This is a genomic window from Streptomyces sp. MH60 (assembly GCF_002939385.1).
In the GTDB taxonomy this organism is placed as follows: domain Bacteria; phylum Actinomycetota; class Actinomycetes; order Streptomycetales; family Streptomycetaceae; genus Streptomyces.
Genome location: NZ_MULI01000055.1, coordinates 1 through 49,230, shown reverse-complemented (window position 1 = coordinate 49,230; position 49,230 = coordinate 1). Strand labels below are relative to the sequence as shown.

33 protein-coding genes and 3 tRNA genes are annotated in these 49,230 nt (G+C 73.7%); 17 read left to right on the top strand and 19 right to left on the bottom strand.

All coding sequences use genetic code 11. The annotated features are described in order from the left end of the window. Positions 1-2,668 (top strand): cation-translocating P-type ATPase (locus tag BZZ08_RS27355; protein ID WP_133169226.1); only part of this gene is annotated, 2,668 nt, incomplete at its 5' end. A gap of 108 nt (positions 2,669-2,776) precedes the next feature. On the opposite strand, the gene BZZ08_RS27350 is transcribed toward BZZ08_RS27355, so the two are convergent. After that, positions 2,777-4,222: an MFS transporter gene (locus BZZ08_RS27350; protein ID WP_104634890.1), complete on the bottom strand. Its 1,446-nt coding sequence runs from the start codon at positions 4,220-4,222 to the stop codon at positions 2,777-2,779. Positions 4,223-4,304: 82 nt separating this feature from the next. Between BZZ08_RS27350 and dusB the strand changes: the two genes are divergently transcribed. Then, positions 4,305-5,471: a tRNA dihydrouridine synthase DusB gene (dusB, locus tag BZZ08_RS27345; protein WP_104634889.1), complete on the top strand. Its 1,167-nt coding sequence runs from the start codon at positions 4,305-4,307 to the stop codon at positions 5,469-5,471. 31 nt (positions 5,472-5,502) lie between these two features. On the opposite strand, the gene BZZ08_RS27340 is transcribed toward dusB, so the two are convergent. Then, complete coding sequence (locus BZZ08_RS27340) at positions 5,503-7,284, bottom strand: CDP-alcohol phosphatidyltransferase (RefSeq protein ID WP_104634888.1); 1,782 nt, start codon at positions 7,282-7,284, stop codon at positions 5,503-5,505. Between the two features lie 482 nt (positions 7,285-7,766). Between BZZ08_RS27340 and ppdK the strand changes: the two genes are divergently transcribed. Together ppdK and BZZ08_RS27330 are read left to right on the top strand one after the other, a co-directional pair. Beyond that, positions 7,767-10,496: a pyruvate, phosphate dikinase gene (gene ppdK / locus BZZ08_RS27335; RefSeq protein WP_104634887.1), complete on the top strand. Its 2,730-nt coding sequence runs from the start codon at positions 7,767-7,769 to the stop codon at positions 10,494-10,496. Between the two features lie 225 nt (positions 10,497-10,721). Continuing rightward, positions 10,722-11,930: an acyltransferase family protein gene (locus BZZ08_RS27330; protein ID WP_104634886.1), complete on the top strand. Its 1,209-nt coding sequence runs from the start codon at positions 10,722-10,724 to the stop codon at positions 11,928-11,930. Positions 11,931-11,961: 31 nt separating this feature from the next. Here the strand turns inward: BZZ08_RS27330 and BZZ08_RS27325 are convergent, their stop codons facing one another. After that, positions 11,962-12,420: an excalibur calcium-binding domain-containing protein gene (locus tag BZZ08_RS27325; RefSeq protein ID WP_104634885.1), complete on the bottom strand. Its 459-nt coding sequence runs from the start codon at positions 12,418-12,420 to the stop codon at positions 11,962-11,964. Between the two features lie 183 nt (positions 12,421-12,603). On the opposite strand from BZZ08_RS27325, the gene BZZ08_RS27320 reads away from it, so the two are divergent. Then, a complete protein-coding gene (locus BZZ08_RS27320) occupies positions 12,604-13,536 on the top strand; it encodes an oxidoreductase (protein WP_104634884.1) in 933 nt (310 codons plus the stop codon). A gap of 51 nt (positions 13,537-13,587) precedes the next feature. On the opposite strand, the gene nirD is transcribed toward BZZ08_RS27320, so the two are convergent. From nirD to BZZ08_RS27305, 3 genes are read right to left on the bottom strand one after another with little or no spacing between them, the layout of a single operon-like run. Next, complete coding sequence (nirD, locus tag BZZ08_RS27315; RefSeq protein WP_198601720.1) at positions 13,588-13,953, bottom strand: nitrite reductase small subunit NirD; 366 nt, start codon at positions 13,951-13,953, stop codon at positions 13,588-13,590. Then, positions 13,950-16,571 carry a nitrite reductase large subunit NirB gene (nirB, locus tag BZZ08_RS27310; RefSeq protein ID WP_104634883.1) on the bottom strand — a complete coding sequence of 874 codons (2,622 nt, stop codon included), beginning with the start codon at positions 16,569-16,571 and terminating at the stop codon, positions 13,950-13,952. The genes nirD and nirB overlap by 4 nt, the downstream gene beginning before the upstream one ends. Further along, positions 16,571-17,827, bottom strand: coding sequence for an NAD(P)/FAD-dependent oxidoreductase (locus BZZ08_RS27305; RefSeq protein WP_104634882.1), 1,257 nt, complete (start codon positions 17,825-17,827; stop codon positions 16,571-16,573). Before BZZ08_RS27305 ends, nirB begins: the two co-directional genes overlap by 1 nt. 206 nt (positions 17,828-18,033) lie before the next feature. On the opposite strand from BZZ08_RS27305, the gene BZZ08_RS27300 reads away from it, so the two are divergent. Further along, positions 18,034-18,816 carry a sulfite exporter TauE/SafE family protein gene (locus BZZ08_RS27300; RefSeq protein WP_104634893.1) on the top strand — a complete coding sequence of 261 codons (783 nt, stop codon included), beginning with the start codon at positions 18,034-18,036 and terminating at the stop codon, positions 18,814-18,816. Positions 18,817-18,844: 28 nt separating this feature from the next. On the opposite strand, the gene BZZ08_RS27295 is transcribed toward BZZ08_RS27300, so the two are convergent. Beyond that, positions 18,845-19,477 (bottom strand): class F sortase, encoded by a 633-nt coding sequence (locus BZZ08_RS27295; RefSeq protein ID WP_104634881.1) that lies wholly within the window; start codon positions 19,475-19,477, stop codon positions 18,845-18,847. 118 nt (positions 19,478-19,595) lie between these two features. Next, on the bottom strand, positions 19,596-20,129 hold the full coding sequence (locus BZZ08_RS27290; RefSeq protein WP_104634880.1) for a hypothetical protein: 534 nt from the start codon (positions 20,127-20,129) through the stop codon (positions 19,596-19,598). A gap of 165 nt (positions 20,130-20,294) precedes the next feature. Here BZZ08_RS27290 and BZZ08_RS27285 point away from each other — a divergent pair, with 165 nt between their 5' ends. From BZZ08_RS27285 to BZZ08_RS27275, 3 genes are all read left to right on the top strand, one after another. Then, positions 20,295-20,882, top strand: coding sequence for an NADPH-dependent FMN reductase (locus BZZ08_RS27285; protein ID WP_104634879.1), 588 nt, complete (start codon positions 20,295-20,297; stop codon positions 20,880-20,882). Positions 20,883-21,042: 160 nt separating this feature from the next. Then, on the top strand, positions 21,043-21,810 hold the full coding sequence (locus tag BZZ08_RS27280) for an SDR family oxidoreductase (RefSeq protein ID WP_104634878.1): 768 nt from the start codon (positions 21,043-21,045) through the stop codon (positions 21,808-21,810). Between the two features lie 65 nt (positions 21,811-21,875). Further along, positions 21,876-22,619, top strand: coding sequence for an SDR family oxidoreductase (locus tag BZZ08_RS27275; protein WP_104634877.1), 744 nt, complete (start codon positions 21,876-21,878; stop codon positions 22,617-22,619). Here the strand turns inward: BZZ08_RS27275 and BZZ08_RS27270 are convergent. The 4 genes from BZZ08_RS27270 to BZZ08_RS27255 all read right to left on the bottom strand — a co-directional run bounded on the left by BZZ08_RS27270 (position 22,568) and on the right by BZZ08_RS27255 (position 28,373). Then, the gene (locus BZZ08_RS27270; protein ID WP_104634876.1) at positions 22,568-23,497 is read right to left on the bottom strand and encodes a LysR family transcriptional regulator; all 930 of its coding nucleotides are present in this window, start codon (positions 23,495-23,497) and stop codon (positions 22,568-22,570) included. The genes BZZ08_RS27275 and BZZ08_RS27270 overlap by 52 nt on opposite strands. A gap of 88 nt (positions 23,498-23,585) precedes the next feature. Then, positions 23,586-25,229, bottom strand: coding sequence for a M4 family metallopeptidase (locus tag BZZ08_RS27265; protein WP_104634875.1), 1,644 nt, complete (start codon positions 25,227-25,229; stop codon positions 23,586-23,588). A 128-nt stretch (positions 25,230-25,357) separates the two neighbouring features. Then, positions 25,358-27,583 (bottom strand): molybdopterin oxidoreductase family protein, encoded by a 2,226-nt coding sequence (locus tag BZZ08_RS27260; RefSeq protein ID WP_104634874.1) that lies wholly within the window; start codon positions 27,581-27,583, stop codon positions 25,358-25,360. Between the two features lie 103 nt (positions 27,584-27,686). Further along, a complete protein-coding gene (locus BZZ08_RS27255) occupies positions 27,687-28,373 on the bottom strand; it encodes a SanA/YdcF family protein (RefSeq protein WP_104634873.1) in 687 nt (228 codons plus the stop codon). 167 nt (positions 28,374-28,540) lie between these two features. Here BZZ08_RS27255 and BZZ08_RS27250 point away from each other — a divergent pair, with 167 nt between their 5' ends. The 5 genes from BZZ08_RS27250 to BZZ08_RS27230 all read left to right on the top strand — a co-directional run bounded on the left by BZZ08_RS27250 (position 28,541) and on the right by BZZ08_RS27230 (position 35,404). After that, positions 28,541-29,377: a sirohydrochlorin chelatase gene (locus BZZ08_RS27250; protein WP_198601719.1), complete on the top strand. Its 837-nt coding sequence runs from the start codon at positions 28,541-28,543 to the stop codon at positions 29,375-29,377. A 37-nt stretch (positions 29,378-29,414) separates the two neighbouring features. Beyond that, a complete protein-coding gene (locus tag BZZ08_RS27245) occupies positions 29,415-30,689 on the top strand; it encodes a deoxyguanosinetriphosphate triphosphohydrolase (RefSeq protein WP_104634871.1) in 1,275 nt (424 codons plus the stop codon). A 180-nt stretch (positions 30,690-30,869) separates the two neighbouring features. Then, positions 30,870-32,135 (top strand): NAD(P)/FAD-dependent oxidoreductase, encoded by a 1,266-nt coding sequence (locus BZZ08_RS27240; RefSeq protein ID WP_104634870.1) that lies wholly within the window; start codon positions 30,870-30,872, stop codon positions 32,133-32,135. A 29-nt stretch (positions 32,136-32,164) separates the two neighbouring features. After that, the gene (dnaG, locus tag BZZ08_RS27235) at positions 32,165-34,090 is read left to right on the top strand and encodes a DNA primase (protein ID WP_104634869.1); all 1,926 of its coding nucleotides are present in this window, start codon (positions 32,165-32,167) and stop codon (positions 34,088-34,090) included. Positions 34,091-34,306: 216 nt separating this feature from the next. Continuing rightward, positions 34,307-35,404: an RNA polymerase sigma factor gene (locus BZZ08_RS27230; protein WP_104634892.1), complete on the top strand. Its 1,098-nt coding sequence runs from the start codon at positions 34,307-34,309 to the stop codon at positions 35,402-35,404. A 63-nt stretch (positions 35,405-35,467) separates the two neighbouring features. Here BZZ08_RS27230 and BZZ08_RS27225 read toward each other — a convergent pair whose 3' ends face one another. The 4 genes from BZZ08_RS27225 to BZZ08_RS27210 all read right to left on the bottom strand — a co-directional run bounded on the left by BZZ08_RS27225 (position 35,468) and on the right by BZZ08_RS27210 (position 41,067). After that, a complete protein-coding gene (locus BZZ08_RS27225; protein WP_104634868.1) occupies positions 35,468-37,396 on the bottom strand; it encodes an ABC transporter ATP-binding protein in 1,929 nt (642 codons plus the stop codon). Beyond that, complete coding sequence (locus tag BZZ08_RS27220) at positions 37,396-39,129, bottom strand: ABC transporter ATP-binding protein (protein WP_104634867.1); 1,734 nt, start codon at positions 39,127-39,129, stop codon at positions 37,396-37,398. Before BZZ08_RS27220 ends, BZZ08_RS27225 begins: the two co-directional genes overlap by 1 nt. 139 nt (positions 39,130-39,268) lie before the next feature. After that, entirely contained in the window at positions 39,269-40,717 is a 1,449-nt protein-coding gene (locus tag BZZ08_RS27215) for a xylulokinase (protein ID WP_104634866.1), read from the bottom strand. Between the two features lie 44 nt (positions 40,718-40,761). After that, positions 40,762-41,067: a YtxH domain-containing protein gene (locus BZZ08_RS27210; RefSeq protein WP_016326153.1), complete on the bottom strand. Its 306-nt coding sequence runs from the start codon at positions 41,065-41,067 to the stop codon at positions 40,762-40,764. Positions 41,068-41,215: 148 nt separating this feature from the next. Between BZZ08_RS27210 and BZZ08_RS27205 the strand changes: the two genes are divergently transcribed. The 3 genes from BZZ08_RS27205 (at position 41,216) to BZZ08_RS27195 (ending at position 41,639) form a co-directional block, all read left to right on the top strand. Then, positions 41,216-41,288, top strand: a tRNA-Asn gene (locus BZZ08_RS27205). Positions 41,289-41,293: 5 nt separating this feature from the next. After that, positions 41,294-41,366: transfer RNA gene (locus BZZ08_RS27200), tRNA-Asn, on the top strand. Between the two features lie 199 nt (positions 41,367-41,565). Next, positions 41,566-41,639 (top strand) — tRNA-Ile (locus BZZ08_RS27195). A gap of 141 nt (positions 41,640-41,780) precedes the next feature. On the opposite strand, the gene BZZ08_RS27185 is transcribed toward BZZ08_RS27195, so the two are convergent. From BZZ08_RS27185 to BZZ08_RS27175, 3 genes are all read right to left on the bottom strand, one after another. Further along, on the bottom strand, positions 41,781-43,415 hold the full coding sequence (locus tag BZZ08_RS27185; protein ID WP_241965582.1) for a sensor histidine kinase: 1,635 nt from the start codon (positions 43,413-43,415) through the stop codon (positions 41,781-41,783). A 56-nt stretch (positions 43,416-43,471) separates the two neighbouring features. Then, positions 43,472-44,533, bottom strand: coding sequence for a rod shape-determining protein (locus BZZ08_RS27180; RefSeq protein WP_104634865.1), 1,062 nt, complete (start codon positions 44,531-44,533; stop codon positions 43,472-43,474). A 231-nt stretch (positions 44,534-44,764) separates the two neighbouring features. Beyond that, the coding region (locus BZZ08_RS27175) for an SAV_2336 N-terminal domain-related protein (protein WP_241965581.1) at positions 44,765-49,230 on the bottom strand (4,466 nt) is incomplete at its 5' end.

Below are 49,230 nucleotides of genomic sequence, written 5' to 3'. Positions count from 1 at the left end.
CCGCGCCCCGCACCCCCGGGCCCGGGTGGCGTGGCACGCGCTGGACCCGGGCGACGTACGGGACCGGCTGGAGCGGGAGCGCGAGCCCGAGCCGACCGCCGTGGAGCAGGCCACCGCCCGGCTGCGCGCCGCCGCCGACCGGGCGGGCCGGGTGCCCGTGCTGGCCCCGGTCCGCTGGTCGTGGCAGCTGGCCCGCGCCGTACGCGGGGAGCTGGACGATCCGCTCACCCCGGTGCTCGCGGTGGGCTCGGCCGCCTCCGCGATCCTCGGGTCGGTCGTCGACGCGCTGCTCGTCGTGGGCGCCCTCGACCTGAACGCGCTGGTCGGCGGCTTCCAGCGGCTGCGCGCCGAGCGGGCGCTGTCCGGGCTGCTGGCGGAACAGAAGCAGAAGGCCCGGCTCACCGAGGAGCAACTCGGCCCGGACCGCGCGGAGTCCGCGAGGGAGGCCGAGCCGCGGATCGTGGACGCGGCCAAGCTGCACGCCGGCCACGTGATCGAGCTGAAGGCGGACGACGTGGTGCCCGCCGACGCCCGGCTGCTGTGGGAGGACGGCCTGGAGGTGGACGAGTCCGCGCTGACCGGTGAGTCGCTGCCGGTCGACAAGTGCGTGGACCCGGTGCCCCGCGCTCCCGTGGCGGAGCGGTACTGCATGGTCTTCGAGGGCACGACCGTGGTGGCCGGGCGGGCCCGCGCCGTCGTCGTCGACACCGGCGAGCACACCGAGGCCGCGCGGGCGGTGGCGTTGGCGGCCCGTACGCCGTCGGCGGCCGGGGTGCAGGCCAGGCTCCAGGAGCTGACCCGCAAGGCGCTGCCGCTCACCCTGGCGGGCGGGGCCGCGGTGACCGGGCTCTCGCTGCTGCGCGGGGCGCCGATCCGGCAGGCCGTCGCCGGTGGCGTGTCGGTGGCGGTGGCCGCGGTGCCCGAGGGGCTGCCGCTGGTGGCGACGGTGGCCCAGCTCGCGGCGGCCCGCCGGCTCAGCCGCCGGGGCGTCCTGGTGCGCACCCCGCGCACCCTGGAGGCGCTCGGCCGGATGGACACCGTCTGCTTCGACAAGACGGGCACCCTCACCGAGAACAAGCTGCGGCTGTCGCGGGTCGCGGGCACCGACGGCACGGTCCGCCGGGTGGGCGAGGCGGAGACCGCCGGCACCGTACGGGTCGCCGCGCGCGCCTGCCCCCGGCTGAACGGCGACGGCGCCCGGCCCACCCACGCCACCGACGAGGCCGTCCTGGACGCGGCCGGGGACGACCCCGACTGGACGCAGGAGGAGGGCCTGCCCTTCGAGACCTCCCGCGGCTACGCCGCCGCCGTCGGACGCGAGGGCGGCAGGGGCCCCGCCGTGCTGGTGGTCAAGGGCGCCCCGGAGACGGTGCTGCCCGCCTGCGCCGACCTGCCGGCGCACGCCTCGGAGGTGGCGCAGCGGCTGGCCGGCCACGGACTGCGCATCATCGCGGTGGCGCGGCGGACCCTGGCCAAGGGCGAGAAGGCGGCCGACGTCCTCGAACGGCAGCCGTCGGAGCTGGAGTTCACCGGGCTGCTCGCGCTGGCCGACGTGCCCCGCGAGACCTCCCCGGCGCTGGTGCGCGGGCTGCGCGAGGCGGGCGTACGGCCCGTGGTGCTGACCGGCGACCATCCGCAGACCGCCCACGCCATCGCCGTCGACCTGGGCTGGCCCGAGGACGCGGTGGTGGTCACCGGCGACGAACTCGCCGCCGCCGACCGCACCGCACGCTCCCGGATGCTGCGCGACGCGGACGTGGTGGCCCGGGTGGCGCCCGAGCAGAAGCTCCAGGTCGTCGAGTCGCTGCGGGACGCCGGGCGGGTCGTCGGCATGGTCGGCGACGGCGCCAACGACGCCGCCGCGATCCGGGCCGCCGACATCGGCGTCGGCATCAGCGCCCGCGGCTCGGCCGCCGCCCGCAACGCCGCCGACCTGGTCGTCACCGGCGACGACCTGCTGGTCCTGGTGGAGGCGGTGCGGGAGGGCCGTGCCCTGTGGCACAGCGTCGCCGACGCGATCGCCATCCTGATCGGCGGCAACGCGGGCGAGGTCGGCTTCGGCATCCTCGGCACGGTGCTGGGCGGCGCCGCCCCGCTGTCCACCCGCCAGATGCTGCTGGTCAACCTGTTCACCGACCTGTTCCCCGCGATGGCCGTCGCGGTGACGAAGACCGGGGACCCGGAACAGGAGGCCGCCGACGCGGGCGCGCCGCTCGGTACGGCCGTGCTGGGCGAGCCCCTGCTCCGGCAGATCCGGCACCGGGCGCTGACCACGGCGCTGGGGGCGACCGCGGCCTGGCTGCTCGGCCGCTTCACGCCGGGCACGGAGCGCCGTGCGACGACCATGGCCCTGTGCGCGGTCGTCGGCACCCAGCTCGCCCAGACCCTCGCCGACCGCCGCGGCAGCCGCCTGGTCCAGGTCACCTCCCTCGGCTCCGCCGCCGCCCTGGTCGCCCTGGTCCAGACCCCGGGCGCCAGCCGCCTCTTCGGCTGCACCCCGCTGGGTCCGGTCGCGTGGACGGGCGTGGCCGCGGCGATCGCGCTGGCGCTCGCGGGGCAGCGGGCGCTGCCGGGCGTGGAGGACGCGATCGTGAAGTACTGGCCGAAGGTGGCGGAACGGCTGCCCGCGGTGGCATCCGGTGCGGTGCCGCGGGGCGCGAGGGGATGATGCGCGGGTCGGCCGTCGCCGACCGAGGGGCGTGTTCGTGCTTCCCCCGGCCGAGATGTGGACGCCGCCGGGCGCACACGACGCCCCGGACCACCGGCGGAGGCGCCGTCAGGCCCCGGTCCGTGCCGCCTCCCGCACCTCCGGCGACGCCAGGCGTTCGGCCGTGCGCTCCGCGGTGCGGCGGGCCCAGCGGCCGCTCGTGACGGCGCCCAGGACGAGGACCGCGAGGCCGCAGGCGGCCAGGATCCACCAGCCGGGGCGGGCGGCGGAGACGAAGGTCTCGCGGTACGACGACGCGCCCACGCCCGCCGCCAGCACCGCGCCGACCACCGCCACGCCGAGCGTCTGGCCCAGCTGGCGGCTGGTCGAGGCGACCGCGGCCGCGACCCCGGCCTGGGCGCGCGGCATGCCGGAGACCGCGGTGTTGGTGATGGGGGCGTTGACGAAGCCGAAGCCGATGCCGAACAGGACGTAGCCGAGGAAGAGCGTGACGTCGGAGGTCTCGGCCTCGAAGGCGGCGAACAGCGTCCCGCTCACGGTCAGCGCGCCGCCCGCGATCAGCAGGGGCAGGCGCGGCCCCCGGCTGCCGACCAGCCGCCCGGCGAGCGGGGCGCACAGGAAGGTCGGGACGGCCATCGGCAGCATCCACAGGCCGGCCTCCAGGGCGCTCAGTCCGCGCACGTTCTGGAGGTACAGCGTGGACAGGAACAGGAAGCCGCCCAGCGCGGCGAAGGCGCTGACCGCGATCACGGTGGCCCCGCTGAACGGCGCCGACCGGAAGAAGCGCAGCTCGATGAGCGGGTCGGCACGTCGGGGCTCGTGGACGAGCAGGCCGACCAGCGCGGCGAGGGCCAGGACGGCGTAGGGGAGCACACTGGTGAACCCGGCGTTCGGCGCCTCGATGATCGCGTACGTCAGGGAACCGAACAGCACGATCACCATCAGCTGGCCCAGCGGGTCGGGGCGGCGGGCCTTCGGCGCGCGGGACTCGGGGACGAAACGGAGGGTGAGGAGCAGGGCGGCCAGGCCCACCGGCAGGTTGACCCAGAAGATCGAGCGCCAGCCGACCGACTCCACGAGCACCCCGCCCACCAGCGGCCCGGCGGCCATGGATATGCCGACCACCGCGCCCCAGACGCCGATCGCGCGGGCGCGCTCGCGCGGGTCGGTGAAGGTGTTGGTGATGATCGACATCGCGACCGGGTTGAGCATCGAGCCGCCCACCGCCTGCATCATCCGGAAGACGATCAGCGAGGACAGGTCCGGGGCCAGGGAGCACAGCAGTGAGCCGAGAGTGAAGAGCACCAGGCCGGTCATGAAGACCCGTTTGCGGCCGATCCGGTCGGCCGTGGAGCCGGCCAGCATCAGCAGCGCGGCCAGCACCAGCGTGTACGCGTCGATCGCCCACTGCAGGCCCGACGTGCTCGCGTGCAGGTCGCGCTGCATGGACGGGAGGGCGACGTTGAGGATCGTGTTGTCGATACTCACGATCAGCAGGCTCATGCAGCAGATGGCGAGCACGAGCATGCGGCGGCGATGGGTCAGCTCGGGCATGGACTCCATCGTACGCCCATATCGATAGTGCGGCTAACTAATTACCGATACATCATCTTCCCGGGTGCGTGACAATGGGGGAATGTCCACGCTCACCACGCCCGCCCCCGAGACCACCGCCGCGCCCTTGCGGATCGGCCCGCACACCGTCGCGCCGCCCGTGGTGCTGGCGCCGATGGCCGGCATCACCAACGCGCCCTTCCGCACCCTGTGCCGGGAGTTCAGCGGGGGCAAGGGCCTGTTCGTGAGCGAGATGATCACGACCCGTGCGCTGGTCGAGCGCAACGAGAAGACCATGCAGCTGATCCACTTCGACGCGACCGAGACCCCGCGCTCGATCCAGCTGTACGGCGTCGACCCGGTGACCGTCGGCAAGGCCGTCCGCATGATCGCGGAGGAGGACCTCGCCGACCACATCGACCTGAACTTCGGCTGCCCGGTCCCGAAGGTGACCCGCAAGGGCGGCGGCTCGGCGCTGCCGTACAAGCGGAACCTGCTGCGCGCCATCGTCCGCGAGGCCGTCACCGGCGCCGGTGACCTGCCCGTCACGATGAAGATGCGCAAGGGCATCGACGACGACCACCTCACCCACCTCGACGCCGGCCGCATCGCCGTCGAGGAGGGCGTCAGCGCCATCGCCCTGCACGGCCGCACCACCGCCCAGCACTACGGCGGCACCGCCGACTGGGACGCCATCGCCCGCCTCAAGGAGCACGTCCCGGAGATCCCGGTCCTCGGCAACGGCGACATCTGGTCCGCCGAGGACGCGCTGCGCATGGTGCGCGAGACCGGCTGCGACGGCGTCGTGGTCGGACGCGGCTGCCTCGGGCGGCCGTGGCTCTTCGCCGACCTGGTCGCCGCCTTCGAGGGGCGCACCGACTCCTTCGTGCGGCCCACCCTGCGCGAGGTCGCCGACGTGATGGTCCGGCACGCCACGCTGCTGGGGGAGTGGATCGGCGACGAAGCACGCGGCGTCATCGACTTCCGCAAGCACGTCGCCTGGTACCTCAAGGGCTTCGCCGTCGGCTCCGAGATGCGCAAGCGGCTCGCGATCACCTCCTCCCTGGAGGCACTGCGCGCCGGACTCGACGAACTCGACCTCGACCAGCCCTGGCCCGCCGGCGCCGACGGCCCCCGCGGCCGCACTTCCGGCAACAACCGGGTCGTCCTGCCCGACGGCTGGCTGAAGGACCCGTACGACTGCGCGGGCGTCGGCGAGGACGCGGAGCTGGACACCTCCGGCGGCTGACCGGACCCCGGCCCGCCCGGTGCGTGGCCGGTCAGCCCTTCGTGGGGTGCGGGACGGAGCCGTACGCCGTCAGGAAGCGGTCGCGGAAGGAACTCATCCGCCACACCGGGGCGTCCTCGGCCGGCTTCAGCCCCTCCGTCCAGTGCCAGTCGTCGATCGCGTCGAGCACCTTCGGGTCCTTGGCGACGATCGACACCGGGACGTCCCGGCTCGCCTTGTTCCCGCTGACGCGGGCGAGCGGCTGGTGGTCGCCGAGGAAGACGAGGACGGTGTCGTCGGTGCCGTAGCGCTCCAGCCACTGGGTGAGGCTGGTGACCGAGTACTGGATCGACTTGCCGTACTCCTCCTTCGAGCGGGCCGAGTCGGTGATGATGTCGGACGCCTTCACGCCCGCCGCCTCGATCCCGTCGTACACCGAACCGTCGCCGACCTCGTCCCAGCCGACCATCCTCGGGACCGGTGCCCAGGGCTGGTGGCTGGAGGTGAGGATGACCTCCGCCATCAACGGCTTGTCCCGCTTCCTGCCGTGCTCCAGGCGCTGGAACGCCTCCAGCGCGTACTGGTCGGGCATCGTCGACCAGCTGAACTTCGGCCCCCGGTAGCCCACGTCGGACGCGTCGTAGACCTTGTCCAGGCCGTACCAGTCCGCCTCCGGCCAGGCCTTCTGCACGCCCGGCATGACCCCGACCGTGTCCCAGTCGCCGGTCTTCCCGAACGCCTTGGTGAGCGTGAGGTGGTCGCCCGCGGTCACGGTGCGGTAGCGCTGCTGGTTGTCCACCCACAGGCCGGACAGGAAGGTGGAGTGGCCGAGCCAGCTGCTGCCGCCGTACGTCGCCGAGGTCAGCCAGCCGCTGCGGGCGTGGAAGCCCGCCTTCGCCAGCGCCCCGGTGCTCGCGTCCAGCGTCCGGCCGACACCCGGTGCCATCACCGGGTCCTCGATCGCGCTGCGGCCGTAGCTCTCGATGAACGTGAAGATCATGTCCTTGCCGCGCAGGTCCGGCACCAGCTCGGTGCCGGGGGTGGCGCCGAAGCGGTCCGCCTTCGCCTCCTTCGCGAAGGCCGCCTCGTCCCGCAGCGTGTCCACCACCCGGTGCGCCTGCGCCTCGGCGGCCCGGGAGGCGCTCGTGGTGGCGACCGGCACGCCGAAGGTCTGCACACCCAGCGCCACGCAGGTCATCCACACGGTGGCCGCCATCAGCGCGCCCCGCGCCGCCCGCTCCCGGTGCGCGGCGAGCAGCTCGCCGAGCCGGACCGCCGCCAGCGCCATGACCACCAGCAGCGAGGCGGCCAGCACCACGGCGCCCACCGCGGCCCAGGTCGCCGCCGCCCCGCCCATCGAGTCCGCCACGAACGACTGCGCGTCGTCGAGCAGCCCCCAGTCCAGGACCAGGTTGAAACTCCGGCCCAGGTACTCGGTGAAGCCCATGTCGAGCAGGTTCAGCACGGTCAGCGCCCCGAGGGCGGTCCCGAACAGCGCCGCCGCCACCAGGCGCGGCACGCGGGGCAGGCAGAGCAGCAGCACCGCCGCGACGACCGCCTCCGCCGGGATCCGCGCGAAGCGGCTGGGCTCCACGGCGACGAGTGTGTTGGGCAGCAGCAGCGCCCCGAGAACCAGAATGGCCGAAAGGGCCGTGGTGACCCGGCGGACGACGCGGGCGGCGCGCGGATGCCGGATGCGCCAGGCGTGCCGGCGGGCGAGGCCGGTCCAGAGGGACTTGAGGGCGCCGAGCGGGGCGGGAACGGGGGTGTCGGGGTCGTCGGGAGCGTCGTCGGTGGGGCGCGGCGGCCGGCGGAAAGGCGTGATGACGGGCACCCGAAGGTCCTTCCGTGCGAAACCCGGTGGACGGCGGGCCCCGGCGAGGGGGCCGGGACCCGCCGGACTCTCGTACGTCCGGCACGAGCGGTCCGTTCACCGGTCCGCATGGTGAAATCCGGCGGTCTGTGGGAGCGTGATTCTCGCCACCTCTGATAGGAGTGGCGCTCAGATGAGCGGATCTAGAACGACTCCACTTCTCCAAGGTGTGGCACTGAGTGCCACACCTTGATCGTTCATCGATCGAACTCAAACGTGGAGAATGCCGCTCTGATGAGCGAGGGAAGCCGTACGGAAGAGTTCATTCGTTCAAGAAGTGAAAACACAAGCGGTCGGTCGCTTGCCAAGCCTTGACTTTCGATCCGCTGGCGGACGAGTGGTTACGGGCGCGTGACGCGCAAGTGGACGTACCCAGGTGCCTTTGATCTGGGTACATTCCTCGCCGTCAGGGCAGCCACCGCGTCCTCGAGGAGTCGAGACCCGTGTCGGAAAACAAAGATCCCCAGGTAGCGAACGCGGCGAAGTTCGTTTACGACTTCACCGAGGGCAACAAGGACCTCAAGGACCTCCTCGGCGGCAAGGGTGCCAACCTCGCCGAGATGACCAACCTGGGTCTCCCGGTCCCTCCGGGCTTCACGATCACCACCGAGGCCTGCAAGACCTACCTCGACAGCGGCGAGGAGCCCGCGGCCCTGCGGGACGAGGTGAGTGCGCACCTCGACGCCCTGGAAGCCAAGATGGGCAAGAAGCTCGGCCAGGCCGACGACCCCCTCCTCGTGTCGGTGCGCTCCGGGGCCAAGTTCTCCATGCCCGGCATGATGGACACCGTCCTCAACATCGGCCTCTCCGACAAGTCGGTGCAGGGCCTGGCCAAGCAGGCCGGCGACGACCGCTTCGCGTGGGACTCCTACCGCCGCCTGATCCAGATGTTCGGCAAGACCGTCCTCGGCGTCGACGGCGACCTCTTCGAGGAGGCGCTGGAGGCGGCGAAGACGGCCAAGAAGGTCGCGGTCGACACCGAGCTGGAGGCCGCCGACCTCAAGAAGCTCGTCACCAAGTTCAAGAAGATCGTCAAGACCGAGGCGGGGCGGGACTTCCCGCAGGACCCGCGCGAGCAGATGGACCTCGCCATCAAGGCGGTCTTCGACTCCTGGAACGGCGAGCGCGCCAAGCTCTACCGCCGCCAGGAGCGCATCCCGCACGACCTCGGCACGGCCGTCAACGTCTGCTCCATGGTCTTCGGCAACCTCGGCCCCGACTCCGGCACCGGCGTCGCCTTCACCCGCGACCCCGCCTCCGGCCACCAGGGCGTCTACGGCGACTACCTCCAGAACGCCCAGGGCGAGGACGTCGTCGCCGGCATCCGCAACACCGTCGCGCTGGCGGAGCTGGAGCAGATCGACAAGAAGTCGTACGACCAGCTGATGCAGATCATGGAGACGCTGGAGAACCACTACCTGGACCTGTGCGACATCGAGTTCACCATCGAGCGCGGCCAGCTGTGGATGCTCCAGACCCGCGTCGGCAAGCGCACCGCGGGCGCCGCCTTCCGCATCGCCACCCAGCTCGTCGACCAGGGTCTGATCGACGAGGCCGAGGCCCTCCAGCGGGTCAACGGCGCCCAGCTCGCCCAGCTGATGTTCCCCCGCTTCGACGACGAGGCGAAGGTCGAGCAGGTCGGCCGGGGCATCGCCGCCTCGCCGGGCGCGGCGGTCGGCAAGGCCGTCTTCGACTCGTACACCGCCGTCAAGTGGTCCCGGTCCGGCGAGAAGGTCATCCTGATCCGCCGCGAGACCAACCCCGACGACCTGGACGGCATGATCGCCGCCGAGGGCATCCTGACCTCGCGCGGCGGCAAGACCTCCCACGCGGCCGTGGTCGCGCGCGGCATGGGCAAGACCTGTGTCTGCGGCGCCGAGGAGCTGGAGGTCGACACCAAGCGCCGCCGGATGACCGTGCCCGGCGGGCACGTCGTCGAGGAGGGCGACGTCGTCTCCATCGACGGCTCCTCCGGCAAGGTCTACCTCGGCGAGGTGCCGGTCGTGCCCTCCCCGGTCGTCGAGTACTTCGAGGGCCGCATGCACGCGGGCGCCGAGGACGCCGACGAGCTGGTCGAGGCCGTGCACCGCATCATGGCCTTCGCCGACCGCAAGCGCCGGCTGCGGGTGCGCGCCAACGCCGACAACGCCGAGGACGCGCTGCGCGCCCGCCGGTTCGGCGCCCAGGGCATCGGCCTGTGCCGCACCGAGCACATGTTCCTCGGCGACCGGCGCGAGCTGGTGGAGCGGCTGATCCTGGCCGACACCGAGGCCGTGCGTGAGGAGTCCCTCAAGGAGCTGCTGCCGCTCCAGAAGCAGGACTTCGTCGAGCTGTTCGAGGCGATGGACGGCCTGCCGGTCACCATCCGCCTCCTGGACCCGCCGCTGCACGAGTTCCTGCCCGACATCACCGAGCTGTCGGTGCGCGTGGCACTCGCCGAGTCGCGGCAGGAGCCGCACGAGAACGAGCTGCGCCTGCTCCAGGCCGTGCACCGGCTGCACGAGCAGAACCCGATGCTGGGCCTGCGCGGCGTCCGCCTCGGCCTGGTCATCCCCGGCCTGTTCACCATGCAGGTCCGCGCCATCGCGGAGGCCGCCGCCGAGCGCAGGGCGAGCAAGGGCGACCCGCGGGCCGAGATCATGATCCCGCTGGTCGGCACCGTCCAGGAGCTGGAGATCGTCCGAGAGGAGGCCGACCAGGTCATCGCCGAGGTCGAGGCGGCCACCGGCGCCAAGCTCAAGCTGTCGATCGGCACGATGATCGAGCTGCCGCGCGCCGCGCTGACCGCCGGTCAGATCGCCGAGGCCGCGGAGTTCTTCTCCTTCGGCACCAACGACCTGACCCAGACCGTGTGGGGCTTCAGCCGCGACGACGTCGAGGCCAGCTTCTTCACCGCCTACCTGGAGAAGGGCATCTTCGGCGTCTCCCCGTTCGAGACCATCGACAAGGACGGCGTCGGCTCCCTGGTCGCCGCCGCCGCGAAGGCCGGCCGCGCCACGCGTCCCGACCTGAAGCTCGGTGTCTGCGGCGAGCACGGCGGTGACCCGGAGTCGGTGCACTTCTTCCACGAGGTGGGTCTGGACTACGTCTCCTGCTCCCCGTTCCGGATCCCGGTGGCCCGCCTGGAGGCGGGCCGGGCGGCGTCGCGGTCGAAGGGCAGCGACCACCGGTAGTCCCCGAAAGGGGCCCCGAGGCCCCGGAGCCGCCGTCTGTCACCCGACCACCCTCACCGATCGGCGGCGGCTCCGGTCCACGAGAAGGCGGCACCCGTGCGGGGGTGCCGCCTTTTGTGACACGTCCAACGGTGTGAATTCCCGTGTGCTGAGCAGCAGCAAGCTGTCAGCAGAGTTGGAGGGCCCTGGCAGCGGACAGCGGCCGACACCCGGAACGGTGGTTGGATGACGCAGACGGAGCACCGGGACACGGCCGGCACGACCACCCGGGAGGGAACCGGCGGCAGAACCGCCGACGCGGTGCCGAGCCCCCGGACCGGCGCCCGGGAGACGGTCCCCGAGGCCGGGCCCCCGGTCCGCAGGAACCGGCTCGCGGCCCTGGACGGACTGCGTTTCCTGGCCGCCCTGTCCGTGGTCTTCTTCCACTTCGTCGGCCAGGTGCCCTCCACGATGCAGACCATCTGGGACCGCCCCGTCGAAGACGTCTTCCCCGAGGCCCACGGTTACTTCGCCTACGGCCGGCTCGGCGTCGAACTCTTCTTCCTGATCAGCGGTTTCGTCATCTGCATGAGCGCGTGGGGCCGCACCCCGCGCGACTTCTTCATCTCCCGCGTCACCCGGCTCTACCCGATGTACTGGGCGGCCATCGCCATCACGGCCTGCGTGGTCTACTTCGCCGACAACCCGTTCGGACACCCGCACCCGCGGGTGCTCTTCGCCAACCTGACGATGCTCCAGACCCCGCTCGGGGTGGAGCACCTCGACTCCGTCTACTGGACGCTCTGGCCCGAGCTGTGCTTCTACCTGACCTTCGCGGTCGTGGTGTGGAAGGGCCTGACCTACCAGCGCGTGGTGATCTACTGCGGCCTGTGGACGGTCGCCGCCGTGCTGGCCCCCAGCGCCGACATCCACCTGCTCACGCTGCTGACGAACCCGCCGTCCGCCCCGTACTTCATCGCGGGCATGGCCTTCTACCTGATGTACCGCTACCGGCCGACCCCGCTGCTGTGGGGCATCGTCGCCATGTCGTGGCTGGTGGCGCTGCACTACCTGCTGACGCCCGACGGGGGCCGCCTCAACTGGGACTCCTGGCAGCCGGACCGCGCCTGGCTGGTCGTGGTGATCACGGTGTTCTTCCTGCTGATCGCCGCCGTCGCGCTCGGCTGGACCAGCCGCGTCCGCTGGCGCGGGCTGACCGTCGCGGGCACCCTGACCTTCCCGCTGTACCTGCTGCACGACGCCATCGGCGTCAACGTCCTGCACCGCTTCGGCGACCGGGCCCACCCGTGGGTCGTGGTCTGCGTCACCGTCGCCGCCCTGGTCGCGCTCTCCTACGTCGTGCAGCGGTTCGTGGAGCGCCCGGTGGCCCGGGCCGCACGGCGCTGGCTGAGCAGCGCCGCCTTCAGCCTGAAGACGCCGGAGCCCCGCCGCTGAACCGACGGGGCTCCGCGCGCCGCACGCGGGGTCAGGCGGCGCCGTCGCCCCGGCGCCGCCGCGTGGCCAGCAGCAGTCCGCCGCCCGCGAGCACGACGATCCCGCCGCCCGCCGCGAGGTACGGCGTGCTGTCGTCGCCGCCGGTCTCGGCCAGGTCGGTGCCCTGCTGCCCGGCGGCCTCGTCCCCGCCGCCCTCCTCGCTCCCGGAGTCCTTGCCGCTCCCGGAGCCCGCCGCGTCGTCGGTGTCCTGGTCGTCGGCGGGCACGAAACCGGCCGGCGGCCTGTCGCAGCCGACGCCGTCCTTGTCGCGGTCCAGGTGCTCGCCGTAGTGCTCGTCACCCTTCTTGATGTTGGAGTACCCGGCGTCGTACGCCTCGGTGCAGTTCTTGAACGGGTGGGCGCCGTCGTGCGCCTGGGCGGCGGCGGCCGGCAGGGCGGCCAGGGCCAGCGCGGCGACGGTCACGGCGGCGGGCTTGCGGAGCAGCTTCATCGAGAGTCCCGGGAATGGTGGGGAAGAGCGGATGTGAGGTGACGAAGCTATTGAGGTGACCGAGAAGTGGTGGAGATATGAAGGACTCGTGATGGGAACGTGACGTGACCGGACGGTAACTCTCCGCTCAGGCCCGCCGGGCGCGTACGGTGAGAGAGGTCCCGACCAGCGAAGGAGCCGCGGATGACCGGCTGGAGCACGGGCGACATCCCCGACCTGGACGGGCGCGTCGCCGTCGTCACCGGGGCCAACGGCGGCCTCGGCTACGTGATCGCCCGGGAGCTGGCGCGCAAGGGCGCGTCCGTCGTGCTCGCCTGCCGCAGCGCCGAGCGGGGGAGCGCGGCCGTGGCTCGCCTGCTCGGCGAGGTGCCCTCCGCCGCCGTGGAACCGGCGCGGCTGGACCTCGGTGACCTCGCCTCGGTCCGGGAGTTCGCCTACGGACTGCCGTACGAGCGGGTGGATCTCCTCGTCAACAACGCCGGGGTGATGGCGCTGCCGCACAGCACGACGGTGGACGGCTTCGAGACCCAGTTCGGCGTCAACCACCTGGGGCACTTCGCCCTCACCGGGCTGCTGCTGCCCTCCCTGCTGGCCGCGCCCGGAGCCAGGATCGTGACCGTCTCCAGCTTCCTGCACGTGCTGGCCAACGTCGATCCGCGCGACCTCAACAGCGTGCGCCGGTACGGGCGCTGGACCGCCTACGCCCGCTCGAAGTCCGCCAACCTCCTCTTCACCCACGAACTGGCGCGCCGGCTCGCGGCCCGGGAGGGCGCCTTTGACGTACGCGCGGTCGCCGCCCACCCCGGGTACGCGGAGACCGGACTCCATGCCGCCGGGCCCCGGGCCGAGGGGCGCCGGCTCGCCGAGCGGCTGGCGCGGCTCGGGAGCCGGGTCGTCGCCCAGTCCCCGGAGGCCGGCGCGCTGCCCGTCCTGTACGCGGCGACCGCGCCCGGCGTGCCCTCCGACTCCTTCACCGGCCCGTCCTTCGCGATGTGGCGCGGGGCGCCCGCACCGTCCTGGCGGGCGTCCTGGACCACCGACGACGCGCTGGGGGAGCGGCTGTGGGCCGCCTCCGAGCGGCTGACCGGGGTCGTCTACGAGCCGCTGCTGCCCTGAGGGGCTCCGGGGCCGCCCGCGCCCGCGTCGTGCACGGCCACGCCGGACGGGTCAGGCGGCCTTCACCTCGTACGTGTCCACCCGGACCGCCGCGTCGTCCAGGCACTCGCCGGTCGTGAGGTCGAAGCGCTGCTTGAGCAGCGGCGAGGCGACGAACGGGCGGCCCCGGTGGGTGCCGGTCAGGCCGCGGGAGAGGACGGCCGCGCCGGTGAACGGGTCCCGGTTGTCGATGGCGTACAGCCCGCCGTCCCGGTCGCGGAACAGGGCGACCTGGCCGCCGTCCGGGAGCAGGGCCGCCACGCCCCGGCCCGGGAGCAGGACGCCGAGGTCGCAGGCCGTGAACCAGTCGTCGGTCAGCCTCAGCCGCACCTTCAGGTCGGTCGTCTCGGGTGCCAGGGACTCGGGTGCCAGGGTCATCGCCGGGTGCTTCCTTCCAGGAGGCCGTCTTCCGAGGGGCGCCGCCGGCCGATGTCCAGCAGCGGCAGGTCGGGCTTCATCTGGTCGCGCTCGGGCACGAAGCCCACGACCGGGTCGGGGGTGTCGGGCGCGTTCACGAAGGACACGAACCGCGCCAGCTTCTCCGGGTCGCTGATGGTCTCCGCCCACTCGTCCCGGTAGTGCGCGACGTGGGCCCGCATCAGGGACTCCAGCTCGTCGCAGATGCCGAGCGAGTCGTGCACCACCACGTCCCGTACGTGGTCCAGGCCGCCGGGGATGCGCTCCAGCCAGGTGGAGGTGCGCTCCAGCTTGTCGGCGGTGCGGATGTAGAACATCAGGAACCGGTCGATCAGGCGGACCAGTTCGGCGTCGGAGAGGTCCTGCGCGAGCAGGTCCGCGTGGCGCGGGGTGGCGCCGCCGTTGCCGCCGACGTACAGGTTCCAGCCGTGGGAGGTGGCGATCACCCCGAAGTCCTTCGACTGGGCCTCGGCGCACTCGCGGGCGCACCCGGAGACCGCCGACTTGAGCTTGTGCGGGGACCTCAGGCCCCGGTAGCGCAGCTCCAGGTCGATCGCCATCCGTACCGAGTCCTGGACGCCGTAGCGGCACCAGGTCTGCCCCACGCAGGACTTCACCGTGCGCAGCGACTTCCCGTACGCGTGCCCCGACTCGAAGCCGGCGTCCACCAGCCGCGCCCAGATCAGCGGCAGCTGCTCGACGCGGGCGCCGAACATGTCGATGCGCTGACCGCCGGTGATCTTCGTGTAGAGCCCGAAGTCCCGGGCGATCTCCCCGATGACGATCAGTTTCTCCGGCGCGATCTCGCCGCCCGGGATGCGCGGGACGACGGAGTACGAGCCGTTGCGCTGGAGGTTGGCGAGGAAGTGGTCGTTGGTGTCCTGGAGCGCGGCCTGCTCGCCCTCCAGGACGTAGCCGCTCGCGCCGATCGCCGGGGCCAGCGAGGCGATGATCGAGCCGACCGTCGGCTTGCACACCTCGCAGCCCTCACCGCCCCGCGCGCCGTCCCGGCCGTGCCGGTCGAGCAGCTCCCGGTAGGAGGTGATCCGCAGGGCGCGGACGATCTCGTACAGCTCCTCGCGGGTCTGCGCGAAGCAGCCGCACAGCCCCTTGTCGACCTCGACGCCGCTCGCCTCCAGCTCGGCGGTGACCAGCTGGCCGAGCACCTTGACGCAGGAGCCGCAGCCGGTCCCCGCCCTGGTGCACTTCTTCACCTCGGGCACGGTCGTGCAGGAGTGCTCCGTCACCGCGCCGCGGATGGTGCCCTTGGTGACGTTGTGGCAGGAGCAGATCACCGCGTCGTCGGGCAGCGCGGCCGGGCCCAGCTGGACCGGGGCACCGGCACCGGCGGGCAGCACCAGCGACTCGGGGGAGACCGGCGGGACCGAGCCGGTGAAGGCCCGCAGGGTGCCGTACGCCTCCGCGTCGCCGATCAGGATGCCGCCGAGCAGCGTGCCGTCGCGGCCGACGACCAGCTTCTTGTACAGGCCCGCGCGGGAGTCGGAGTAGACGACGTCCAGGCAGTCCTCGGCGGTGCCGTGCGCGTCGCCGAAGGACGCCACGTCCACGCCGAGCAGCTTCAGCTTGGTGGACAGGTCGGCGCCGGTGAACGTCAACTGGTCGCTCTCGTCGGCGGCGATGGTCGCGGCGGCCGTCTCGGCCTGCTCGTACCCGGGCGCCACCAGCCCGTACACCCGGCCGTCGGCCGCCAGCGCGCACTCGCCGATCGCGAACACGTGCGGGTCGGTGACCGTGCGGCACCGCTCGTCGACGCTGATCCCGCCGCGCTCGCCGACCGCGAGCCCGCAGTCCCGGGCCAGCTGGTCGCGGGGGCGGACGCCGGCGCTGAACACCACCAGGCCGGTGGCGAGTTCGGAGCCGTCGGACAGCTTCATACCGGTGACGGCGCCCGCCTCGTCGACCACGATCTCCTGGGTGCCGACACCCGTGTGGACCGACAGGCCCATCTCCTCGATGGTGCGCAGCAGCGCCGCGCCGCCGCCCTCGTCGACCTGCACCGGCATCAGGCGGGGCGCGAACTCCACGATGTGCGAGGTGAGTCCGAGGCCCTTCAGCGCCCCGGCGGCCTCCAGGCCGAGCAGCCCGCCGCCGACCACGGCACCGGTCGTGACGTTCTTCGCGTACTCCTCGATGGCGAGGAGGTCCTCGATCGTCCGGTAGACGAAGCAGCCCTCGGCGTCCTTGCCGGGCACCGGCGGGACGAACGGGTAGGAGCCGGTGGCCAGCACGAGCACGTCGTACTCGACGACCAGCCCCGAGCGGGCGGTCACCTTGCGGGCCTCCCGGTCGACCGTCTCCGCCGGGTCCCCGACGCGCAGCTCGATGCCGTGCTCGGTGATGAAGGCGGGGTCGGTCATCGACAGGTCCTCGGGGGTCTTCCCCGAGAAGTACGAGGTGAGCTGGACGCGGTCGTAGGCGGGGCGCGGCTCCTCGCACAGGACGACCACGCGGTGCGTGCCGGTCAGGCCGCGCTCGGCGAGGGCCTCCAGGAAACGCTGGCCGACCATGCCGTGGCCGACCAGCACGATCGTCGGGGTGTGCCCCGGGGTGGCGGTCATCAGGAGCCTCCGTCTTGGGTGAGCAGGTGGAGCAGGGGGCCGCCGTCGGAGGGGAGCGGCTCTGCTCCCTCCCAGGCGCGCGCCAGCGCGCCGACGGTGCCGAGTTCGCCGACCAGGACCCCGCCGACCAGCCGGTCGTCGCGGACGACGACCTTGCGGTAGGTGCCCCGGGTGGCGTCGGCGAGCTGCACGACGTCGTCGCCGGGGCGGGGGTCGGTCTCGCCGAACGCGGCGAGGTCGAAGGGGCCGTCCGGCCCGCCGAAGGGGCCGTCCGGCCCGGTGAGGGTCAGCCGGGTCAGCGAGCGGGTGCCGGTGTAGCGGGGGGCTGCCGCGCCGCTGCCCGTGCCGTCCCCGGCGAGCAGCCCGGCGAGCACGTCGGCCTGTTCGAGGGCGGGCGCGGCCAGCCCGTACACGCGTCCCGCGTGCTCGGCGCAGTCGCCGACGGCGCGGATGTGCGGGTCCGAGGTGCGCAGCTCGTCGTCGACGAGGACGCCCTTGCCGACGTCGAGACCCGCCTCCCGCGCGAGCCCGACCCGCGGCCGGACCCCGCACGCGAGCACGACCAGGTCGGTGCCGAGGGCGTACCCGTCGCCCATCTCCACGGACCGCACCGCCCCGCCGACGCCGCGCACGTCCCGTACCCGGCACTCGGTGTGCACCTCGACGCCGAGGCCCTCCAGGTGCCGCCGCACCAGCGCGGAGGCCGCCGGGTCGAGCTGGCGCTCCATCAGCCGCTCGGACTGCTGGGCGAGGACGACCTGGGCGCCGCGCACGGCCAGCGCGCGGGCGGCGGACACCCCGAGCAGCCCGCCGCCGATGACGACCGCCCGCGCCCCGGGCCGCACCGCCTTCGACAACCCGAGGCAGTCGTCCATCGTCCGGAACGCGTGCACGCCCTCGGGCAGCTCGTGGTCCGGGGAGAACAGGCCGCGCAGGGGCGGCAGCACGGCGTTGGAGCCGGTGGCCAGCACCAGCGTGTCGTAGGCGATCACCGAACCGTCGGCGCACCGCACGGTCCGCCCGGCCCGGTCGACGCCGGTGACCCGGCCGCGCAGCAGTCCGGCGGGCGCCGGCAGGGCGATCACCTCGGGGCTGTACCGTCCGGCCAGCACCTCGGCGAGCAGCACCCGGTTGTACGGGCGGTGCTCCTCGTCGCCGACCAGGAGCGCGGGCGTGCCCAGCTCACCGAGCCGCCGGGCGAGCGTCACGCCCGCGAGTCCGGCGCCGATCACCACCACACGCGTTTTCGAGGTCATGGCATCGAGCGTGCGGTGCGGGTGTTACCCGGTGGCATCCCCTCTGTTTCCCACGGGGAACGCTGCCCTCAGCGGGGGCGGGCGGGCCGTGTGAGGGGCGGGCGGTCCGGGGAGGGGCGGGCGGTCCGGGGGAGAGGCGGGCGGGAACCTCAGAAGTCCCTCATCTCGATGGACGGCACACGCATCCCGTCCATAAGGTCATGATCATGCCCGACATATCGCTGACCACGGTCGTCCTGCTCTGCCTCGCCGCACTCGCGGCCGGCTGGATCGACGCCGTGGTCGGCGGCGGTGGCCTCCTGCTGCTGCCCGCCCTGCTGCTCGGCCTGCCCGCCGGCACCCCGGCCGCGCACGCGCTGGGGACCAACAAGGCGGTCGCCATCGTCGGCACCACGGGCGCCGCGGTGACGTACGCCCGCAAGGCGCCGGTGGACGTGCGCACCGCCGTACGCATCGGCCTGGCGGCGCTGGCCGGATCGTCCGGCGGGGCGTTCTTCGCGGCCGGGATGAGCACCGAGGTGCTCAAGCCGGTGATCATGGTGGTGCTGCTCGCGGTCGCGGCCTTCGTGATCCTGCGCCCCGCCTTCGGCACCGCGCCCGCCACCGGCCCGGCCACCCGCCGCCAGATCCTCGCCGCGATCGGCCTCGCCGGCCTCGGCATCGGCTTCTACGACGGCCTGATCGGCCCCGGCACGGGCACCTTCCTGGTCCTGGCCCTCACCGCGCTGCTCCACCTGGACCTGGTGACGGCGTCCGCCACCGCCAAGATCGTGAACTGCTGCACCAACGCGGGTGCCCTCGCCACCTTCGCCTGGCAGGGCGCGGTCCTGTGGCAGCTGGCCGTCCTGATGGCCGCCTTCAACCTGGCCGGCGGCATGTTCGGCGCCCACACCGCCCTCAAGAAGGGCAGCGGCTTCGTCCGCGTCGTCCTGCTGACGGTGGTCTTCGCCCTGGTGGTGAACCTGGCGTACGAGCAGTGGGTGGCGTAGCCCGCGCGGGCGGGGCCGGCGCCGCGGCTCACCGGCTGCCGGTGAGGTGGGCGAAGACGACCACGTTGCCCTGGTAGCCGGTACTGCGTGAGTAGGGGCCGCCGCAGGTGATGACGCGCAGTTCGGGGCGGTCGGCGGCGCCGTAGACCTTCTCGTCGGGGAAGGCGTCGGCGGCGTAGACCTCGACCGCGTCCACCGTGAACACCGCGACGCCGCCGTCGCGCCGGTCGACCTCGATCGTCGCGCCCTTGGCCAGGGCGCCGAGCCGGTAGAAGACGGCGGGGCCCTCGGCGTTGTCCACGTGGCCGGCGACGATCGCGGTGCCCGTCTCGCCGGGGGTGGTGCCGGCCTCGTACCAGCCGGCGAGGTTCTTCTTCTCGGCGGGCGGCACGTCCAGGCTGCCCGTCCCGGTCAGGCCCAGGCCCGTCAGCGGGGCGTCCACGCCGATCGCCGGGATGCGGACGCGGTCCGGCGGGGAGGGCGGCAGCGCCGGTGCGGCGGCGCCCCGGCCGGCCGGCCCGGTCCGGTCGGCGGTGCCGGACTGCGCGGCCGACGGTTGCGGCGGAGCGTCGGTACCGCCGCCGCCGAGCAGCAGCCAGCCGCCCGAGCAGAGGGCGACCGCGGTGACGGCCGCTATCGCGGTGTCCTTGACCCTGCGCATGACGTCCCCTCTCCCTCGCGTCCCTGGGAACCCCGGCCCCCTCCGGGCCGCGAGGGGCGTCGGACCCGGAGGGGGTGGGGAAGTGCGGTACCGGCGGACGGGCAGCGGAGGGTGCCCGTCAGATCCCGTCGCCTCTCGCCCGGCGATGCAGGAGCCAGGTACCGCCCGCGGCGGCGACGGCGAGAGCCGCCACGCCGGCCGCGGTCTGCACGGGATCGGGGCCAAGAGCGCCGCCGACCCCCGTCTTCACGCTTCCTCTGGGGTACACCTGCGCGGCGGCCGAGGTGAGCGTGACCACCAGGTCGCCGGTCACCCGCCGCTCGTCGTCCCCACAGGTCGCGACGATCTCGTACGTCCCCGGCTGCGCGCTCGGCGGCACCTCGAAGTGCCCCGTCGCCCCGCCCTCGCCCGTGCCCGGCGCCAGCGGGAACGCGCCCGCGCCGACCGCGCTGGCGTCACCCGCCGCCGCGCCGCCCTTTCCGCACACCGCGGTCGTCACCACGGCCCTCTCGCCCGGCACGACCGAGGACGGATACACCGACAGGCCGCCGGTGACGACCCTCTCCCCGGCGTACACCGGGGCCGCGGTGGTCAGACCGACGGCCGCGGCGGCGAGCGCGGTACCGGTCAGCAGGCGGGCGGTACGTCGCATCGGTGCTCCTTTGAGCTCTTCGGTGGCCCCTGCCCTACCGAGGAAAGTGGCACCCGGCCCGGCCCGCCCCCCGAGCGGGTGTGAACGGGTGACCGGTGCCGCCGGACGAGCCCGGGAGCGAGGCGGCTTGACCTCGAGCAAACTTGAGGTACCAGGCTCTCCCGCATGGACACCACGACCGCACCGCTCCGCGTCACCCTGCTCGTCGGCAGCAACCGCCACGGCCGCTTCGGCCCCGTCGTCGCCGACTGGCTCCTGGACCACCTCCGGGCCCACGACGTCCTGGTCCCCGAGGTGGTGGACGTCGCCGGGACCGACCTGCCCACGACCCTGGCCCCGACCCCGGAGGCGACCGCCGCGCTGGCGGAGATCACCCCGAAACTGGCGGACGCCGACGCGTTCGTCGTGCTGACCCCCGAGTACAACCACTCGTTCCCGGCGGGCCTGAAGAACGTCATCGACTGGCACTTCACCGAGTGGCGGGCCAAGCCCGTCGGCCTGGTCTCCTACGGCGGCCTGGCCGGCGGCCTGCGGGCCGCGGAACACCTGCGCCAGGTCTTCGCCGAACTGCACGCCGTCACCGTCCGCGACACCGTCTCCTTCCACAACGCGGGCGCGTCCTTCGACGACGAGGGCAGGCTCAGGGACCCGTCCGGCCCGGACGCGGCGGCCAAGGCGATGCTCGACCAGCTGGTGTGGTGGGGGCGGGCCCTGCGGGAGGCGAAGGAGCGGCGCCCCTACGGCGGCGCGTGAGACGCCATCGGACGCCGTAGGACGCCATAGGGCGCCATAGGAAGCTATAGGAAGCTATAGGAGCTTCCTATGGCAGCCGCTGCAATTTCGTCTTTGCCTTCCTTGGATTTCCGGACCTACCGTGTGGGGGTAATCATGCGAAGGTGAAAGGGAAAACGCCATGGCCGCGAAGGAAAACGTGTCGGAAAACAGGGAACTCGCGGGAAAGCGGGCCCTGGTGACCGGCGGTACGCGCGGAATCGGAGCGGCCATCGTGCGCCGGCTCCTGGACGCCGGCGCCGAGGTGATCACGACCGCCAGGTCGGCGACGGGCCCGGCGCCGGAGGGGGCCGGCTTCGTGCAGGCGGACGTACGGACCCCCGCCGGCGCCGAGGCGCTCGCCGGGGCCGCGCGGGAGGCGCTCGGCGGGGTGGACATCCTGGTCCACAACGCAGGCGGGGCGCGGCCCCACAAGGACGGCCTGGTCATCCCCGACGAGGAGTGGCTGGACACGCTGAACCTGAACCTCCTCGCGTCGGTCCGGCTGAACTCGCTCCTGGTACCGGGCATGCGGGACCGGCGCTCGGGGGCGATCGTGCACATCTCCTCGGCCGCGGTCGCGCCCCCCGCACCGCCGTTCCTGCACTACCAGGCGGCGAAGGCGGCGCTGGACAACTACAGCGCCGGACTGGCCGCGACGCTGGCCCCCTCCGGCGTCCGGGTCAACACCGTCAGCCCCGGCCGGACCTCCACCCCCGGCGGGGAGGAGACCCGGGAGCACTGGGCGAGCCTCGACGCCGGACCCGCCGCGAGCGGCACCGCCCCGCTGGGGCGCGACGGCCTGCCCGACGACATCGCCCACGCGGTGCTGTTCCTCGTGTCCGACCGGGCGGGCTGGGTGACGGGGACCAACCTCGCCGTGGACGGCGGGGAATATCCCAGGGGCTGACATTCCAGGGGACGACCTCCGAAGAAATGTGACGCTGGAAAAGCCTGCGAAAAAGGGATCCGGAAATGGGTATGTACAGCAACAAGAATGTAGTGATCACGGGTGGCGGCAGTGGAATGGGTTTCGCGATGGCGGACCTGCTGGTGCGCGGCGGAGCCCGCGTCGTGATCACCGGCCGTTCGCAGGCCACGCTCGACACCGCGCGGGAGCGGCTCGGCGAGAACGCGGTGGCCGTCCGCGGCGACGTGGCCTCACTGCCGGACCTGGACGCTCTCGCCGACCGTGTGAAGGCCGAACTGGGCACCGTCGACGCCCTGTTCGTCAACGCCGGCGTCGCGACCCTCACGCCGCTCGCGTCGACGACCGAGGAGGCGTACGACGAACTGTTCGCGATCAACGTCAAGGGCGCCTGGTTCACCGTGCAGAAGCTCGCCCCGCTGCTGAGCACGGGCGCCGGCGTCGTCCTCACCACCTCGGTCGCGAACGTCATCGGCATGGCGGACACCAGCGTCTACGCGGCCGGGAAGGCGGCGCTGCGCTCGATGGCCCGCAGCTTCTCCCGTGAGCTGCTGCCCCGCGGCATCCGGGTCAACGCGATCAGTCCCGGCCCCGTCGACACGGGAGCCCTGGACGCGACGATGACCGCCGAGGAGGCCGAGCGGTTCAAGGCGGAACGGGTGGCGGACAACCCCATGCGGCGCTTCGGCACCCCCGAGGAGATCGCCCGGGCCGCCGCCTTCCTCGCCTTCGACGCCACCTACACGACCGGCGCCGAGCTGGCCGTGGACGGCGGCGTCACCCAGCTCTGAGCGAACCGGTACCAGGTCTCCTGCCGCAGGAACTCCAGCAGCGCCGTCTCCGCCGGGCCCGCGCCGGGCCGGACCGCGGCGACGACGGGCTGGGACACGGCCGGGGACACCGGGCGCACCAGGTGCTCGTGACCGGGCGGCACCGCGGACGCCGGGACGAACGTCACCCCGAGGCCGTGGGCGGCCCAGCGCACGGCCGTCGCCGTCTGGGAGACCCGGGCGACGGTGGTCGGGGCGAGCCCGTTCTCCCGCAGCACCTCCACCAGGACGCCGTCCAGCGCGCTGGCGGGGTCGAACCGCACCCACGGCTCCCGCTCCAGGTCCCGCAGCGCGACCCGGTCCGCGGCGAGCTGCGGGTGCCCGGCCGCCAGCACCACGACGAACTCCTCGTCGCCGAGGTGGTGGCCGTCGTACAGGCCCTCGTCGCACGGTCCGGCCATGATGGCGAGGTCCAGCACGCCCCCGCGGGCCAGCCGCTCCAGCTCGGTGGGGTTCGGCTCCTCGAAGACGGTGACCTCCAGGCGCGGGAAGCGGCGGCGCAGCGCGCTCAGGGCGCCCGGCAGCTGCCGCGTGCCCAGGCCCATCTGCACCGCGACCACCACCTCGCCCGCCAGCTCCTCGGCGCCGGCCCGCGCCGTCGCCCGCGCCCGGCGGGCCGCGTTCACCGCGATCTCCGCGTCCCGCAGGAAGGCGCGGCCGGCCACGGTGGGGACGAGACCGGCCGGGGTGCGGGAGAACAGCTCCACGCCGAGGTCCCGCTCCAGACCGCGGATCTGCTGGGACACCGAGGGCTGGGCGACGCGCAGCGCCTCGGCCGCGGCCGTCACCGAGCCCTCCTCGGCGACGGCCAGGGCGTACTCGAACTGCCTCAGGCTCATCGGCTCCCGCTCCCTCGCTGCGACGGGCCGCGGTCCGCACCACGGCCTCGCCGCAAGAGTAGGCGAGCGCGGGAGCGAGCCGTCGCCGTCAGCCCACGCCCACCGCGCTCCACGCCGCGCCGACCGCGGCGTACTCGGCGCCGTCGGCGCCGTACAGGTCACCGGCCGCGCGCAGGGTGGCGGCGCGGGCGCCCGCGTAGTCGGTGGACGAGGTCATGTAGACCGTCAGCGCCCGGTACCAGATGTCGCCGAGCCTGTCCCGGCCGATCCCGGAGACCGTGGAGCCGTCGCAGGTCGGGGAGTCGTAGGCGACGCCGCCCACGGTCCGCGCGCCGCTGCCCTCGGCCAGCAGGTAGGCGAAGTGGTTGGCGACGCCGGAGGAGTAGTGGACGTCCAGGTCGCCCAGCGAGGTGCTCCAGCAGTCGGCCGAGCTGCCGTCCCTGCTCGGCCGGTCCATGGAGCGCAGCGCGTTGCGGCCGAAGCCGTCCCGGACGACCTTCTCGCCGATCAGGTAGTCCCCGGGGTCGGCGGAGTTGTCCGCGTGCCACTCCACCAGGGCGCCGAAGATGTCCGAGGTCGCCTCGTTCAGGCCGCCGGACTCGCCCGAGTACGTCAGCGCCGCCGTCTTCGACGTCACCCCGTGCGACATCTCGTGCCCGGCGACGTCCAGCGAGACCAGCGGCCCGAAGGTGGTCCCGTCACCGTCGCCGTACGTCATGCAGAAGCAACCGTCGTCCCAGAAGGCGTTGTTGTACCGGGTGCCGTAGTGCACGCGGTTGTACGAGCCCTTGCCGTCGCCCGCGATGCCGCTGCGCCCGTGGACGTCCGCGTAGTAGTCCCAGGTGGCGTCGGTGCCGTACTGCGCGTCCACCGCCGCCGAGGCGCGGTCGTCCGCCTTGCCCGTGCCCCAGTGGTTGTCGGCGTCGGTGAACAGCGTCGCGGGCGCCCGCACCAGGCAGAGGGTGAGGAGGCACAGGTCGGTCTGATGCTCCGCGTCGCCCGTGTACGTGCCGCCGCGCGTCGCGTCCTTGAGCTGGTACGACGACCCGTTCCGCGTCGTCTCCAGCGGCACCGTGCCCCCGTACAGGGACTTCCCGTCGCCGGAGACCGACTCGACGGTGTCCCAGGAGTCGATGCGGGCGCCGGTGCCCGCGTCGGTCAGCACGGTGCGCGCGACCGGGTTGCCGAGGGAGTCCAAGGCCGCCGCGTCGGTCCGCCAGGCCAGCTTCGGGGCGCCGTGCAGGGCGTCGACGACCAGCTCGGACTTGGCGGTGAGCCGCTTCAGCAGCTCGCCCGGGTTGGCGGCGCGCAGCGCGTTCGCGGCCAGGCCGGCGGCCCGGGGCGCCGACAGCTTCGGGGTGACGGTGGGCAGGGAGAGCGGGGTGTCCGTCGCGCGGTCGGCGCCGCGGAAGCCGCCGTCGGGGGCGAGGTGGACGACGAAGTCACCGCCGAGGACGGGGAGCTGGCGGTAGGTCCGGTCGTAGCGGACGTGCTGGGTGCCGTCCTCGTCGAGGATGACGTCGCGGACCTCGGTGTCCTGGGCGTCCGTCAGGTCCAGGGCGGCGGCGTGGTCCGACAGGGCCGCCGCCGCGTGGTCGAGGGCGGCGGCCGGGGTCGGGCGGCCGGCGGCACTGGCGCCGGGGGCGAGGGCGGCGATGAGCAGGGTCGCGGTGGTGGCGGCGGTACCGGCCAGGACAGGGCGGGAACCGCTGACGTGCCGTATTCGGCTCATCGATCTCCTCGGTACGGGTGCGCCTCCCGGCGCTTGCGGGCGCTGATGCCTGACTCGGATTCAAGAACCCGGGACATGACATGTCCATAGCGCTCACGTGGAGATCATGAGAGGAGAGGATGACGCCGCTAGGACGTCACCGTTTCCACCCGCACCGCGCACACCTTGAACTCCGGCATCCGCGAGGTCGGGTCCAGGGCGGGGTTGGTCAGCGTGTTGGCGCGGCCCTCGCCGGGCCAGTGGAAGGGCATGAACACGGTGTCGGGCCGGATGCCGGTGGTGATGCGGGCCGGTGCCACCGCCCGCCCCCGCCGGGACACGACCGCCAGCGGGTCGCCCTCGGCCGCCCCCAGCCGCGCCGCCAGTCGCGGGTGCAGCTCCACGAACGGGCCCGGCGCGGCGGCGTTCAGCTCGGCCACCCGCCGGGTCTGCGCCCCGGACTGGTACTGCGCCACGACCCGGCCGGTGGTCAGCAGCACGGGGTACTCGTCGTCCGGTTCCTCGGCACTCGGCCGGTGCGTGACGGGCACGAAACGGGCCCGGCCGTCCTCGGTGGCGAAGCGGTCGAGGAAGAGGCGGGGGGTGCCGGGGTGGGGCACGGCGCGGTGGCCGGTGCCGCCGCCGCTGCCCGCGCCCGTGGCGGTGCTGTTGCCGGTGCCGCTGCCCGTGCCCGTGCCGGTGTCGGCGGTGTGCGTGTCGTCGGACGCGGGCTGCGCCGGGCACGGCCAGAAGACGCCGTTCTCCTCCGCCAGCCGCCGGTAGTCGATCCCGGAGTAGTCCGCCGGGCCGCCCGCGCTCGCCCGCCGCAGCTCCTCGAAGACCTCCTCGGGCCCGGTCGGGAAGCCCTTCTCCACGCCGAGCCGCCCGGCCAGTCCGTGCAGCACGTCCAGGTCGCCGCGCACCCCGTCCGGCGGCGTGATCGCGCGCCGCCGCAGCAGCACCCGCCCCTCCAGGCTCGTCGTGGTCCCCGTCTCCTCGGCCCACTGCGTCACCGGCAGCACCACGTCGGCCAGTTCGGCCGTCTCGGAGAGCACCACGTCACAGACGGCGAGGAAGTCCAGCGACCGCAGCCGCCCCTCGACGTGCGCGGCGCGGGGCGCCGAGACGACCGGGTTGGACCCCATCACCAGCAGCGACCTGACGTCCGTGCCCAGCGCGTCCAGCAGCTCGTACGCGCTGCGTCCCGGGCCCGGCAGCGCGTCGGGGTCCACGCCCCACACCTCCGCGACGTGCCGCCGCGCCGCCGGGTCGGTCAGCTTGCGGTAGCCCGGCAACTGGTCGGCCTTCTGGCCGTGTTCGCGCCCGCCCTGCCCGTTGCCCTGCCCGGTCAGACAGCCGTACCCCGACAGGGGCCGCCCGGCCCGTCCGGTCGCCAGGCACAGGTTGATCCACGCGCCCACCGTGTCCGTGCCCTTGGCCTGCTGCTCGGGCCCGCGCGCGGTGAGCACCATCGCCGCCTCCGGCGCGCAGAACAGCCGTACCGCCTCCCGCAGTTCGGGAACGGACACCCCCGTGATCCGCTCCACGTGCTCCGGCCAGTGCGCCATCGCCGCCGCCCGCGCCTCCTCCCAGCCGGACGTGCGCTCCTCGACGTAGGCCGCGTCGACCCGGCCCTCCGCGACGACCAGGTGCAGCATGCCCAGCGCGAGGGCGAGGTCGGTCCCGGGCCGGGGCGCGAGGTGCAGGTCGGCCTGCTCGGCGGTCTTCGTCCGGCGCGGGTCGACGACGATCAGCGTGCCGCCGTTCTCCCGCAGTTCGGTGAAGTACCGCAGGGACGGCGGCATGGTCTCCGCCGGGTTCGACCCGACGAGGATCACGCACCCGGTCCTCGGGATGTCCTCCAGCGGGAACGGCAGCCCCCGGTCGAGCCCGAAGGCCCGCGTCCCGGCCGCCGCGGCCGACGACATGCAGAACCGCCCGTTGTAGTCGATCTGCGAGGTGCCGAGCACCACCCGGGCGAACTTGCCCAGCGCGTAGGCCTTCTCGTTGGTCAGCCCGCCCCCGCCGAACACCCCGAGCGCGTCCGCGCCGTACCGGGCCCGCGTGCGCTCCAGGTTCCCGGCGATCCGGTCCAGCGCCTCGTCCCAGCCGGCCGGCACCAGCGCGCCGTCGTCCGACCGCACCAGCGGCGAGGTCAGCCGCGCGTCCGGCGCGAGCACCTCCGGCGCGGTACGCCCCTTGCCGCACAGCGCGCCCCGGTTCACCGGGAAGTCCGTCCGCTCGGACACCTCGACGGTCCCGCCCTCGACGGGCGTCAGATTCATCCCGCACTGCAGGGCGCAGTACGGGCAGTGCGTGGGCGTGGGCGTGGCGGCGCCCGGGGCGGCGGTGGTGTGCGTGCCGGTGTTCTGCATGCCGCCCAGCCTGCGGCTTCCGTGTTACGCGACCGGACGGCGCCCGGTTACGCCGCGGGGACGGCGACCTCCCCGCCGCCGCGCGGGCGCGGTGAGGGACGCGTCATCGGGCGGCGGCCAGGGCCCGCGCCACCCCCGGCTCCCTCGGACCGAGGAAGTGCGGGTCCGGCTCGAAGACCGCGTCCAGCGCCGCCTTGCCCGCCGCGAGGATCTCCCGGGCGCCCCCGTAGTACCAGGTCACGTCGTGCTCGTCGTCGACCCCGACGCCGTACGAGGCCACCCCTGCCGCCTGGCACAGGGCGACCGCCCGCCGGATGTGGAAGCCCTGGCTGATCAGCACGGCCCGGTCGACGCCGAAGATCCGCTTCGCCCGGACGCAGGAGTCCCAGGTGTCGAAGCCCGCGTAGTCGCCGACGATCCGCCCGTCGGGCACACCGTGCCGGACCAGGTAGGCGCGCATGGCGTCCGGCTCGTCGTACTCCTCGCGGCTGTTGTCCCCGGTCACCAGCACCACCTCGATCCGCCCCGCCCGGTACAGCTCCGCCGCCGCGTCCAGCCGGTGCGCGAGGTACGGCGACGGCTCCCCGTCCCACAGCCCGGCCCCGAAGACGACCGCGACCTCGGTGCGCGGCACGTCGGCGGCGGTGCGCAGCCGGTCGTCCGTCACGACGTGCAGCCACGCGGCGGGCAGCAGCGCCAGCACGCACCCGGCCATCACCGCCCGGACCAGCCGCCGCTGCCCCTTCCGGGTGCGCGGCAGGCGCGGTCTGCGAAGTCTCGGGCGGCGCATCGGACGGTCCCCTCCCCGGTCGGTCCCTGCCGGAAGGGACGCCCGGGCGGCCCGTCCGGTTCACCCGGCACCGCTCACACGAGGGGGACGGTGGCGTGTGAACCGACGGAAAATCCCCGTGACACCCACGCAACGGGACGGCAACGTCCGGCGGCCACCCTCGGTGCATGACGGCGATGACAGTGACGAGCAACAGGACCACCGCGGCCACCGGCGGCACCCCCGCCCTGGTCGTCGTCGCCCACGGCAGCCGCGACCCCCGCGCGCTCCGCACCGTACGGGCCCTCCTCGACCGGGTCCGCGCCCTGCGCCCCGCCCTGCCGGTGCACCTGGGCCACATAGAGCTGAACGCCCCGCTCCTCCCCGACACCCTGGCCGCCCTCGGCGACGCGGAGGCGGTCCTCGTCCCGCTGCTCCTCGGCCGCGGCCACCACGTCGAACGCGACATCCCCGACATGGCCGCCGCCGCCCCGGCCCGCACCCGCGTGGCCGCCCCGCTCGGCCCGCACCCCCTCCTCGTGGACGCCCTGCACGACCGCCTCACCGAGGCCGGCTGGCCCGCCCACGCGGGCCCGGAGCACGCCGTGGTCCTCGCCTCCGCGGGCTCCCGCGCCCCGGCCTCCCGCGCGGACACGGCCCGCACGGCAGCGCTCCTCGCCTCCCGCCTGGGCGTCCCGGTCGTCCCCGCGTACGCCTCGGCGGCGGCCCCGACGGTCCCGGCGGCGGTACGTACCCTGACGGCCCGGGGCTACCGCCGGGTGGCCGTCGCCTCCTGCTTCACGGCCCCGGGCCGCTTCGCGACCGAGTGCACGGCAGCGGCCCCCTGGATCGCCTCCGCCCCCCTGGGCACCCACCCGTCGATGGCCCACCTGCTCCTGCACCGCTACGACCGCGCACGTGGAGGAGGCGGCGAGCCCAACGGACCTCAAGGGGCGCGGGGAACGGCGCGACCAGCCGCAACGCACGCCGCACTCGTCCGACAACCGCACCCGGCACCCGTATAGGCGCCCCCTGTCACACCTTCCGCTTACTGTTCATGGCATGGAAGGCACCCGCACCGCACCCCCCTACGACCCGGCGTCAGCCGCCCGCTACGCCCCCGAACCCGACAAGCGCCCCGGCCGCACCGCCTTCCAACGCGACCGCGCCCGCATCCTGCACTCCGCCGCGCTGCGCCGCCTCGCCGGGAAGACACAGGTCGTCGCGCCGGGGGAGGGCAGCCCCGTCTGGGACGCCAGCCCCCGCACCCGCCTCACGCACTCCCTGGAGTGCGCCCAGGTCGGCCGGGAGCTGGGCGCCGCCCTCGGCTGCGACCCGGACCTCGTGGAGGCGGCCTGCCTCGCGCACGACCTGGGCCACCCGCCCTTCGGGCACAACGGCGAACAGGCCCTCAACGCCTTCGCCGAGGACTGCGGCGGCTTCGAGGGCAACGCCCAGTCGCTCAGGCTGCTCACCCGCATCGAGCCCAAGCGGTTCACCGAGGACGGCTCCGTCGGGCTCAACCTCACCCGCGCCACGCTCGACGCCGCCACCAAGTACCCGTGGCCGCGCGGCGCCCACCCCCGCGACCCCCTCTCGCCGAAGTTCGGGGTGTACGACGACGACCGGCCCGTCTTCGAGTGGCTCCGCAAGGAGGCCCCCGGCGCCCGCACCTGCTTCGAGGCGCAGGTCATGGACTGGGCCGACGACGTGGCGTACTCCGTGCACGACGTCGAGGACGGTCTGCACGCCGGGCACATCGACCCGAACTGCCTGCTCGCCGACCCCGAACGGGAGGCCGTGTTCGACGCGGCCGTCGGACGGTACGTCCCCGCCGGCACCGACCACGCCGAACTCGCCGCCGCCCTCGACCGGCTCCTCGCCCAGGACTGGTGGCCGCACGGCTACGACGGCTCGGCGGTCGCCCAGGCGCGGCTGAAGGACGCCACCAGCCAGCTCATCGGCCGCTTCTGCCTGTCCGCCGAGGCCGCCACCCGGGCGGCGTACGGCGGCGGCCGGCTCACCCGGTACACCGCCGAGCTGGTCGTGCCCCGCGCGACCCGCATGGAGTGCGCCGTCCTCAAGGCGGTCGCCGTCCGCTACGTCATGCAGCGCACCGAGCAGGAGCGGCTCCGCGCCGACCAGCGGATCGTCGTCGCGGAGCTGGCCGAGGCGCTGACCGCCCGCGCCCCCGACGGGCTCGACCCCCAGTTCCGCGCCCTGTTCGACGCGGCCGGCGACGACCGGGCCCGCAAACGGGTGATCGTCGACCAGATCGCCTCTCTCACCGACGCCTCGGCCCGCTCGCTTCACGCCCGCCTGACGGGGCATCCATGAGACTGGCGGCGGGACAGGCGTGACCCGGCAGGCCCCGGGCGCCCGGAACGCGGCACCCGGGAAGCCCCCGGGTGCCCGAATCGCGGCACTTCGTGGCCTGATCGGGTCACTGCCCCTTCCCGCACCACGCCGCGTGCGGGACGCTCGCATGTGGCGGCACCCTGACGAGGAGGCAAACAAGTGGTCGACGCGGATCAGACATTCGTCATCGTCGGAGGCGGCCTGGCCGGCGCGAAGGCGGCCGAGACACTCCGCGCGGAGGGCTTCACCGGCCGGGTGATCCTCGTCTGCGACGAACGCGACCACCCCTACGAGCGTCCGCCGCTGTCCAAGGGCTACCTCCTCGGCAAGGAGGAGCGCGACAGCGTCTTCGTGCACGAGCCCGCCTGGTACGCGCGGCACGACATCGAGCTGCACCTCGGCCAGACCGTCGTCGCGATCGACCGCGCCGCCAAGACCGTCCACTACGGCGACGACGGCACCCACGTCAGCTACGACAAGCTGCTCATCGCGACCGGCGCCGAGCCCCGTCGCCTGGACGTCCCCGGCACCGACCTCGCGGGCGTCCACCACCTGCGCCGCCTGGCCCACGCCGAGCGCCTCAAGGGCGTCCTCGCCTCCCTCGGCCGGGACAACGGGCACCTCGTGATCGCCGGCGCGGGCTGGATCGGCCTGGAGGTCGCGGCCGCGGCCCGCGAGTACGGGGCGGAGGTCACTGTCATCGAGCCCGCCCCGACCCCGCTGCACGGCGTCCTCGGTCCCGAGCTGGGCTCCGTCTTCGCCGAGCTGCACGAGGCGCACGGCGTCCGCTTCCGCTTCGGCGTGAAGCTGACCGAGATCGTCGGCCAGGACGGCATGGTGCTGGCCGCCCGCACCGACGACGGCGAGGAGCACCCCGCGCACGACGTGCTCGCCGCGATCGGCGCCGCCCCGCGCACCGCGCTCGCCCAGGCCGCCGGGCTGGACATCGCCGACCGCGCCCACGGCGGCGGCATCGTCGTCGACGACCGGCTGCGCACCTCCGACCCCGACGTCTACGCGGCCGGGGACGTCGCCTCCTTCCACCACGCCCTCTTCGACACCAGCCTGCGCGTGGAGCACTGGGCCAACGCCCTCAACGGCGGCCCGGCCGCCGCCCGCGCGATGCTCGGCAAGGGCCTCGCCCACGACCGCGTGCCCTACTTCTTCACCGACCAGTACGACCTGGGCATGGAGTACTCCGGCTGGGCGCCGGCCGGGTCGTACGACCAGGTGGTGATCCGCGGGGACGCGGCGAAGCGGGAGTTCATCGCCTTCTGGGTGAAGGAGGGCCGCGTGCTGGCCGGGATGAACGTCAACGTGTGGGACGTCACGGAGCCGATCCAGCAGCTGATCCGCTCGAAGACCCCGGTGGACACGGAGGCCCTGGCGAACCCGCACGTATCCCTCGAAAGCCTCGTCGCATAGCTGTCAGTCCGTCGCCGTAGACTTCACGCGTGGCAGGACGGATCAACGACGAGGACGTGAAGGCGGTACGGGACGCGGTCCCGATCGACGCCGTCGTCTCGGAGTACCTCCAGCTGCGCAACGCGGGCGGCGGCAACCTGAAGGGGCTGTGCCCGTTCCACGACGAGAAGTCGCCGTCCTTCCAGGTCAGTCCGAGCAAGGGGTTCTTCCACTGCTTCGGCTGCCAGGAGGGCGGCGACACCATCACGTTCGTGATGAAGATCGACCACCTCACCTTCTCGGAGGCGGTCGAGCGCCTGGCCGGCCAGGCCGGCATCACCCTGCGCTACGAGGAGGGCGGGTACAACCCCTCCCACCAGCGCGGGGAGCGCATCCGCCTGGTCGAGGCCCACAAGATCGCCGCGCAGTGGTACGCGGAGCAGCTGGCGACCGGCCCCGAGGCGGACACCGGCCGGGCCTTCCTCGCCGACCGCGGTTTCGACCAGGCCGCCGCCGAGCACTTCGGCGTCGGTTACAGCCCCCAGGGCTGGGACCACCTCACCCGCTACCTGCGCGGCAAGGGCTTCAGCGACAAGGAGCTGCTGCTCTCCGGCCTCTCCCAGGAAGGCCGCCGGGGCCCCATCGACCGGTTCCGCGGCCGCCTGATGTGGCCCATCCGCGACATCGGCGGCGACGTCGTCGGCTTCGGCGCCCGCAAGCTCTACGAGGCGGACAACGGCCCGAAGTACCTGAACACCCCCGACACGGCGATCTACAAGAAGTCCCAGGTCCTGTACGGCATCGACCTGGCCAAGAAGGACATCGCGAAGGCGTCCCGGGCCGTGGTCGTCGAGGGCTACACCGACGTCATGGCCTGCCACCTCGCCGGGGTCACCACCGCCATCGCCACCTGCGGCACCGCCTTCGGCGGCGACCACATCAAGATCCTGCGCCGACTGCTGATGGACAACGGCTCGGCCCGCGTGATCTTCACCTTCGACGGCGACGCGGCCGGCCAGAAGGCGGCCCTGCGCGCCTTCGAGGACGACCAGAAGTTCGCCGCCGAGACCTACATCGCCATCGCCCCCGACGGCATGGACCCGTGCGACCTGCGCCTGGCCAAGGGCGACGACGCGGTCGCCGACCTGGCCGAGCCGCGCACCCCGCTCTTCGAGTTCGCCCTGCGCCAGATCGTCTCCCGCTACGACCTGGACACCCCGGCCGGCCGCGCCTCGGCCCTGGACGAGGCCGCCCCCGTCGTCGCCCGGATCAAGAACAGCGGCGCCCAGCACGAGGTCGCCGTGCAGCTCGCCGGGATGCTCGGCATCCTCGACACCCAGTTCGTGGTCAAGCGGATCGCCCAGCTGGCCCGCTGGGCCCGCGACCGCGGCGGCAAGGGCCCCGTCCCCGACCCGCGGCAGCGCGGCGGCGCCCCGCAGCAGCACGCCGGACCGGCGCGGAACACTCCCCGGGGCCCCGCCCTCAACCTCCGCAACCCGGTCTTCGCCACCGAACGCGAGCTGCTCAAGCTCGCCCTCCAGCGCCCCGAGCTGGTCTCCCCGGCCTTCGACGCGTACGGCGTCGACGAGTTCACCGCCCCGCCCTACGCCGCCGTACGCGAGGCGATCATGGAGGCGGGCGGCGCCGAGTTCGGCGTCCAGGACCCGCAGGACTACCTGGTCCGGGTCCGCGAGGCCGCCCCCGACGACGCCGTCCGCGCCATGGTCACCGAACTCGCGGTCGAGGCGATCATGCTGCACCGCGGCGTGAAGGGCGTCGACGAGATCTACGCGGGCGCCCAGCTCGTCACGGTCCGCCGCCGCGCCGTCGAGCGCCGCATCCGCGACATCACCGGCCGCCTCACCCGCCTCTCCGGCCACGGCGACCCCGCCGAACTGGCCGCCGTGCAGAACGAGCTGTGGATCCTCCAGCAGTACGACCAGAACCTCCGCGAACACGGCGCCGCCGCCCTCTAGGACCGGCCGGGGAACACCCGCGGGTAACCCGTCGGTCACGGGCCGGACGCAAAAAGTCACCGCACGCCCCTCGTGGCGGTGATGTGTCGTACCCCACACTGGGGGGCGGTACCTGAGTGCACGCGTGCGAGGCGGACGGCGGTGAGCGAGCCGGCTCCGCCCCCGTCGTACCGCCGCCGGCCCCCGCCGGCCGCGTCCATCCTGGAGGTCGCCCCCGTGCAGACCCGGACCCTCACCCAGACCGACACCGGTACCGGCGGCGCGCAACCGGGCGCGGAGCGCGGTGTGCTCGTCGCGATGCCCGGACAGCCCGGTGCCGGGGCGGCCGGGCACCACCCCGGCGCCCCCGCGGACGTGCCCGAGCCCCCGGAACCGCCGCCGCCCACCCGTACCGAGTCCGGCGGACCCTCCTCCGACCTGTTCCGGCAGTACCTGCGCGAGATCGGGCGGATCCCGCTGCTCAGCGCGGCCGAGGAGGTCGACCTCGCCCGGCGCGTGGAGGCCGGGCTGTTCGCCGAGGAGAAGCTGCGGCGCAGCCCCGGCCTGGACGACCGTCTCGCCCTCGACCTCGACCGGCTCGTCGTCATGGGCCGCGTCGCCAAGCGCCGCCTGATCGAGGCCAACCTGCGGCTCGTGGTGTCGGTGGCCAAGCGGTACGTCGGCCGCGGGCTGACCATGCTGGACCTGGTCCAGGAGGGGAACCTGGGCCTGATCCGGGCGGTCGAGAAGTTCGACTACGCCCGGGGCTACAAGTTCTCCACCTACGCCACCTGGTGGATCCGCCAGGCCATGTCCCGCGCCCTGGCCGACCAGGCCCGCACCATCCGCGTCCCCGTGCACGTCGTGGAGCTGATCAACCGGGTCGTCCGCGTCCAGCGCCGGATGCTCCAGGAACGCGGCTACGAGCCGACCCCGCAGGAGGTCGCCGCCCACCTGGACCTGGCCCCCGAGCGCGTCGGGGAGGTGCTGCGCCTGGCCCAGGAGCCGGTGTCCCTGCACGCCCCGGTCGGCGAGGAGGACGACGTCGCCCTCGGTGACCTCATCGAGGACGGCGACGCCGCCAGCCCCGTCGAGTCGGCCGCGTTCCTGCTGCTGCGCCAGCACCTGGACGCGGTGCTCTCCACCCTCGGCGAACGCGAACGCAAGGTCGTCCAGCTCCGCTACGGCCTGGTCGACGGCCGCCCCCGCACCCTGGAGGAGATAGGCCGCCTCTTCGGCGTCACCCGCGAACGCATCCGCCAGATCGAGTCCAAAACCCTCAACAAACTCCGCGACCACGCCTACGCGGACCAGCTGAGGGGCTACCTGGACTGAGCAACGCCGCGCCGCCGGGGCGGCACGGGTGGGCCCGGCGGCGCAACGACGCCGGGCAACGCCTCACCCCACCTCAGCCACGGCCTCCGCGAACTGCGCCTTGTACAGCCGCGCATAAGCCCCGTCCGCGGCCAGCAGCTCCGCATGCGCCCCCTGCTCCACGATCGCCCCGTCCTCCATCACCAGAATCGTGTCCGCGTCCCGGATCGTCGACAGCCGGTGCGCGATCACGAACGACGTCCGCCCGTGCGCGAGCTTCGCCATCGCCTTCTGGATCAGCACCTCCGTGCGCGTGTCCACGGACGACGTCGCCTCGTCGAGGACCAGGATCACCGGGTCGGACAGGAACGCCCGCGCGATGGTGATCAGCTGCTTCTCACCCGCGCTCACCCCGGTGCCCTCGTCGTCGATCACCGTGTCGTAGCCGTCGGGCAGCGTCCGTACGAACCGGTCGGCGTGCGCGGCCCGCGCGGCCTCCTCGATCTCCCCGCGGGTGACCTCCCGCGAGGCCCCGTACGCGATGTTCTCCGCGATGGTGCCGCCGAACAGCCAGGTGTCCTGGAGCACCATGCCGATGCCGGCCCGCAGCTCGTCCCGGGACATCTTCGCGATGTCGACGCCGTCCAGGGTGATCCGGCCGCCGGACACCTCGTAGAACCGCATCAGCAGGTTGACCAGCGTGGTCTTGCCCGCGCCCGTCGGGCCGACGATGGCGACCGTGTGGCCGGGGTCCACCTTCAGCGACAGGTCCTCGATCAGCGGCTTCTCCGGGTCGTAGCGGAAGGACACGTGGTCCAGTTCCACCCGGCCGCGCAGGTCCTCGGGCCGGGCGCCTGGGATCGGGTCCTTCGACTGCTCCTCGGCGTCCAGCAGCTCGAAGACCCGCTCCGCCGACGCCACGCCCGACTGCACCAGGTTCGCCATCGACGCCACCTGCGTCAGCGGCATCGAGAACTGCCGGGAGTACTGGATGAAAGCCTGCACGTCACCGATGGACAGCTGGCCCGAGGCCACCCGCAGGCCGCCGACCACCGCGACCAGCACGTAGTTCAGGTTGGACACGCACATCATCAGCGGCTGCATGATCCCGCTGTTGAACTGCGCCTTGAACCCGGCCTCGTACAGCGCGTCGTTCTGCTCGGCGAACTGCTGCGCCGACTCCTCCTGCCGCCCGAACACCTTCACCAGCGCGTGCCCGGTGTACATCTCCTCGATGTGCGCGTTCAGCTGCCCCGTCGTGCGCCACTGCTGCACGAACTGCGGCTGCGACCGCTTGCCCACCCGCGTGGCCACCATGAACGACAGCGGCACGGTCACCAGCGCGACCAGCGCCAGGATCCAGGAGACGTAGAACATCATCGCCAGCACGCCGATGATGGTGAGCAGCGAGTTGATCAGCTGGCCCATCGACTGTTGGAGCGTCTGCCCGATGTTGTCGATGTCGTTGGTGGCGCGGCTGAGCACCTCGCCGCGCTGACGCTTGTCGAAGTACGACAGCGGCAGCCGCGACAGCTTCGTCTGCACGTCCTCGCGCAGCCGGAACATCGTCCGGTTCACCGCGCGGTTCACCAGCCGCGTGGCCACCGCCATCAGCAGCCCGGCCACCGCGAACGTCGCCAGCGCGAGGAGCAGCACCTCGCCGACCGCGCCGAAGTCGATGCCCTGGCCCGGGGTGAAGTCCGTGCTGCGGAGCATGTCGGCGACCCTGCCGTCACCGCGCTCCCGCATGGCGGCCAGGACCTGCTCCTTCGTGGCCCCGGACGGCATGTCCCGCCCGACGATCCCCGCGAAGACCAGGTCGGTGGCCCGGCCGAGGATCTTCGGCCCCACCACGTTGAGGCCGACGCTGACGACCACGCACGCCAGCAGCGTGAACAGCGTCGCCCGCTCCGGCCGGAACTGGGCGACGAGCCGTTTGCTCGACCCCTTGAAGTCCATCGAACGCTGGTCGGGGCCGCCCCCGGCCATCATGCGACCCGCAGGCCCTGCCATCAGGCAGCCTCCGCTTCCGTCAGCTGGGAGAGCACGATCTCCCGGTAGGTCTCGTTGTCCGCCATCAGCTCGTGGTGCCGGCCCACGCCGACCACCCGCCCCTCGTCCAGCACGACGATCCGGTCCGCGTCCCGGATGGTCGCCACCCGCTGCGCCACGATCACCACGGTCGCCTCGGCCGTCTCCCGGCTCAGCTCGGCCCGCAGCGCCGCGTCGGTGGCGTAGTCGAGGGCGGAGAAGGAGTCGTCGAAGAGGTAGATCTCCGGGCGCTGGACCAGCGTCCGGGCGATGGCGAGCCGCTGGCGCTGACCGCCCGACACATTGGTGCCGCCCTGCGCGATCGGCGCGTCGAGCCCGCCCTCCAGCTCGGAGACGAAGTCCTTGGCCTGCGCCACCTTCAGCGCGTGCCACAGCTCCTCGTCCGTGGCGTCCGGATTGCCGTAGCGCAGGTTGCTCGCCACGGTGCCGGCGAAGAGGTACGGCTTCTGCGGCACCAGGCTCACGAGCTTGGCCAGGGTCTTCGGGTCGACGGTCCGCACGTCCACCCCGTCGACCAGCACCTGGCCGTCGGTGGCGTCGAAGAGCCGCGGGACCAGCCCCAGCAGCGTCGACTTGCCGCTGCCGGTCGAGCCGATGACGGCGGTCGTCTCGCCCGGCTTGGCCACCAGGTCGATGTTCCTGAGCACCGGCTCCTCGGCCCCGGGGTAGCGGAAGCCCGCCTCCCGGATCTCCAGGTGCCCGTGCCGGCGCAGCTCGGTGACCGGCGCCACCGGGGGCACCACGCTGCTCTCGGTCTCCAGGACCTCCTGGATGCGCTCGGCGCACACCTCCGCGCGCGGCACCATCATGAACATGAAGGTGGCCATCATCACGGACATGACGATCTGCATGAGGTAGGCGAGGAACGCGGTCAGGTCGCCGATCTGCATCCCGCCGCTGTCGATCCGGTGGGCGCCGAACCACACCACCGCGATCGACGACAGGTTCACCACCGTCATGACCACCGGGAACATCAGCGCGAGCAGGTTGCCGGTGCCGAGGGCCACCTCGGTCAGTTCGGTGTTGGCCTTCCGGAAGCGCTGCTGCTCGTACTCGTCGCGCACGAAGGCGCGGATGACGCGGTTGCCGGTGATCTGCTCGCGCAGCACCCGGTTCACCGTGTCCAGGCGCACCTGCATCTTCCGGAACAGCGGGCGCAGCTTCCGCACGATCAGCGTGACGCAGATCGCCAGCACCGGCACGACCCCGAGCAGCACCCCGGACAGCGGTACGTCCAGCCCGAGCGCCATCACGATGCCGCCCACGCACATGATGGGCGCCGACACCATCAGCGTGAACGTCATCAGGGCCAGCATCTGGACCTGCTGCACGTCGTTGGTGGTCCGGGTGATCAGCGAGGGCGCGCCGAAGTGGCCCACCTCGCGCGCCGAGAAGGACTGCACCCGGTCGAAGACGGCACCCCGCACGTCCCGGCCGAGGGCGGCCGCGGTGCGCGCGCCGTAGAAGACGGCACCGATGTTGCAGACCACCTGGGCCAGCGAGATGCCGATCATCAGGGCGCCGTAGCTCAGGATGTAGCCCGAGTCACCCTTCACGACGCCTTCGTCGATGATGTGCGCGTTCAGGGTGGGCAGGTACAGGGAGGCGCAGGTCTGCAGGAACTGCAGCGCCACCAGCAGGGCGATGGGTTTCTTGTAGGGCCTGAGATAGGTCCGCAGTAGTCGTATGAGCACGCTTGGTCTCTCGGAGTCGGCGACAGGGGCCGCGGTTGGTTGCCCCTGGCCCCTATCGTCGAACACTCCACCCGCGTTACCTCAACCGATTAACCCAAGAGCACGGCAAATTCCGGCCTACGGGCGGTACGCCTGCGCTTCACAGCGCGCCCGGGTGCGTCTGCTCGCGCACCGACACGTACTGCTGGCGCACCGCCTGCCCCACCGCCAGCTCCTCGCCCGGCTCCAGGACCTGCGCGACCGCGCCCTGCCAGACCGGGGGAGTGCGCGGATCCAGCGTGCCCTGGGAGACGCCCAGCGCCCAGGCCGCCTGGCGGGCCGAGCCGATCGCCGCGTAGTCCGCGGGCTGCGGCACGACGACCTGCGTCCCGAACAGCGCCGGCGCCGCCGCCTGCACGGCCGGCAGCTCGGCCGCCGCGCCGAGCAGGAAGACCCGCCGCACGTCCACGCCCCGGCCGCGCAGCACGTCCAGGGCGTCGGCGAGACCGCACAGCATCCCCTCGAACGCGGCCCGCGCCAGGTGCTCCGGCCGCATCGACTCACGCCGGAGACCGGCCAGGGTTCCGGCGGTGTGCGGCAGGTTCGGCGTCCGCTCACCCTCCAGATAGGGGAGCAGCACCAGCCCGTGCGATCCGGGCGTCGACTTCATGGCCAGCTCGGACAGGCTCTCCAGGTCGGGCATCCCGAGCAGTTCGGCGGTGCCGCGCAGGGCCCGTACGGCGTTCAGGGTGGTGACGACCGGCAGGTGCATGCCGGTGGCGTCCGCCAGGGCGGTGATCATCCCGGACTGGTCGACGAGCGGCTCGGTGTGCACGGCCATCACGGACCCGGACGCGCCCAGCGACACCACCGCGTCACCGAGGCCGATCCCGAGCCCGAAGGCGGCGGCCTGGGTCTCGCCGGTCCCGGCGGAGATCAGCAGCCCCTCCGGCGTGGTGCCGGCCGCGTCGGCCGGGCCGATCACCTCCGGCAGCACCGCCTGGTGCCCGAGCGCCAGCTCGACCAGATCCGGCCGGTAACCGCCGGTCGCCGCCGACCAGTACCCGGTGCCCGACGCCCCGCCCCGGTCGGTGGTCCGCCGGGCCGGCCGCCCGAGCAGCTGCCACACCAGCCAGTCGTGCGCCTGGAGCAGTACGGCGGTCCGCGCGGCGGCCTCCGGCTCGTTCCGCGCCAGCCAGCGCAGCTTCGTCACGGGCTGCCCGGCCTGCGGCACGGTGCCCACGGACTGCGCCCACACCTCACGCCCGCCGAGCGCGTCGATCAGGTCGGCCGCCGCGACCTGGGAGCGCTTGTCGCCGCCGACCATGGCCGGGCGCACGGTGTTGCCCTGCGCGTCCAGCGGCACGACCGAGTTGGCCTGCGCCGAGACGCCGATGGCCTGCACGCCCTCGAGGAGCCCGCCGCCGGCCGCCTCCCCGAGGGACAGCAGCCAGGCCTGCGGATCGACGTCCGCGGGCCGGCCCCCGCCCTCGGGGCTCTCCAGCGGGTGCGGTGCGTAGCCCTGGCGCAGCACGGCACCCGTGTCCGAATCGCAGACGACGATACGAGTGAAATCGGGCGAACTGTCCAACCCGGCGACTATCCCCATACCCGAAATTCTGCCGCACCGGCCACGGTGCCCGTACCGGGACCTCAGGTGTTGCTGGTGCCCCAGTCGTCGGGACCGCTGCCGTTGCTGCCGCGTTCCCGCAGCGAGCGGACCCGGTGGGCCACCGAGTCGGGCATCCGGTCACCGACCTTGTCGCTCACCACGTGGTACGCCTTGTCGGCGAAGTGCCTGCCCTGCTGGGCCGCGGACTCCGCGGTGTTGCGCACGGCCGGGTTCTGCGCGACCTGCTGCGCGGACTTGCGCAACTGCTCGTAACGCTCCCGCCCGGCCTTCGTGCCGAGCACGTAACCCACCGCTAGTCCGACGACGAACGTGAGCCGGTAACGCATGGCGGCCACCCTTCCCTTCACTGGCTCCGGGGTGCTGGCGAGTACCGATTGGCGGAGCACCCCCCTGCTTGCGCTAATGTATGTGTCGCAGCGAGCGCGCGCCCCCTGGCGAATACCCAGGAAGACGCGTTCGATGCGACACCGACATTCCTCGGTAGCTCAATTGGCAGAGCAGCCGGCTGTTAACCGGCAGGTTACTGGTTCGAGTCCAGTCCGGGGAGCTCGGTCCTCCGTAGCTCAATTGGCAGAGCAGCCGGCTGTTAACCGGCAGGTTACTGGTTCGAGTCCAGTCGGGGGAGCACCGTGAACGAGGACCCTCCGGGGTCCTTTTTCATGTGCCCCCTCAGGCGTTCTCAAGTCCCGGGAACCACGCGGCACGCTGCGGAGTCTTCAAGGTCATGAAGGCAGCCGTGGAAGCCGACCATCCGAGGCAGGAGATCGTATGAGCGGCTATGCTGCGGCAGACGGCGCGCACACATGTACGCGACACGCCGCTATGGGGCGGTAGCTCAGCCGGTTAGAGCAGCGGACTCATAATCCGTCGGCCGTGGGTTCGAGTCCCACCCGCCCCACTGTGCGCCTGACCGCACGAACGTTCTCGCCTGCCCGGGAGCCCGCACCGTCGTGAGGCAGACGTCAGTCGGCGGTCGGTGCCCCGCGGCAGGAAGGCCACCACGTAGCCCGACGTGGTCCGGCAGAAGGCGCTGAGTGATCTAAGGGCCTTCCGGCTTCTCCTCGACGTCGTCCTCGCGTTCGCCCTCCGCCTGGGAGGGAGTGGTGTGCGGCACGTCCGGGGTGTCCGGTTCGTCGTCGCGTTCGCCCTCGGCCTGGGACGGGGTCGGCTCGCTCATCGTGGTACCTCCTCCTGCGGGGCGGTCAGGGGACGGGTACCCCGCCCGGGAGACCGGCACCCTCCCCTGGAGCGGCGCCCACCACGTGACCGTCGTCCCGCCCCCGTCGTGTCCCTCGCCCTCGCCCTCGCCGTCGTCGACGACCCGCAGGCGCACGCCGTCCCGGCCCCGCGGCGAGGGGGCCGGCACCTCCACGGTGACCTCGACGCGGGAGACGCCCGGGCGCGCGGACGCGTCGGCCAGGGCGTCGCGCAGGGCGGAGAGCAGGCGGTCGGCGACCCGGTCGGGCACCCGGGTGTCGACGGCACCCCTGAAGTGCGTCGACGGGGCGACACCGAGCCGGGCGGCGGCGGAGGCGGTCTCCCGCAGGACCCGGCCGCGCAGGCCCGTCGGAGGGCCGGCCGGGGGCTGCTGGAGGGTGAGGATCGCGGTGCGGACCTCACGGACCGTGGAGCGCAGCTCGTCCACCGCACGGCCGAGGAGGTCGCGGACGTCGTCGGCACCCGGCCGGCGCTGGGTGGACTCCAGCATCATGCCGGTGGCGAACAGCCGCTGCACCACCAGGTCGTGCAGGTCGCGGGCGATGCGGTCGCGGTCCTCGTAGACCGCCAGCCGCTCCCTGCCGCGCCGGGCGTCGGCCAGGACGAGGGCGAGCGCCGCCTGCGAGGCGAACTGCGTCGCGAGCAGCCGTTCCAGGTCCGTGTACGGCCGCCCGCCGCGCCGGCGGGGCAGGGCGAGGGTGCCGATGAGCCGGCCGCCCGCCCGCAGGGGCAGCATCATGCTCGGCCCGAACCGGATCCGCACATGGGTCGTCATCCGGGGATCGGTCGCCGAGTCGTCGATGAACACCGGCTCGCCGCCCAGCAGTTGTTCCAGCACGGGGCTGCCCGGCGCGATGGTCGCGCCGACCATGCCGTCCGGGTCGTCGGGCGTCGAGGCGGTCACGATCGCCATGCCGCCCTCGGCGGTCGGATGCAGGATGACGCCCGCGGAGGCCCCGGCGAGCAGCCGGGCCCGTTCGGCCACCGTGGTCAGCGCGTCGTCGGCGCCCTCCTCGGTGAGCAGCGCGGTGGTGACGGCCGCCGCGCCCTCGATCCAGCGCTCGCGCTGCCGGGCCGTCTCGTACAGCCGGGCGTTGCCGATCGAGACACCGGCCTGCGTGGCCAGGACCCGCAGCAGCTGCTCGTCCTCGACGGTGAACGGGGCGGCGCCGGGCCGTCCGGCCAGCCGCAGCTCGCCGAACTCCTCGTCCCGCACATGGATCGGCACCCGCAGCAGGGGCGCCGTCTCCGGTACGGGACCCGGGCCGGGGGAGCGGATCTCGGCGAAGCCGCTCTCGCCGGGGTCCGCGACGACCAGGGCCGCGCGGCCGGCGCCGGTCAGTTCGGCGGCGCCGTCCACGATGTGCCGCAGGACGGTGCGCAGGTCGAGGGCGGTGCCGACGTCCAGGAGGGCTTCGAGGAGACGGGTCAGTCGGGGCGCGGGCTGCGCGGTCATGCGTCCGGCTTCCTCGGCTTTCCTGCGCTTCCTCTGCTTCCCCGGCCCTTCGGCCGTCAGTCGGCGTCGGCGTCGGCGGTCGTCGGGTGCAGGACGAGCGGCTCGACCCGGCCCTCCAGCATGCTGCCGAGGCCCTGGACCGCGCACACGTCGGGCCGCTCCGCGATGTGCACCGGCATACCGGTGGCCTGGCGCAGCATCTGGTCGAAGCCAGGCAGCAGCGCGCTCCCGCCGACCATCATGATGCCGCGGTCGGCGAGGTCCGCGACCAGGTCCGGCGGGCAGTCCCGCAGCACCTTGCCGATGCCGTCGAGCACGGCCGTCAGCGGCGTCTGGATGGCGTTGCGCACCGTGGCGGTGTCGACCCGCACACTGCGGGCCAGACCGGTCGCCACGTCCCGCCCGTGGATCTCGGTGGACGCCGGCCCCTGCGGGGTCAGCCCGTTGCCGGACAGGGCGAGCTGGAGCGGACGCACGGACTGGCTGGGCAGCACCAGCTCGTGCTGGTGGCGCAGCAGCTGCACGATCGCGTGGTCCACGGCCTCGCCGCCCACCGGGATGCGCTCGGCGGCCACGATCGAGCCGAGCGAGAGCACCGCGACCTGCGTGGCGTGCGCGCCGCACACCATGATCATGGTCGCCTCGGGCTGCTCCACCGGCAGTCCGCAGCCGACCGCCGCCGCGATGAGCGTGTCCACCAGCTCCACGCGGCGCGCGCCGAGCCCGACCAGCGTCTCGATCGCCGCGCGCTGGGACAGCGGATCCGCGTCGTGCGGGGTGCAGACGGCGGCCCGCAGCCGGGGCTTGCGGCGCAGGGTGCGGCGGATCCGGTCGCCGAGCAGGTGGCGCAGCATCCGCTGGGCCATCTCGATGTCGACCACCGTGCCGCCGGAGACCGGTCGCACGACGCGGATGTAGCCGGGGGTGCGGCCGGTCATCTTCTCCGCGAACTCGCCGACCGCGATGAGCGCGCCCGTGCGGGTGTTGACCGCGGCGGCGGACGGCTGGTCGACGACGAGCCCGGCCCCCTTCACGTAGACGCGGGTCCGCGCCGCGCCCAGGTCGACGGCGAAGTGGCAGCGGCGCAGCGCCTCCAGACTGGCGGTACTGGCGGTCATGGCGAATCCTCCCGAGAGCGCGGACCGTGCGGAGCCGCCCGGTGGACGGCCTCCTGGCACCGATCGTGCGGCCCGTCGCGGGCGGGCGCCCGCTGGAGGGGGCCGTGCGGGGGGCCGCTGAACGGGGGGCGCGCGGAGCGTTCGCGGTACTCGGCGGCCGGAGGCACGTTCAGCGGTTCCCGGCGGCCGGAAGCAGCCGTTCAGCGGTTCTCGGCGGCCGGAAGCAGCCGTTCACCGGTTCTCGGCGGCCGTGAGCAGCGGACGCAGGTCCGGTACGAGGGGCACCCGGGCGTCCGCCGCGGCCAGCTCCCGCCGGGCCCCTTCGTCGCGCCCGTGGCCGATGAACGGCAGACCGATCACGCGGGCGGCGGACTGCTCGGCGACGGAGGAGCCGACCAGCACGCAGTCGCCGGCCAGGGCGCCGAGCCGGTCCAGCGCCCGGTGCAGGACGTCCGGGTCGGGCATGAGGCGGGTGAGGTCGGCACCCCTGCCGTGCACGTCACCCGGCAGCGCGTCCAGCAGGCCGCGTCGTCTCAGGTACCCGGTGACCGGCTCGGGGGCCCGGTCGGTCACCACGGCGGTGGGTACGCCGCAGGTGCGCAGCGCCCGGACCAGCCGGTCGGCGAGGGGCGTCGGCTGCGCGGTGCGGGCCGCCCGCGCCTCGTGCCGGTCGAGCCGTACCCGTACGGCGGGGGCGAGCCGGTGGCCGGCCAGCGCCCGGACGAAGTCGAGCGTGCCGGCGTACCCGTCCGTCGTGACCCGGGGCAGCGGGACCCCGGCCAGCGCCTCCTCGGGATCGCGCTCCTCGACGAAGAGCCGCGCGATGTCCAGGAGCACCTCCCGCTCCGCCGCCGGCCGGTACAGCCGGGCCAGCACGTCGTCGAAGCCGAGCAGCACACAGCGGGCACCGGCGATCAGGTCCGTGGGCGAGTACGCCGCGCGGCCGGACCGGGCTCCGGTGGCGCCGTCCGCCCCGCCGCCCGGCGCCGTCCGTGGGGCCTCGGCGCCGTCGACCAGGTGGTACCAGCCGGTGCCGTCGGGCAGCGGCCGGAAGAGGTCCGGTGGGAAGGCGGGCCCGTCCTGGCCCTCCTCGCACACCTCGTCGTAGTAGAAGGAGTCGGAGAGGACGACGACCGCCCGCGCGGGGGAGGCGTCCAGGACCGCGCCGGCCGATCCGGCGTCGGCGCGGCCCAGCGACTGCTCCCCGGTCCCGTCCAGCCGGAACTCCACCTGCCAGAACTCCACCCGCAGCCGCGGGCCGCCCCGGCGGGCCGGCCGCCCGGGGAGCCCCGTCACGGTCGCCCTCAGGAGCGGCGCGGCCTCCGCACGCGGCGCCAGCAGCACCAGCAGACCGTCGTGGTCGTCCAGGAGTTCGTAGGCGGCGCCGTCCAGGCCGCTGTCCGCCAGCAGGTCCGCGACCAGGGCGTGCAGGGCCGCGCGGGCGTCGTGGCCCACCGGAACTCCGGGGGTACCCGGGCCGTCGGCGAAGGCGTAGCGGGCGCAGCAGCGGAAGTCGGTGTCGAGGTCGTCGTCGCCCCCGTCCGCGTCCCCGTCCGCCTCCTGCTCCGTCTCGTCGGCCGCCGGCTGCCGGGAGGGTTCCCCCGCGGCGTTTCCCTCTTCCGCCCCTTCCTCCTCGGCCTCCGCCACGACCGCCGCCTCGTCCCCGGCCCGTGGCTCCGGCTCCTCCATGAGCGGCGTCCACAGGTCGTCCTCCGTGGGGAAGGGGCCCTCCGGCAGCTCGTCCGGCGCGGACACGGCGGACGCGGTGCCGTCCTGGTCGTACGGGCGCTGCCCGTACTCCGACCACGGCGCGTCGTCCGCCGGTGCGGTGTGCTCCTCGCGCAGCTCCCGGCCCAGTGCCGTCAGGGCCGGGCTGCGTCCGCCGGACAGCTCGTACTCCTCGTACACCTCCAGCGCCTCCTCGCTCCGGCCCTGGCGGCGCAGCGCGATCAGGTACAGGCGGCGGAAGTCCTCCCGGTGCGGGTGGGTCCGCAGCAGGCCGGCCAGTTCCGTGGCGGCCCGGTCGTACTCGCCCAGGGCCAGGTCGAGTTCGGCGCGCCTGGTGTGCAGGGCGAGCCGCAGCCGCAGCAGCCGGGTGCGGGCGGTGCGGGCGGCGGGGCCGGGCACGTCCGCCAGCGGCTCGGAGCCGTGCCACAGCGCCAGTGCCTCGGTGACCAGGCCGTGGGCCTCGGTGAGCGCGTCCCGCAGACCGGCCGTGTCGGCGCGCCGCACCAGCTCGTCGCAGCGCACCAGGTCCAGGTCGTCGGCGCTGGTGTGCAGGGCGTAGCCGTGGGCGGACCTCGCGAGGACGCCCGGGCCCAGGGCGTCCGCCAGCCGCGTCGCCAGCCGGGCCACCTCGGCCCGCGGGTTGCGGGGCTCGTCGCCCGGGTCCCACAGCCCCCACCGCAGCTCCTCGTGCGTCACCGTGCGGCCGTGCTTGAGCAGCAGCATCGCGAGGAGCGCGCGCGCCTCGGGGGCGGGGCCGGACGAGCCGTCCGGGAGGCCGACCCGCAGCGGGCCCAGGGCGCGGTACCGGCGCGGCCGGTACGCCTCCTTCGCCCGGGTGAGCAGGTGCGGGTCCGCGAGCAGTTCGAGACCGCGGGCCTGTGCCTCCGACGAGGACGACATCAGCTGGTCGAAGGCGTGCGCGTAGTGGATGCGCAGGGCGGGGGGCAGCCGGTCCAGGCGGCGCGAGTCGATCGGGACGGTCGGGCGCGAGGCCCCCGACGTCAGCCGCAGCAGGACGTCGCACAGGGCGCGCAGGTCCGCGGAGCGCCTTCCCGGGCCCGAGGCCAGACCCGGTTCGAAGAGGCTGAGCCGGACCGTGCCGTCCGGCAGCAGGACCACCCGGGACGCCTCCAGGCCGCCGTGCGCGAGGCCCGCCCGGTGCAGGGCGGTGAGTGCCCGTGCCAGCTGCGCCCCCAACGACACCGTCAGCGGCACCGGCAGCCGCCGGTCGTCGGGCCGGGTGAGGGCGCTCAGCGCTATGCCGTCGAGGTGCTCCATGACGACGTACGGGACGTCGTCCTCGATGCCCGCGTCGAGCACGGTCACCAGGTTGGGGTGGGAGAGCCGCGTCAGCAGGCCCGCGTTGCGCAGGAAGACCTGGCGCGCGGCCGGGTCGGGGTCCGCGTCGTGCAGCCGGATCGCCACCGTCCGGTTCATCGGCGCCGGGTCCGGCGCCGTCCGCGCCGGTCCGGTGTCCTCCGCCAGCCAGATCCTGCCGGACGGGGTGAGCCGGCGCGTGGGCCGGTAGCGGGCGCCCAGGGCGGGCGGGAAGGGCGACGGGACGGCGGGCCGCTCCCGCACCGTCAGCTGCCGGGCGCTCTCCTCGCTGATCGCCGCGAACGACTCGCCGGCGTCGGCCCGCTCGGTGCCCTCGCGGGAGGGGATCAGCGCCCGGAACTCGCCGGGCGAGCGGCCCGCCCGCTCGTCGATCAGGCCGCCGGTGCGCAGCAGCAGTTCGTGGGTGCGGTTGCGGGCCGTGCGGGGCAGCCCGCGCAGGAGCAGCTCGCGCACGCCGGGGCGGAAGGCGTAGGAGCCGGGCGGCCCGGGGACCGTGGTGAGCAGTCCGCCGAGGATGACCTCCGCCAGGTGCTGGGGCCGCGGGTCCGGCTCCACCGCGGCCTGCACCAGCCGCATCACCGGCAGGTCGGGGCGGCCGAGCGCGAGGTGGCCGGCCAGCCGGTAGGCCTGCGGGGAGGCGCTGGCGCGGAAGCGCAGGACGAGTTCCTCGGCGGACAGCCGCGCGAGGTCGGTGCGGTCGTCGGCGTCGGCGGGCAGCGGGCGGTGCAGCGCGGCGGCGGCGCCCGGGTACGGGGTGCCGCCCGGACTCGCCACCAGCGCGGCCCAGTTGGCCAGCCACTCGGGCCCCGGCTCCAGCACGGGGACGTACGCCGTGCCCTCGGGGGCCCGGGGCGCGGCGCCGTCGTACGGCGTGAAGGTGAGCGAGGCGCTGGGCGCGGCCCGGTGCGGGGCGGACAGCCGGCCCGGCACCGGCGGCAGGGCGGTGTCCCGCCACAACTGCTCGGGCAGCGGCTGGAGCACGGCCAGCGGAGTGCGGCGCGCCCAGCCGCGCAGCGTGCCGAACCAGCGGGTGCCGGCCGGGCCCTCGCGCCACTGCGGTCCCATGCAGTCGCTGATCAGCAGCATGACCGTACGGCCGTCGGCGGGGATCTGGGCGCCGTCCCCGCGGACCGTGCCGTCGGGTTCCGCGCGGTGCAGGGTGACGGTGCGGAAGACGCCGGACTGGGCGAGTGCGGCGTGCAGTTCGCGGACCAGGGGCTGCCAGACGGGCATCGTGGGGCCCGCGTCGTGCACCAGGTGCAGGCGCAGCCACCGCTCCCGTACGGGGCGCAGTACGGGCAGCCACCACTCGGGTCCGGCGCCGAGGCGCGCGATGCGGTCGGCGGTCGCGGACTCGTCCACCTCGTGGCCGACGGGCGCGTCGCTGCGGCGCTTCAGCGGACGCAGGGAACGCTGCAGCGCCAGCGTGTGGCGCAGCATCGGCGGTGCGGGCGCGAGCAGGGCGCTGTGCGGCTCGGCCGTCGAGGTGCCCGGGGCCGGGGCCGGGGACGGCAGGCGCAGGGGGGTGCGGGGGACTTCGGACGGGGGAGGGGGTCCGGCCGGCCGGTTGCCCCGGGAGCGCCGCCCGGCCCGCTCCCGGTCCTGGTCGTCGGGCCGGCGCGGGCCCGCTC

Bases quoted from the DNA above. Each gene is read 5' to 3' on its own strand.
- BZZ08_RS27350 (WP_104634890.1), bottom strand. From the start codon at position 4,222: ATGCCCGAGCTGACCCATCGCCGCCGCATGCTCGTGCTCGCCATCTGC.
- dusB (WP_104634889.1), top strand. From the start codon at position 4,305: ATGTCCACGCTCACCACGCCCGCCCCCGAGACCACCGCCGCGCCCTTG.
- BZZ08_RS27330 (WP_104634886.1), top strand. From the start codon at position 10,722: ATGACGCAGACGGAGCACCGGGACACGGCCGGCACGACCACCCGGGAG.
- BZZ08_RS27325 (WP_104634885.1), bottom strand. From the start codon at position 12,420: ATGAAGCTGCTCCGCAAGCCCGCCGCCGTGACCGTCGCCGCGCTGGCC.
- BZZ08_RS27320 (WP_104634884.1), top strand. From the start codon at position 12,604: ATGACCGGCTGGAGCACGGGCGACATCCCCGACCTGGACGGGCGCGTC.
- nirD (WP_198601720.1), bottom strand. From the start codon at position 13,953: ATGACCCTGGCACCCGAGTCCCTGGCACCCGAGACGACCGACCTGAAG.
- nirB (WP_104634883.1), bottom strand. From the start codon at position 16,571: ATGACCGCCACCCCGGGGCACACCCCGACGATCGTGCTGGTCGGCCAC.
- BZZ08_RS27305 (WP_104634882.1), bottom strand. From the start codon at position 17,827: ATGACCTCGAAAACGCGTGTGGTGGTGATCGGCGCCGGACTCGCGGGC.
- BZZ08_RS27300 (WP_104634893.1), top strand. From the start codon at position 18,034: ATGCCCGACATATCGCTGACCACGGTCGTCCTGCTCTGCCTCGCCGCA.
- BZZ08_RS27295 (WP_104634881.1), bottom strand. From the start codon at position 19,477: ATGCGCAGGGTCAAGGACACCGCGATAGCGGCCGTCACCGCGGTCGCC.
- BZZ08_RS27290 (WP_104634880.1), bottom strand. From the start codon at position 20,129: ATGCGACGTACCGCCCGCCTGCTGACCGGTACCGCGCTCGCCGCCGCG.
- BZZ08_RS27285 (WP_104634879.1), top strand. From the start codon at position 20,295: ATGGACACCACGACCGCACCGCTCCGCGTCACCCTGCTCGTCGGCAGC.
- BZZ08_RS27280 (WP_104634878.1), top strand. From the start codon at position 21,043: ATGGCCGCGAAGGAAAACGTGTCGGAAAACAGGGAACTCGCGGGAAAG.
- BZZ08_RS27275 (WP_104634877.1), top strand. From the start codon at position 21,876: ATGGGTATGTACAGCAACAAGAATGTAGTGATCACGGGTGGCGGCAGT.
- BZZ08_RS27270 (WP_104634876.1), bottom strand. From the start codon at position 23,497: ATGAGCCTGAGGCAGTTCGAGTACGCCCTGGCCGTCGCCGAGGAGGGC.
- BZZ08_RS27265 (WP_104634875.1), bottom strand. From the start codon at position 25,229: ATGAGCCGAATACGGCACGTCAGCGGTTCCCGCCCTGTCCTGGCCGGT.
- BZZ08_RS27260 (WP_104634874.1), bottom strand. From the start codon at position 27,583: ATGCAGAACACCGGCACGCACACCACCGCCGCCCCGGGCGCCGCCACG.
- BZZ08_RS27255 (WP_104634873.1), bottom strand. From the start codon at position 28,373: ATGCGCCGCCCGAGACTTCGCAGACCGCGCCTGCCGCGCACCCGGAAG.
- BZZ08_RS27250 (WP_198601719.1), top strand. From the start codon at position 28,541: ATGACGGCGATGACAGTGACGAGCAACAGGACCACCGCGGCCACCGGC.
- BZZ08_RS27245 (WP_104634871.1), top strand. From the start codon at position 29,415: ATGGAAGGCACCCGCACCGCACCCCCCTACGACCCGGCGTCAGCCGCC.
- BZZ08_RS27225 (WP_104634868.1), bottom strand. From the start codon at position 37,396: ATGGCAGGGCCTGCGGGTCGCATGATGGCCGGGGGCGGCCCCGACCAG.
- BZZ08_RS27215 (WP_104634866.1), bottom strand. From the start codon at position 40,717: ATGGGGATAGTCGCCGGGTTGGACAGTTCGCCCGATTTCACTCGTATC.
- BZZ08_RS27210 (WP_016326153.1), bottom strand. From the start codon at position 41,067: ATGCGTTACCGGCTCACGTTCGTCGTCGGACTAGCGGTGGGTTACGTG.
- BZZ08_RS27185 (WP_241965582.1), bottom strand. From the start codon at position 43,415: ATGACCGCGCAGCCCGCGCCCCGACTGACCCGTCTCCTCGAAGCCCTC.
- BZZ08_RS27180 (WP_104634865.1), bottom strand. From the start codon at position 44,533: ATGACCGCCAGTACCGCCAGTCTGGAGGCGCTGCGCCGCTGCCACTTC.